This is a genomic window from Acetobacter garciniae (assembly GCF_017377735.1).
In the GTDB taxonomy this organism is placed as follows: domain Bacteria; phylum Pseudomonadota; class Alphaproteobacteria; order Acetobacterales; family Acetobacteraceae; genus Acetobacter; species Acetobacter garciniae.
The window spans coordinates 1-57,671 of record NZ_JAFVMH010000013.1 but is presented as its reverse complement, the minus strand read 5'-3'; the positions used below and the strand labels follow the sequence as shown (position 1 = coordinate 57,671).

Sequence of the window (57,671 nt, the reverse complement as noted above, 5' to 3'; positions counted from 1 at the left end):
CCTGTGGCGTGGGCTTTGTCGCGGCCCTGGACGGCAAGCGTCGGCGCGACGTGGTGGCGGCCGGTATTGCGGCGCTGAAGGCCATCTGGCATCGTGGTGCGGTGGATGCCGACGGCAAGACCGGCGATGGCGCTGGCATTCATGTCGAAATTCCCCAGGCCTTTTTTGCCGATGCCATCACCAGCACGGGTGACCGGCCCAGCGATGGGCCGATCGCGGTGGGGCAGGTGTTCCTGCCCAAGACCGATTTCGTGGCCCAGGAACTGTGCCGCCAGATCATCGAAACCCAGATTCTCGCGTTCGGCTACGGCATTTACGGCTGGCGGCAGGTGCCCATCGACACCTCCTGCATCGGTGAAAAAGCCAACACCACCCGGCCCGAGATCGAACAGATCCTGATCCGCAACCTGCCGCGCAAGCCCGAAGCAGAGTTCGAGCGCGACCTGTATGTCATCCGCCGCCGGATCGAAAAGGCCGCCATTGCCGCCCAGGTGGACCTGTATATCTGTTCGCTGTCATGCCGTTCGCTGATCTACAAGGGCATGTTCCTGGCCGAGCATCTGACCGAATTCTATCCGGACCTGCTGGATGAGCGCTTCATCAGCCGTTTCGCCATTTACCACCAGCGCTATTCCACCAACACCTTCCCTACCTGGAAGCTGGCGCAGCCTTTCCGCCGTCTGGCGCATAATGGTGAAATCAACACCATTTCGGGCAACATCAACTGGATGAAAAGCCACGAGACCCGGCTTTCCCACCCTGATCTTGACCCGTGGATGTCCGATATCAAGCCGCTGGTGCAGGCGGGCGGGTCCGATACCGCGACTTTGGACAACGTGTTCGAACTGCTGACCTTCGCTGGGCGTGACGCGCCGGCCGCCAAGGCGCTGATGATCCCCGCCAGTGTCGGCGGCCATACGGGCATGAAGCCCGAACACCGCGACATGTTCATGTATTGCAACGCCGTCATGGAACCGTGGGACGGCCCGGCCGCCCTGTGCGCCACCGACGGGCGCTGGGTCGTGGCCGGGCTCGACCGGTCCGGCCTGCGGCCGCTGCGCTACACGGTCACGACCGACAAGCTGCTGATCGTGGGGTCCGAGACCGGCATGGTGCGCGTGCCCGAAAGTGCCGTTCTGGCCCGCGGGCGCCTTGGCCCGGGCGAGATGATCGGCGTCGATCTGGATGAAGCCAAGCTGTACAGCAATATCGAACTGCTCGATGTGCTCTCGGCCCGGCAGGACTTTTCGGAATGGGTCAAGCGCACCCAGAAAATCGGCCATCTGGTCCGTGCGGATGTGACCGAACCGCTTTGCTACCAGGGCGATGAACTGCGCCGCCGCCAGTTGGCCGTAGGCACCACGCTGGAAGAGCTTGAAGCCATCCTGCACCCGATGGTGGAAGATGCGAGCGAGGCCATCGGCTCCATGGGGGATGATACCCCGCTTGCGGTGCTCTCCCCCCATTACCGGGGGCTGTCGCATTATTTCCGCCAGATGTTCAGCCAGGTGACGAACCCGCCCATCGATTCCCTGCGCGAATCGCGGGTGATGAGCCTGGCCACCCGGCTGGGCAACCTGGGCAATATCCTCGACCAGTCGTCCGAACAGTGCGACATGCTGCAACTGCCCAGCCCCGTGCTGACATCGGGCGAATATGCGGCCCTGCGGCAGTTCTGCGGCGCTTCGGGCTGCGTGATCGACTGCACCTTCCCCGCCAAGGATGGGGAGGCCGGGCTGCGTGAAGCCATTGCCCGTATCCGGCATGAGGCCGAAGACGGCGTGCGCGGCGGCTGCACCCATCTGTTCCTGACGGATGAGGCCCAGTCCGCCGACCGTTCCTGCATTCCTATGATCCTGGCGACGGGTGCGGTCCACACCCATCTGGTGCGCACGTCCTTGCGTACGTTTACTTCGCTGAACGTGCGCACGTCCTCCGCGCTGGATGTGCATGCCATTGCGGTGACCATTGGCGTGGGTGCTACCACGGTTAACCCGTACCTGGCGCAGGAAAGCATTGCCGACCGGCACCGCCGGGGCCTGTTCGGCAGCCGCAGCCTGCGTGAATGCATGGAACGTTACCGCAAGGCGGTGGATAAGGGCCTGCTCAAGATCATGTCCAAGATGGGGATTTCCATCGTGGCGTCGTATCGTGGCGGCTGTAATTTCGAGGCGGTGGGCCTTTCACGCGCCCTGACGGCGGAATTCTTCCCCGGCATGCCTTCGCGTATTTCGGGTATCGGGCTTTCGGGTATTGCGCGCAACGTGCTCAGCCTGCATGCGCGGGCCTGGGGGTCTGCTTCCGCCCTGACGCTGCCGGTGGGCGGGCTGTACAAGCTGCGCCGCGGTGCGGAACAGCATGCCTTCGATGGCCAGTTGATCCATATGCTGCAAACCGCTGTCGCCACCGACAGCTTTACCATCTACCGCCGCTATGCCGATGCCGTGCGCGCGCAGCCCCCCGTGGCCCTGCGCGACCTGCTCGACTTCCGCGAAGGGCGCACCCCCATTCCGGTGGAGGAGGTGGAAAGCATCACCCAGTTGCGCAAGCGGCTGATCTCGCCTGCCATTTCCCTGGGCGCACTCAGCCCCGAAGCGCATGAGACACTTTCCATCGCCATGAACCGGATCGGTGCGAAATCCGATTCCGGTGAAGGCGGGGAAGACCCGTCCCGCGCCAAGCCCCGCCCCAATGGCGATAACGCGTCCTCTGCCATCAAGCAGGTAGCGTCCGGCCGGTTCGGGGTGACCGCGCAGTACCTGAACGATTGCCGCGAGCTTGAAATCAAGGTGGCGCAGGGTGCCAAGCCGGGTGAAGGCGGGCAGTTGCCCGGCTTCAAGGTGACGGAGCTGATCGCCAAGCTGCGCCATGCCACACCGGGTGTGACCCTGATTTCGCCCCCGCCGCACCACGATATCTATTCCATCGAGGATCTGGCCCAGCTTATCTACGACCTCAAGCAGATCAACCCGGATGCGCGGGTTACGGTCAAGCTGGTGGCGCGTTCGGGCATTGGCACCATTGCCGCGGGTGTAGCCAAGGCCAAGGCCGATGCGATCCTGATTTCGGGCCATAGCGGGGGCACGGGGGCCAGCCCGCTCAGCTCCATCAAATATGCGGGCCTGCCGTGGGAACTGGGGCTGGCGGAAACGCACCAGGTGCTCATGCTCAACCGCCTGCGCCACCGCGTGCGCCTGCGCGCCGATGGCGGGATCAAGACCGGGCGCGACGTGGTGATCGCGGCCATGCTGGGGGCCGAGGAATTCGGTATCGGCACGGCAAGCCTTGTCGCCATGGGCTGTATCATGGTGCGGCAGTGCCATTCCAACACCTGCCCGGTCGGCGTGTGTTCGCAGGACCCGGCCATGCGCGCGAAGTTCGAAGGCACGCCCGAGAAGGTGATCAACCTGTTCTCCTTCATTGCCGAGGACGTGCGCAATATCCTGGCCTCGCTCGGCTTCCGCTCGCTCAACGAAGTCATCGGCCGGACCGACCTGCTGCGCCAGGTCTCGCGCGGGACGGACGACCTGGACGATTTGGACCTGAACTCCCTGTTGTCGCAGGCGGACCCGGGGCCGTTCGCGCGCTACTGCACGCTGGAAGGGCGCAACGAAGTGCCCGACACGCTGGACGCGCAGATGGTGGGCGACGCCCGGCCCCTATTCGAACATGGCGAGAAAATGCAGTTGCACTACAACGTGCAGAACACCCAGCGCGCTATCGGCACGCGCATTTCATCGCTGATCGTGCGGCAGTTCGGCATGAAGACGCTTGCTCCGGGCCACCTGACCGTAAGGCTGCGCGGTTCCACCGGCCAGTCGCTGGGGGCGTTCGCGGTGCAGGGGCTCAAGCTCGAAGTGCTGGGCGATGCGAACGACTATGTAGGCAAGGGCCTGTCGGGGGCGACCATTACGGTACGTCCGTCGCCGTCTTCCACGCTGGTGACGAACAAGAACGCCATTATCGGCAATACGGTGCTGTATGGCGCGACCTCGGGCGAGCTGTTCGCGGCCGGGCAGGCGGGCGAACGCTTTGCCGTGCGCAATTCCGGTGCTGTGGCCGTGGTGGAAGGCTGCGGTTCCAACGGCTGCGAATACATGACCGGCGGCACGGTGGTGGTGCTGGGTGAGGTCGGCGACAATTTCGGCGCGGGCTTTACCGGCGGCATGGCCTTCGTGCTTGACACGGCGCAGGACTTCGCTGAACGCATCAACCCCGAATCCCTGCTCTGGACCCGGGTGACGGACCCGAAATGGGAGGCCACATTGCGCGGCCTGGTGGAACGGCATGTGGAGGAAACAGGCTCCGCCTACGCCGCCATGCTGCTGCATAAATGGGACGACGTGCTGCCGCAGTTCTGGCAGATCGTGCCCCGCGATTACGCGCGTATTATCGGCTTTACCGTGCCCCAGGCCGAACTGGAGCACGCGGGCTGAAGCAGGAGGCCGACAGAACACAGCGGGAGACGGGTCTTTTCAAAGGTGCTTCTATGACAGGGGTGCCATGACAGGGACGTTATGAAAAATCCGTCCCCCCTGTTTTCGTTTGGGCCGTTCGTGTCTCGCGGGGTAGCATCATGCACGTTGGCTGACCCGCTCCCTGCGGGGCCACGCAGTTCGACGTGCATGATGGCCTATGGTGCATTCCGCCGCCGGGTTTGTGTTGTCCTGCGTTCTTTCACAGGTCGTTTGTAGTAGGGTGCGGCGGGTATTTTTTCATGCCTCACGATGGATCGCCCGATCTGACGGATTTCCAACAAGAATTGCAAGCTGGCTCTGGCTGCTGATGCCGGCTTTGCGGAAGATATCCTTGCGCTGGGTTCCTGCGTATTGCTCCGACATTCCCATTAGATCCGCGGTTTTTCGTGGTAGGGTGCGTGCTTCTCGAAGCTTTTTGTAAAAAGCTTCGCCGAAAACTTTCAGAAAATTCATAGATATTTCTCAGCCCGGCTTGCTCCGGGCAGGCATCCTGCGGGCCTGGGCATTATCCCGCCTGAGGGTCATTCTGGCCTGACATCATGCGCGCGCGATGAGGCACGCATGACATGGTCGCGTTTTTATGGATGTGCCGAAGTTTATAGGTAATACCGTAAGACTATAGTCTTCGTGCAAAAAGAAAAAAGAAGACGAACATTTAATGCTGGCAGTCCCTCCCAAATGGGAGCTTAGATGCGCAGTTTGTCTATGCGAAACTGGAACCATGTAACTGTCTGTATTTCTACGGTGGAGTGGTTCGGTGGAGAAGAATAATTTTACGGCGGCATTTAAAAAAGTCGGTAAATCTTTCAAGTGTCGTTATTTGCGGTCGGTCTCCGTTCTTGCCTTGCTGGCAGGCGGCATGGGTGCACCGGTTGCGCAGGCGGTGGCGGATGAAATCGTTAATTATGACCTGACAAATACGGCGGCGGATTCCTGGTACAATGTTCTTCAGGGCGGTGTATCGACCTCCTATGTGTGGGGTACATTTACATGGGACTGGACAACAGAAACCCTGGTATCCGCTGATCTGCACGTTACGGCCAGTCCGGGAGTCGGGGGGTATCCGGCAATTGTGGCGACTGACTTTTCCGAAGACGATCAGGTGTACGATCAGTGGACCGGGGATACCCAGACTATAGCAACGTATACATTTGACGGTAATACCTACACGCAAGGCTCGACTATTCATTCCGAACTGCATCTTGTTGCCGCTAACGATTTGCAAATCATGCTGGATTTTACGCCCGATGTTACTGACGAGCTTTATCCTGTCGATAATAATGTCAGTTCATCCATGTCGTATACGTATGCGGAAGATAACCCTTATGGCCTTGCCGCAACGGCTGCGGTAGCGAGCGGGGCAGAATTTATCGCAACAACCCAAACGGCGTCATCGTTGCCATCGTCATCTTCCAGCGCTATTTTCGACGGGGGCACCTTGGCGCTCGATGGAACGGATATTTCTGGAAATACCTTCTCGATCACCGGCAACAACGGCACGATCGACCTTGCAGGGCATGACGCCACCATTACCAACCCGATCACGAATTACCAGGCTGGAACAGCGGGTGGCCTCACCATTACCGATTCAGGCACCGGTGGCGCCCTTACCCTGGCGGGTGCGAATACCTATACCGGGACGACGACGGTCGATCAGGGGGCTGCTCTGGACCTTCCTGGCTCGCTGGCCGGCGCGCTGGCGAATAATGGCGTTACCGACATCAACGGCGGCACCGTTGCGGGGACGACCACCAATACCGGCACGCTGACGGCAGAAAATGGCGCGACCCTGCACGATATCGACAATCAGGCCGGCACGGCGACCCTGACCGACACCAGTGGCGATGCCATCAACAACGCTGCAGGTGCGACCCTGGGTGCGACCGGCGGCACGTTCACCAGTGCGACCAACGCCGGGGACCTTACGCTTGGGCAGGGCAATACCATTGCGGGCGATGTCGCGAATAACGGTGGCACGCTGGCGCTGGACGGCGATACCGTTGCTGGAACCACCACCAATACCGGCACACTGTCGGCCGACGGTGCAACGCTTGCCGATCTGGACAACCAGGCCGGCACGGCGACCCTGACCGATACCAGTGGGGATGCCATCAACAACGCGGCAGGTGCGACCCTGGGTGCGACCGGCGGCACGTTCACCAGTGCGACCAACGCCGGGGACCTTACGCTTGGGCAGGGTGATACCGTTACGGGCGATGTCACGAATAATGGCGGCACGCTGGCGCTGGATGGCAACACGATCGGGGGAACGCTGGCTGCGAATGACGGCACCTTTACCGTCACACAGGTGGGGGCAAGCTCGGCGGATGTGGGCTCCACGGTCGGTTCGCTTTCGGGCGGGGCAGATGGTCTGCTGAACGGCACGCTGGACGTGAGCAATGCAGACGGCACCTATTCGGGCAGTATGACCGGTGCCGGGGGGCTCAGCGTGACAGGCGGGAACGAAACCCTTTCGGGCACCAATACCTATACCGGGACGACGACAGTCGATCAGGGGGCTGCTCTGGACCTTCCTGGCTCGCTGGCCGGCGCGCTGGCGAATAATGGCGTTACCGACATCAACGGCGGCACCGTTGCGGGGACGACCACCAATACCGGCACACTGACGGCGGAAAATGGCGCGACCCTGCACGATATCGACAACCAGGCCGGCACGGCGACCCTGACCGACACCAGTGGCGATGCCATCAACAACGCGGCAGGTGCGACCCTGAGTGCGACCGGCGGCACGTTCACCAGTGCGACCAACGCCGGGGACCTTACGCTTGGGCAGGGTGATACCGTTACGGGCGATGTCACGAATAATGGCGGCACGCTGGCGCTGGATGGCAACACGATCGGGGGAACGCTGGCTGCGAATGACGGCACCTTTACCGTCACACAGGTGGGGGCAAGCTCGGCGGATGTGGGCTCCACGGTCGGTTCGCTTTCGGGCGGGGCGGATGGTCTGCTGAACGGCACGCTGGACGTGACCAATGCAGACGGCACCTATTCGGGCAGCATGACCGGTGCCGGGGGCTCAGCGTGACAGGCGGGAACGAAACCCTTTCGGGCACCAATACCTATAGCGGGAATACGGTGGTCTCCAACGGTACGCTGACGGTGGATGGTTCGATCGCCAGTTCTCCTGTGACGGTGGAAAATAACGGCGTTCTGGCCGGTTCTGGCATAGTGGGGGCAACCGAGGTCGAAAGTGGCGGTATTATCTCGCCCGCCGGCAGCGATGCCGCGGGGGACGGTCCGGTCGGCACTTTGACGACAAACGGTTCGCTGAGCATGGATGCGGGGTCGACCCTGCTGGCCAATGCCGTGGGGACCGATACAGGCACCAGTGTGCAGGTCAACGGCACCACGAATGAACTGATCCAGAGCGATCAGGTTAAGGTCAACGGTGCCCTGACTTTGTCGGGCAGCACCATAGCCCTGACCGGAACACCCTTGAAATATGGCCAGGCTTACGAGCTTTTTTCGGCAACGGATGGTGTAACCATCGACAATTCCAATGTTGTCGCGGCTGTGAATCCGTACCTCTTCCTTGCCCCGTCCCTGTCCACCGATGGCACGAATGTCTATGTCACGGATGAGCGGAACGGTGTGTCTTTTGCCTCGGTAGCCAATACCCGCAACGAAAGCACGGTAGGGGGAGCGTTGGACCGCCTGCCGGCTAATAGCAGCGTGGCTGTGGCGGTTTCACAATTGAATGCGGCGAATGCCCGTTCGGCGTTCAACGCCTTGTCGGGCGAGATTCATGCTTCTGCCCGCACGGCGCTGATCCAGGACAGCTTCTTTGTCAGGCAGGCCGCTCTGGACCGGCTGGACGGCGCGGATTGCGACAGTGCCCAGGTCGACAGCACGATCCGTACAGCGGACGTACGCACGAAACACGATGACGGGCGTTGTCATTCTGATCGGGCGGTTTTTTGGGGGGAAGCCTATGGCAGCCTCGGCCATAATTCCGGCGACGGCAATGCCGCGGCCATGCAGCATTCGACGACCGGGTTCGTAATGGGGGCCGATGCGCCGGTGCTGGACACGTGGCGTGTGGGCGGGCTGCTCAGCTACGGTCGGTCCATGTTCGATATCGGCAGCGGACGCAGTTCATCCGGGCACAGCAACAATGTTTCGGTTGGCGGCTACGCTGGCACGCATTGGGGTAATCTTAACCTGCGTCTGGGCGCTACCTATACGTGGGACATGCTCAGTATCCGTCGGAACGTGGCATTCCCCGGGTTTGGAAACCGTCTGAACAGCAATTATCTTGGCGGGACCGCCCAGGGCTTTGGGGAACTGAGCTACAAACTGCACGCCGGGCACACGATTGTTGAGCCCTTCGGCAATGTCGCCTACGTCAATCTGCATACCGATGGATATCATGAACACGGCGGCCCGTCGGCCGTACGGGGTGCTGCGACCGATACAGGGGTAACGTTCTCCCCCTTCGGTTTCCGTGCATCTTCGGCCGTGCAGGTCGGAAAGCTGACGCTGGTTCCCCACGGCATGGTGGCCTACCGTCATGCCTTCGGCCTGACCACACCCACCATGCGGCAGGTATTCGCATCCACGAATGGCGGCATGGATGTGGGCGGGGTGGCATTGTCCACAAATGCGGTCGTTGTCGATGCGGGGCTGAGTGCACGCCTGACAGACCGGATCGACATCGGTCTTTCCTTCATCGGGCAATACGGGGACCAGTCGGTTGATAGTGGTGCCCGCGCGCATTTCCGCTTCAAGTTCTGATCCTGTAAAAGACAGGACCGTGGCTCGTCCGGCAATGCCGGGCGGGCCGTGTTTCCGACACGTCGCGACACTGCAAAATAAGATCATGCGCGCGGCGGTTCTGTCCGGTGCGGCCGCCATATCCATGGTGGGGATGTGCCCCGCCCCGGTCCATGTGGCGGCGGGCGCTGTGGACCATGGAAGCAGTGTGCAGACGTTACCCGGCGGGCGAGGGGGCAATCTCTCGCCCGCTGTGCTTTTTTGCCATGCGGCGTTCGCGTTCGTGCGCTCTCGCCTCTGGCGCATTTGCAGGGTAGAGTAGGGGCATGGAACAGACCACGCACGCCCCCAATCCCCGGCATACTCCCCATTTCACCGCCCCGGTCAGCGATCGATCCTCTGGCGCGCCCGCAACGGCAGGGGAGGGCGCGCTCCCCCGGTGGGACCTGTCCGCCCTGTATGCGGGCATGGACGACCCCAAGCTGGAAGCCGATCTGGCGGGTGCCACCGAACAGGCCAGGGATTTTGCCCAGCGCTATCAGGGCAGGCTTGCGGGCCTGTCCGGGCATGAACTGGCGACGGCGCTGGCCGAGTTCGAGGCGATCGAGGAAAAACTGGGGCAGGCGGGCTCTTATGCCTCCTTGCTGTTCGCGGCGGATTCGTCAGATCCCGCGATCAGCCGTTTCAACCAGTCCATGAACGAACGGCTGACGGCGATCTCCACCGATCTGCTGTTTTTCACGCTGGAACTGAACCGGCTGGAGGAAGACGCCTTGCAGGCCCGGCTGGCCGACCCGGCTCTGGCGCGCTGGCAGCCTTACCTGCGCGATGTGCGGATGTACCGCCCGCACCAGTTGTCGGACGAGGTTGAAAAGGTCCTGCTGGAAAAATCCGTTACCGGGGCGCAGTCCTGGTGCCGCCTGTTCGATGAAACCATAGCCGCCCTGCGTGTCACGCTCGATGGCCGGGAAATGACGGTGGGCGAAGCGCTCAACCGCCTGTCCGACACCAACCGCGACACGCGCGCGCGCGCGGGCCAGGCCGTGGGTGCCGTATTCGGCGAGAATGTGCGGTTGTTCTCGCTCATTACCAACACCCTGGCCAAGGACAAATCCATAGCCGACGGCCTGCGCCATTACGCGCGCCCGACTTCGGCACGTAACCTGTCCAACATGGTCGAAGACAATGTGGTGGATGCGCTGGTCTCCGCCGTAAAGGCCGATTATCCGCGCCTGTCGCACCGCTACTACGCGCTCAAGGCCCGCTGGATGGGGCTGGAAAAGCTCGAACACTGGGACCGCAACGCCCCGCCCCCCGGCAGCGACGACCGCGAAATTCCCTGGGCGGAAGCCAAATCCATCGTGCAGAAGGCCTATGACGGGTTTGACCCGCGCCTTGGCAGGATCATCAACACCTTCCTGACCAATCCGTGGATTGACGTGCCCCCGGCCCCCGGCAAGTCACCCGGGGCTTTCGCCCACCCCACCGTGCCATCGGCCCATCCGTATATTCTGCTGAACTATCATGGCCGCATTCGCGATGTCATGACGCTGGCCCATGAACTGGGCCACGGCGTGCACCAGGTCCTGGCGGCGCGGCAGGGTTATTTCATGTCCGACACACCGCTGACCCTGGCCGAAACCGCCAGCGTGTTCGGCGAGATGCTGACCTTCCAGTCCCTGCTGGAAGCGGAAAAAGACCCCGCCCGCCGCCGCCTGCTGCTGGCCGCCAAGGTGGAGGACATGCTCAACACCGTAGTGCGCCAGATCGCGTTCTACGATTTTGAAACCCGCGTGCATGACGAACGCCGCAGCGGCGAATTGCTGCCCGAACGCATTGGCGAAATCTGGCGCGCCGTGCAGACCGAAAGCCTGGGCCCGGCCTTTCACTTCACCCCCGACTACGACGTGTTCTGGGCGTATATTCCGCATTTCATCCATTCGCCCTTCTATGTCTACGCCTATGCGTTCGGGGACTGCCTGGTGAACGCGCTTTACGGCGTGTTCCGCGAAGGAGCGCCCGGTTTCCAGGATAAATACGTTGCCATGCTGGAAGCGGGCGGCACGCTGCGCCACCGCGAATTGCTGGCCCCCTTCGGGCTGGATGCGTCCGAACCCGCCTTCTGGCGCAAGGGGCTGGATGTGATCTCCGGTTTCATTGACGAGTTGGAACAGGGCTGATCATGGCGCGTGACCTCGATAATTCCGGCGTTTTCGGCGAATTCCGGCGCATGGTGCAGACAACCGGCACGGTAGGCGGGATCGCCGCCCGCCTGGCCGGCCACAAGATCGGCCTGTTTTCAGGTGGGGCCGCCCATGCGGAAGACCTCAAATCCGTGCTGGGCGGGCTCAAGGGCCCGTTGATGAAGGCGGCCCAGCTTCTGGCCACCATCCCCGGCGCCCTGCCCGAGGAATACGCCGAGGAACTGGCCCAGCTTCAGTCCAACGCGCCCCCCATGGGGTGGAACTTCGTGCGTCGCCGCATGACGGCGGAGCTTGGGCCGGGCTGGGAAAAGCATTTCCGCTCCTTCGGGCGCGAAGCAGCGGCTGCCGCCAGCCTGGGGCAGGTCCACAAGGCGGTGCTGGCCGATGGCCGCGTCGTTGCCTGCAAGCTGCAATATCCCGACATGAATGCGGCGGTAGAGGCCGATCTGCGGCAATTCCGCATGGCGATCGGTGTCTATCACCGGCTGGACAACGCCATCCGCCAGGATGACGTGGTGGAGGAACTGGCCGAACGCCTGCGCGAGGAACTGGATTACCGGCGCGAAGCCGCCAACATGCGGCTTTACAACGGCATGCTGAGCGAATGCCCCGACATTACGGTGCCCCTGCCGGTGGACGAGCTTTGCACCCGCCGCCTGCTGACCATGGAATGGGTGGCTGGCCGCAACCTGAACACCGCCATAAAGGACGGGCTGGCGGAGGATGAGAAAAAAGCCATCGCCCGCGCCCTGTTCCGTGCGTGGTACCTGCCGCTGTACCGCTACGGCGTGGTGCATGGCGACCCACATATGGGCAATTTCACCCTGCGTGACGATGGCGGGCTGAACCTGCTCGATTTCGGGGCGATTCGCATTTTCAGGCCCTCTTTCATCAAGGGCAATATCGACCTCTATAACGCCCTGCGCACAGGGGACACCGATCTGGCGGCCCATGCGTATGAGGAATGGGGCTTTCGCGACCTGACGCGCGAGAAAGTGCTGGTGCTCAACGAATGGGCGGGGCTTTTGTTCGCCCCGCTCATGGATGAGCGCGAACGCTACATCCAGGAAGACAACGACCCCTCGCGCGGGCGCGAAGTGCTGTCGCGCGTGCATGACGGGCTGCAAAAAGCCGGCGGCGTGCGCCTGCCGCGCGAATTCGTGCTGGTGGACCGCTCCGCCATCGGGCTGGGCTCGGTCTTCATGCGGCTCAAGGTCAAGATGAACTGGAGCGAACTGTTCCACGAAATCGTGGAAGGCTTCGACAAGGATACCCTGGCCCTGCGCCAGCAGGCGGCGGTGGATGCCGCCAGTTTCCCCCCCGACGTGCCCCCAGCAGTCTGAAGGGCATTGCCGCAGACTCCGCGCGGCTCCGACCGGCCCCGAGCGGCAGCGGCGTGGGCATGCTCGCGCCGGCCAGTGCGGGCTACAGCCCGTGAATAACGAGCCTCTGTGCGACAGCCCCCGCGCCTGCAACAGGGGCGGCGTCAGCCATGACCGGGCTGCGCGCTACCGCCATGCCTGAGCCACCCCGACCCCTCTCCGCATTGTGCAGAACGGCCTTGAAGGCAGCGGGCGGGGTGCTGCCCTGGTTCAGTAAGACTGCCAGGACGGGCGGCGCAGATGTTCCTGGTTATATTGCAACTGCTCTTTCGTAAGCTGGAACCCCACTTCGAAACGGTAGTCTGAATCCACATTGCGCGGCGGAATGGGCAGGTCGACGGTCACGAGCCGGGTTTCGTTGTCGAAGGTGGAAAGATTGGGCGGGAACGTCACCACATGGTGGAAGACGTGCTTGTTCACGATCCGGTCGCCATGCAGCACGGCAATGAACCAGGGCAGGGTCACGGTGGTGCCGGTTGCCGCCGCACCCTTCTCGACCGTCATGCGCAGCACGAGTCGGGTTTTCAGGTCCTTGGGGCCGCCGGACTGGCAGTCGCCTTGCAGTTTGACGATGCTCGCCCGCGCCACCAGGTCGGGGAATGTCGTGCTTTTGCCATTATAGAGGTAATAATCGGCGGCTTCGCCCGGCACATGCGTAATGGGGCAGGCCGGTGCAAAGCTCATGGATGCGTTCTGGTCAGGGCCGCAACCGCTCAGGACACTCAATAGTCCCAACGCCGCCAGGCCCGACGGGGCAGGGCGGAAAAACAGGCGGAATGCAGGCGCAGCAGGGTGGGGCATGGAATGGTCCGGCTTTATGTGAAGGACAGGTGACAAGACAGGGCATAAAAGCGTGGTGTAGACTGACAGGCGCATCTTTGAGGGCTTCGATGCCGTAAAACGGGTTGCATCCCTTGCGTCCTTTGCGTAGGCCACAATTTCCGTCGCCCTAGCGGGTTCCGGGCAGAGCCAGTTTTCAATATGCTTCTTCATAGCCAGTTTTCTTCTATACAGTCCGCCGCAACTTTGGGGAACACCATGCCCGATCAAACTCAAACCAAAGCTCCCGCGACCGCTCCTGCCCCCGGCGCGTCCCACGCTGCGCCGCAGGGCGGTGCCAACGGGGCTTCCAAAGGTGCGGATGCCATGTCGCTGAAGGTGCTCCTGGCCGGTCCGCGTGGCTTTTGCGCCGGGGTGGACCGCGCCATCCGCGTGGTGGAGGAAGCCATCCGGCGCTACGGCGCACCTGTCTATGTGCGGCATGAAATCGTGCATAACCGCACGGTGGTGGAAGAGCTGGAAGCCCAGGGCGCCATTTTTGTCGAGGAACTGGACGAAGTGCCGCCTGACGGCCATGTCGTGTTTTCCGCCCATGGCGTGCCCAAGACCGTCCCGGCCGAAGCCGAACGCCGTAACCTGCTTTATCTGGATGCCACATGCCCGCTGGTGTCCAAGGTGCACCGCGAGGCCGAACGCCATTACGCCGGTGGTGGCCCCGAAAGCCGCCATATCCTGATGATCGGCCATGCCGGCCACCCCGAGGTTGTGGGCACCATGGGCCAGTTGCCCCCCGGTGCGGTGACCCTGATCAACGATGCGGAAGAAGCCCGCACGGTCCAGCCCGAAGACCCCACGCGCCTGGCGTTCATTACCCAGACCACGCTTTCGGTCGACGATACGGCTGAAATCGTGGATATCCTGCGCGAGCGCTTTCCCCTGATCGAAGGCCCCAAGCGCGAGGATATCTGCTACGCCACCACCAACCGGCAGGAAGCGGTCAAGACCATCGCCCCCGAATGCGACCTGGTGATCGTGATCGGCTCCCCCAATTCGTCCAACTCGCAGCGCCTGCGCGAAGTGGCCGAACGTTCGGGCACGCCGCGCGCGCTTCTCGTCCCCCGGCTGGACGCGCTGGACTGGTCGGTGCTCGAAGGGGTCAGCACGCTGGGGATTACGGCGGGTGCGTCCGCCCCCGAAGCGCTGGTGCAGGAAATGCTGGCGGAAATGGCCAAGCGCTACACGCTGTGCATAGAAGAACGGATCGTGAAGGAAGAAAACGTGACCTTCCGCCTTCCCGCACCCTTGGGCTGAAGGTGGTTTATGGCCGTCTACACGGACGTCAGTGACGACGCCCTTCGTGCTTTCCTGGACGATTTCGCCATCGGGTCGCTGGTGGCATTTCGCGGGATTGCCGAAGGGGTCGAAAACAGCAATTTCCAGCTTCGCACCACCCAGGGTGACTATATCCTCACCCTGTATGAAAAGCGGGTCAATGCGCAAGACCTGCCTTGGTTTCTAGGCCTTATGCAGCACCTCGCGCGGGAAGGGGTGACCTGCCCGCAACCCGTGGCGGACAGGCAGGGCCAGTCGCTGAAAATCCTGGCCGGGCGCCCCGCGGCCGTAACCACCTTCCTGCCCGGCGTGTGGCCGCGCGTGATCCGGCTGGAACATTGCCGTCCGCTGGGTCAGGCCCTGGCGCAATTGCATGTGGCCGGCCGGTCTTACGTGCAGGAACGGGCGAACGGGCTGGGGCCGGATGCCTGGCCCCCCCTGCTGCAAAGCTGCGGCGCGGGGGCCGATACGGTGCAGCCCGGCCTGCTGGCGGAACTGCAGGCAGCCCTTGCCGAGATCGTGCCCAACTGGCCCGGTCGGGGGCAGACGCCCAGCCTGCCGCGCGGGCAGATCCATGCCGATCTGTTCCCCGACAACGTGTTTTTCCTTGACCAGAAACTCTCGGGCCTGATCGATTTCTATTTCGCCTGCACGGATTTCCTGGCCTACGATATCGCGATCTGCCTGAACGCCTGGTGCTTCGCGATCGATGGTTCCTTCAACATCACCTTCGCGCGCCAGATCTTGCAGGGCTACGAGAGCATTCGCCCGCTGGAAGACGCCGAGCGGGCCTGCATGCCCCTGCTGGCGCGTGGGGCGGCCATGCGCTTCCTGCTGACCCGGCTGTACGACTGGATCAACACCCCGGCCGATGCGCTGGTAACCCCCAAGGACCCGCTGGACTATCTCAAACGTCTGCGCTTCCATATGGCGACAAAGAGCAGCAGTGGCTATGGATTCTGAAAACCCCGTCATGCAGCATGACCAGCCAGGCACCGCAGATGCCCCCGCGGGCAGTGCGGGCACGGCCGTGCAAGGCAGCCCGTCGGCGCAGGCGTGCGATGGCCTGGCCGACAGCCTGTCCGAAGGGGAGCAGGAGAATGGGGAAAACCCGGCGGCCGGTCCTGCGCGCACAGTCGTGGAAGTCTGGACCGATGGCGGGTGCAGGCCCAACCCGGGCCCCGGTGGCTGGGGCGTTCTGCTACGCTGCAAGGGCGTGGAGCGCGAGCTTTCGGGTGGCGAGGAAGCAACCACCAACAACCGCATGGAACTGACCGCCGCGGCCGAGGCGCTGGAGGCGCTGACCCGGCCCTGTATCGTCAGCCTTCATACGGACAGCGAATATGTCCGCAACGGCATCACGCGCTGGCATACCGGCTGGGTGCGGCGCAACTGGCGCAATGCGTCGGGCGATCCCGTGGCCAATATGGACCTGTGGCGGCGGTTGCTGGACGCCACCAAGCGCCATGACGTGTCCTGGCACTGGGTCAAGGGCCATTCCGGCGTGCCGGAAAACGAACGGGTGGACCAGTTGGCGACGGATGCCCGCAAAGCGGTGGAAGCCTCCCTGTCCAGATAGGCAGCACCCTCGGGCCCGCTCCACCGGCCCGACAATGGCCCTTCATGCGGACCACGGAAAGAAAGCCCGCCTTTGGCTTGCCGCCCGTATTCAGCTTTGTCGTTTACCCCGGCATTCCGTATCGCCCGCGCTGCCCGTATCCCGGGTAGCGCAGGCGCGGATGTTTACGGCATGACATCCGATTCATAAATGGTGATGTAATCCTGTGTCTCGCCCGGCTTGGATTCTGGCGGTTCACCGATCACGCGCAGGTAAATCCGTGTGGACGGGGTGCCCCCGTTCATAAGCACGCTGCGCGCGGCCAGGCCCCGCGCCAGCGCCATGCGGCGCGGCAGGGAGGGATCGTTCGCAGCTCCCGAACTGTAGGCGTCGATCATGGCGCGGATATGCGGCTTGTCGGACAGGCGCTGCCCGAAGGCCAGAATGGCCTGGTGTGTCTCCGGGTTCAGGGCGGCCGATCCGGGCGCGAAGGTCAGGCGCACCCCGCCGGGAATGGCCGTGACAGTGCCCTGCGCCTGAAGTTCGACTGCAGGCTGGGCCGGAATGGGGAAGGGGTGAATTTCCACATCCGGTGGGGCCGGGGTCAGTTGCGGCTCGGGCGGGGGCGCGGGCGGGATGGTCGGCGGTGGTGCCGGGCGCTGCGGCTGCGTGCTGGCCGGCGGGGCGGCTTTCGGGGTGCCGGTGGTCTGGTTGCCCCCATTCTGGCCGCCTGGCGCGGCATTGCTTCCAGCCGCGTTGCCCTGGGCCGCCGTGCCCTGGCCCGTGGTGCCCTGGCTTGCGGTGCCTGGGCTTGTGGTGCTCTGGGCCGCGTTGTTCCGTGCGGGGGCGGTCCCTGTGGGGCTGGACTGTGCCGTGCCCTGTCCCTGCGCTGCGGGGGTGTTGCCAGCCGGTGTGGCCGTGGGCGCCTGCCTGCCCGATTGCGTGGCGGCCGGGGCGGAGGGTGCTGCGGGTGTGCGGGTCTGTGCGGGTCTGCGCGGGCGGGCCGGGGCTTGTTCGGTCGTGCTGCCCGACTGGGGCTTGCCTGTGGCGGGTATGGACGGGGTCGCACTTTGAAGGTGGTCGAGCGCTTCGCTGCTGGTGGAAACCTGCGCCTGCGCCGTGGCCATGCTCAGGATGACCGCCCCGCAAAGCAGGGACATCCGGCGCGAAAAAAAGAAGAGTTTGTGCATCGTGCCGCAGCCTAGCCCAGAAAGCGTTAGAGGTGGAATGGGCAAATTCGTGCCCCAGCGCATGGCATGGGCTAGGCGCTGAACTGTTCGGACACGATCCGTTCGGATAGCGTCTGCCCCGGGTCGAACAGGAGCGTCACACTCAGGCTGCGGTCCTCGCGCACCTGGACCGAGACCACATTGCGGATCTCCATCGAATCGGCCACGGCCGCCACCGGGCGTTTCTCATGCTCGAGCACGGTGAACGCCACATGGGCCGAAGAAGGCAGCAAGGCCCCCCGCCAGCGGCGCGGCCTGAAGGCGCAGATCGGTGTCAGCGGCAGCAGATTGCCCGAGAGCGGGACGATCGGCCCATGCGCGGACAGGTTATAGGCGGTCGAACCCGCCGGGGTGGCCAGAAGTGCGCCGTCACAGATCAGTTCGGGCAGGCGCACATGCTCATCCACATCGATCCGCAGCTTGGCGGCCTGGCGGGTCTGGCGAAAGAGATAGACATCGTTCAGGGCCAGGGCTTCGAAAACCTCGCCATGGGCGGCTGTGGCCGTCATGCGCAACGGGTGCAGGGTCGCGGCCTGGGCGTGGCTGAGCCGTTCGGGCAGGGTTTCCTCGTTCGTGGGGTTCATCAAAAACCCGACCGAACCGCAGTTCATGCCGTAGACCGGCGTCGTAAACCCCGCCTCCAGCACCACGCGCAATGTCTCCAGCATGAAGCCATCCCCGCCCAGGCATACGATCACCTCGGCGTCGCCCGGGTGGCAGTTCCCGTAACGGGCCACCAGCCGGTCAAGCTCCGCGCGGGCGGTTTCCGTGGGGGCGGCCATGAAGGCCAGGTGTCGCACCGGATGGTTGAACAGCGGTGGGGCAGGGGTGCCTGTGGTGTTATCCCGCAAGATGATGGTCCTGGCAAAAAAGCGGCGCGGGCCGGGTGTCGGGTGCGATATCGGCGGGGTGGGCGGGCTGGGCGGCCATGCGGGCTACCTGCCTGTCCTCCAGCGTCCGGGCGAAGGCCGGAGCCAGTGCTGTATGCAGCACTTCGTCATAGACCGCCAGCGTGGCGTGCTGCATGGCCTGGGTGGTGTAGCGCGCCAGCACCATCTGCCGGGCGGCCTGGCCCATGGCTTCCAGCCCGGCGGAGGGCATGCTCAATATGGCATGAATGGCCTCCGCCAGGGCCTGGGCATTGTTGGGCGGCACACACAGGCCGGTGACGCCGTGCTCCACCGTTTCGGCTGCGGCGCCATGATGGGCGGCAAGAACCGGGCGGCCCATGGCCTGGGCTTCCACAACCACGCGGCCGAACGGTTCGGGGCGCAGCGAAGGGACGACCACCATGGCGGCCAGCGCCATGGCGGCGGGCATGTCATCGCAATGCCCGCCAAACCGTATGACATCCGTCAGGCCAAGCTGGGCCGCCTGTGCTGCCAGGTCCTGGGCGTAGCGTGCGCTGCCGGTTTCGGACCCCGCGAACACGCAGCACCATTTCAGCGCCGGGTGGGTGCGGGCCAGCAGGGCCAGGGCTTGCAGCACCAGCCCCTGGCCTTTCCAGTGCGTCAGCCTGCCGGGCATGAGAATGACCGGCATGTCGGGCGGTATGTCCCATTGTTCGGCCAGAAGGTGCTGGCGTTGCCCCGACACGGCGGCCGGGTCGAACTGCTGGACGTCCGCCCCGCGCGGGATGGTGCGCAGCCGGTCGGGCCCGACATGATAATCCGCCGCCAGTCTCTGGGCGATGTGCCGGCTGATGGCGATCACCCTGGTGCCGCTGGCCAGTACGGCGTTGTAGAACCGCTTGCCCGGCCAGCTACTGGCATGCACCCCATGCCATGTGGTGATCAGCGGTGTGCGCCCACCCCACGCGCGGCGCTTGCGGCAGGCCAGCCGGGCCACCCAGGCGGGTGCGCGCGAACGCGCATGCACAAGGCTGACACCATGCGTATCCATGATGCGGGCCAGGGTGCGGGCATTGCCGAGCATGCGCAGCGGATTGCGGCTGCCGCAATGGGGCAGCGTGATATGTTCGGCCCCCACCCGGCGCAGATGCGGTTCCAGCCGCCCGCCCGCGCTGACCACCATGGCCCTGCCCCCGGCCAGGGTTATTGCATCGGCCATTTCCAGCGTTCCGCGTTCCACGCCGCCTTGTTCCAGCGCTGGAAGGATTTGCAAAATGACCGCTCGGTCAGGTGAACTGCTCATGCCCGCCAACCTATCACGTTTTTGGGCCCTTGCACCACAGGTGCCGGGCCCGGGGCGCTGCGAATGGGGCGGGCCGCCCGACCCAGCTTGACCTACATTGCCTGCTTTCTGCTATGGATGCGGTATGTGCCGCCGCCTGCTCCCCCGTTCAACACTTTCGCTCTCATTGGCCATCAAGGGTATCATGGCCGGGACGGCGCTGTTCGCGCAGGCATCCTCCGCGCTGGCGGTGCCGCGCGGGCATGGGGGGGCGGGTGGCAAGAACCGCAACTGGTCCATGGCTGCATGCATGGCCATGGTGGGCGAAGACCCGTTTGGCGCGCGTGACTACGCGCAGGACTGGCTGGGCGGGGGCGGCGGGCGCGATGCCCGGCACTGCCATGCTTTGGCCCTGCTGAACGTGGGGGAGGAAGACACCGCCGCCCAGGAACTTGACGATCTGGCCCATGCCCCTGCCGACAGCCATGCCGAACTGGCCACCCCCGCCCTGCGTGGCATGCTGGCCGAAGAAGCGGCGCAGGCCTGGCTTTCCGTCGGTCAGGCGGGGCGCGCGCTGGCCAGTGCGGAATACGGCCTGACACTTACCCCGCAGGATGAAACCCTGCTTATCGCCCGGGCCCGCGCCCTGCTGGCGCAAAACCAGGCCGAGAAGGCAGCCGCCGGCCTTCTGGCCCTGCTTGCGCATGCCCCCAATGCCGATCCGCGCGCTTATGTGCTGCTGGCTTCGGCCCAGCGCCAGTTGGGGCAGTTGGACGCCGCGTTGCAATCCGTCAGCCACGCGCTGGAGATCGAGCCGAACAATCCTGCCGCCCTGCTCGAACGCGGCATTATCCGCGAACGCAAGGCCGACCCGGTGGGCGCGCGCAAGGACTGGCAGCAGGTGCTGGACCTGGCCCCCGACAGCCATGAAGGCGACCTGGCCCGCCAGGACCTGGCCGTCATGGCCGCCGATCCGGATTCGCCATGACCGCCGTCCATGCGGCGGAGCAAGGTGCTGGGGCGGTGGATGCTCGGCACCCGGTGCGGCGCATTCTTGTGATCCGCCTGGGGGCCTTGGGGGATTTCGTTCACAGTTTCGGGCCGTTCCAGGCTATCCGGCGGGCCTATCCGCAGGCCCGGATCACCTTGCTGACAACCCGTCCTTTCATGGAACTGGCCCGCCTGTCGCCCTGGTTCGACACGGTGGAGGAAGATACCCGCCCCCGCTGGCTGGACTGGCGCGGCCTGCTGTCCCTGCGCCGCAGGCTGCGCGGCTATGACAGGGTTTTCGACCTGCAGACCTCGGGCCGCACGGCGCGGTATTTCAGGCTGGCGGGGCGGCCCGCGGGCTGGTCTGGGCATGTGGCGGGCGCATCCCTTGCCCATGCCAATCCGTGGCGCAACGATATGCACACCCATGCCCGCCAGCGCGACCAGCTTCGCATGGCCGGACTCGGGCACGTGCCCGAACCCGACATGGACTGGCTGGCGGCGCATGCCAGCGTGACCCTTCCCCAGCCTTATGCCCTGCTTGTTCCGGGGGCCTCCGTCCAGTGGGCTGCCAAGCGCTGGCCCGCCCATTGCTATGGGGAACTGGCCCGTATCCTGCACGCACGCGGTATCCGGCCCGTGATCGTAGGCACCAATGCTGAAAAACCCCTGGCGGCGGAAATCCAGGCCATTTGCCCGCAAGCGCTGGACCTGGTCGGGCGTACCACCCTGCCAGACCTTGCCGGGCTTGCGGCCCATGCCTGGGCGGCGGTGGGCAACGATACGGGCCCACTGCACCTTGCCGCCATGATGGGCTGCCGCTGTCTGGCCCTGTTTTCCCGGCTGGGAGACCCCGCCCTGGCTGCCCCCATGGGGCGCGAGCCGGGGCAGGTCAGGGTGCTGTGGGTGCGCGATTTGGCGCTCCTGCCCGTACAGAGGGTTGCAGCCGCGCTCTGGTAGCGCCATTAAGCAGGTTCGTTTTCTCGTTCCCTCTTTTTGCCCGGAGCCATATCTGATGCCCGCTATCACTTTACCTGACGGTTCTGTTCGCAGTTTTGACGGACCGGTGACAGGTACGACGGTGGCGGAAGCGATCGGCCCCGGTCTTGCCAAGGCGGCCCTGGCCATGGAGGTCGATGGCAGGCTGTGCGACATCCGCCAGAGCATCGACCGTGACGCGGCCCTGCGTTTCATTACCCGCAAGGACCCCGAAGCCCTGGAACTGATCCGCCATGATGCGGCCCATGTGCTGGCCGAAGCGGTGCAGGACCTGTTCCCCGGCACGCAGGTGACGATCGGCCCGTCCATCGAAAACGGCTTCTATTACGATTTCTACCGTGCCGAGCCTTTCACGCCCGAGGATTTCGCGGCCATCGAGGCGAAAATGCGCGAGATCGTGGCCCGTGCCGAACCGTTCGCGCGCGAAGTGTGGCCGCGTGCCGAAGCCATCAGGTTTTTCGAGGACCGTGGCGAATCCTTCAAGGCCGAACTGATCCGTGACCTGCCCGAAAGCGAGGAGATCTCGATCTACCGGCAGGGTCGCTGGCTCGACCTGTGCCGCGGCCCGCATCTGCGCACCACCAAGGACGTGGGCACGGCCTTCAAGCTGATGAAGGTGGCCGGGGCCTACTGGCGGGGCGATCATCGCAACCCCATGCTGACCCGCGTGTATGGCACCGCCTGGCGCGACCAGAAGGAACTGGACGCGCATCTGCACCAGTTGGAGGAAGCCGAAAAGCGCGACCACCGTCGCATCGGGCGTGAAATGGGGCTGTTCCATTTCCAGGAAGAAGCCGTGGGCCAAGTGTTCTGGCACCACAAGGGCTGGCGCATTTACACCGTGTTGCAGGACTACATGCGCCGCATGCAGACCCGCCACGGCTACCAGGAAGTGCGCACCCCCCAGCTTGTGGACCGCGCATTGTGGGAGGCATCGGGTCACTGGGACAAATACCGCCACCACATGTTCATCGCCACGGTGGAGGACGAGGACAAGACCCTTGCCCTCAAGCCCATGAACTGCCCGTGCCACGTGCAGATTTTCCGCCACGGCCTGCGGTCCTACCGTGAACTGCCGCTGCGCATGGCGGAATTCGGGGCCTGCCATCGCTACGAACCGTCGGGTGCTTTGCACGGGCTCATGCGCGTGCGCGGCTTCACGCAGGATGACGCGCATATTTTCTGCACCGAAAACCAGATCGCGGATGAAACCGTGCGCTTCGTGCAGATGCTGCACGATGTCTACAAGGACCTGGGCTTCGAGCATGTGCGGGTGAAATTCGCCGACCGCCCGGAGCAGCGCGCCGGCAGCGAGGAGGTCTGGGACAAGGCCGAAACCGCCCTGAAGGAAGCCTGCGCCGTGGCTGGCGTGGAATACGAGCACAACCCCGGCGAAGGGGCTTTCTACGGCCCCAAGCTGGAATTCGTGCTGCGTGACGCCATCGGGCGGGACTGGCAGTGCGGCACCCTGCAGGTGGACCTGGTGTTGCCCGAACGGCTGGATGCCAGCTACGTGGCCGAGGATTCGGCCAAGCACCGTCCGGTCATGCTGCACCGCGCCATTCTGGGCTCTTTCGAACGCTTCCTGGGGATCCTGATCGAGCAGCATGCCGGACGCTTCCCGCTCTGGCTCGCACCCGTGCAGGTCGTGGTTGCCTCCATCGTCAGCGATGCCGCCCCCTATGCGCAGGAAGTGGCAGAAGCGCTGCGCGCGAAGGGGCTGGTGGCGGAAGCGGACGTGCGCAACGACAAGATCAACGCCAAGGTGCGCGAACATTCCCTTGCCCGCGTGCCGGTCATCCTGGTTGTGGGCCGCCGCGAGGCAGAGGAAAAAACAGTGGCCATGCGCAGGCTGGGCAGCCAGGACCAGACGAACCTGACCCTGGCCGAAGCCGCAACCCTGCTGGCGGCCGAAGCCACCCCGCCCGACCTGCGTGAAGCCCCTTTGCGCGAAAATGTGTAAGCGTGCTGTCGCATTGCAGCACTGTGGCATTGCTGCAATGACTGGGTTTTTCTTTCACGCTGCTTGATAAGCGGCGGAAAATTGCGCACATAATAGCGTTAAGCGGAAGCACCCTTTGGTGCTTCTGTTTGTTTTTGTAATCAGTCACAGGAGCTGACCATAGCCAGATCCCCGTTCCCCGCGCCGCCCAGCCGTGAAGGGCCGCGAGTCAATGAAGAAATCCGTGTGCCACAGGTCCGCCTGATTGATGAAACAGGCGAGATGGCCGGTGTCATGACCGTGCGCGATGCGTTGATGCGTGCTTACAGCGTGGGCCTGGACCTGCTGGAAATCAGCCCCAACGCCGAGCCCCCGGTCGTAAAAATTCTTGATTACGGCAAGTTCAAGTACGAACAGCAGAAAAAGCGCAACGAAGCCAAGAAAAAGCAGAAAGTCATCGAGATCAAGGAAGTCAAGGTTCGTCCGAATATCGACGAGAACGACTACCAGGTCAAAATGCGTGCGGTCAAAAACTTCATTGGCGAAGGTGACAAGGTCAAGGTCACGCTGCGCTTCCGTGGGCGTGAAATGGCCCACCAGGAACTCGGGATCAAGGTTCTGGAGCGGATTCGGACAGAAATGGACGAACAGGCCAAGGTCGAACAGATGCCGCGTCTTGAAAACCGGCAGATGATCATGGTGCTCGCACCCCGCTGATATCGGGCCTTTCGGGCTTTACCTGCCGGGTCAAGCCCGGCAGGTCTGGCTTGGGCGGCACCCGTCTTGTCTGCGGGCGTCATGCAACCGCTTTCCGGCCCAAGGCTGGAAAGCGGTTTTTTTTGTTTACGGCGCAAGCAGGACCGTGGCGGTAGCGCCAGCCCGGACGGTCTGGGTTTCAGCCGTGCTGGATGGCGGCGTCGCGGGTCCATCCGCCGCACGGGCCGCCATGAACATGACAGGCATCGGCCGGGGAGAATTTTCTTCCGATACGCTGACATGCTCGAAGCGGAGCACATGCAGCCCCAGCGAGGCAGCCATTGCCTCGGCCTGTTTTTTCAGATCCGCAATGGCGTTCTTTTCGGCCTGCAAGAACAATGTCTGCCGCTGGGCGGGGGATAGCGACCAGTCGAGCTGTTCCAGAATAAGCCCGTTCCCCTGCAACTGCCCCGCAAGTGGGAGCAGGGTCTTGCCGTTTGCCGCCGTCAACGTAAAGACCTGCCGCGCGGTCCACAGCGTGGTGTTCTTGTCGGGCCGCGTTTCGGAAACCCCGTAAACCAGCACCGCACTGCTCACCCCTTCGGCCTTGCTGGCCTGTTCCGTCGCCTGGTGGATCTGGGCGTTCACAGCCTGCTGGGCGGTGGCCACGTTCTTGTCCTGCGCCTGGGCGCGGAATGTCGCGGTCAGGCGGTCAGGGGGTGCTTCAACGCTTCCCTGCGCGCTGATCTCCAGCTTGGTGGTCGCGGGGGCGGTCTGTGCGTGCGCAAGCCCCGCATGGGCTCCCGCCAGCAACATGGGGGCCATAAGCGTGAAAGTGAAAAAGCGTTTTGAAAGAGGGCGGGTCTGAAACATCAGTTCATTATTCCTTATTGCAGACGATCGGCGCATTCGCGGGCGTGCAGATCTTCTCACACCCCATACCGCCCGCATGATCGACAAATGCCGCTCCGCAGGCGGGTGGGCTCAGCCAGGGGAAATGGCACGCTCGGCACTATGTCCTGCTCACCTGTTCCACCACACAGTCCCGCGCCACGGCCAACCGTATTGCCGGTTGGTGCACCGATAGTCTTTCACCCCCAGCCCGGCTGAGGGACATGACATGCGCAGATCCAACGCCTGACACAACGGCCTGTCGCATGTCCTTGACACTAAAGCGGAATTTTGACGTTTTTTTGACGCGCCCCGCCCTGCCGGGGTTTCAGCGGCCCCGCCTGGGGCCGGCGCCTTTGCATCTCAAGGGCCGGGCAAAGCAGGGGGAGGCTGCTTGGGGTAAGGGGCGCTGCGTCACTCCTGGAGGATATACCCCGCATTGCGCACGGTATGGACCAGGGGCCGGTCGAAGGATTTGTCGATTTTCTGCCGCAGGCGCGAAATATGCACGTCGATCACATTGGTCTGCGGGTCGAAATGGTAATCCCAGACCCCTTCAAGCAGCATGGTGCGGGTAACCACCTGCCCCGTATGGCGCATGAGAAATTCCAGCAGCCGGAATTCGCGCGGTTGCAGGTCGATCTTGCGGCCCGCCCGCAGCACGCTGCGCGACAGCAGGTCTATTTCCAGGTCGCTTACCGCAAGGCGGGTCTGGGGCTGGGCTTCGTTGCGGTTGCGACGGACCAGTGCTTCCAGCCGGGCTTGCAGTTCCACGAAGGAGAACGGCTTGGTGACGTAGTCGTCCGCCCCCGCTTTCAGCCCGGCCACCTTGTCCTCCACATCCGTCAGGGCTGAAAGCAGCAGGATGGGAGTGTTGTGGCCGCTATTGCGCAGGGTCGCCAGGATATGCAGCCCGTCCACCCCGCCGGGCAGCAGGCGGTCCAGAACGATGACATCGAATTTTTCGGTGGTGGCCAAGGCCAGGCCCTGTTTGCCGTCGGGCGCCTGTTCGACCAGATGACCGGCCTCGGTCAGGCCTTTTGCTATGAAATTCCGAACGGTTTGGTCATCTTCAACCAGAAGAACACGCATACATCGTCCTCTAGAACTCCCTTAGTGTTACGAAAACCTTACGGTATCCCTACTTTGTTGTCACGACCTCTATGTCGGCCGGATCATAGCCGGTCCGTTTCGGACAAAGGCCGGGTCAGCCCGTCCAGAATGGCCAGCAGTACGGCCGTAAGCGGGGACGCCAGAATAAGCCCCGGAAAGCCCAGAATGGCGCCGAACAGGGTCTGGGACAGCACGGTCAGGGCAGGGGGCATCTGCACGGCGTGGCGCTGGATGAACGGGGCCAGCACATTCCCTTCAAGGAACTGGATGACGCCGTAAAGGGCCGCTACCATGATGGTCTCGCGCGTGCCCAGGGACAGGGCCAGCAGCAGGGCGGGCACGGCCCCCATGATCGCGCCGATATAAGGCACGAAGTTGCAAAGCCCCGCCAGCACGCCCAATGCCAGGGCCAGCGGCACGCCGATAAACCACAGCCCGATCCCCGAAAGCGTGCCCACTACCAGCATGTCCAGCGCCTGTCCCGCGACCCAGGCCCATAGCGTCCGGCCCGCACGCAGCAGCAGGCCGCGCACCTTGGGGCGGTTATCCTGCGGGACCAGGCGCAAAAGCCCGTTCGCATAGCTGGCCGGAGACATGGCGAAATACAGCCCCGCGATCAGCACCACCACGATCGTGCCGATCGCCCCGAAGGCCGAGCCCAGTATGCCGGTCATGGACCCGGCAATGCGTGAGCCAAGCGAGGCCAGGCTGTTATCACCCCCCGTCTGCTGTCCGCCCAGGGATGCAGGCAGGTATTTCAGGATAACCTGCCCCATGGGTGAATTCTGCAAACTGCCCCGCAAGGCGGTTTCCTGCTGGCGCAGGGCCTCTTGCAGGCGCACGGCCTCGTTGGCGATGGCGGGGCCGCTGTTCCAGGCCAGAAGGGCTGCAATGCCAAGAATGGTCACCACCACAATCGACAGCGCCCAGCCATGGGGCAGGCCAAGATGGCGCACCAGAATGCGCGCCAGCCCATGCAGCACCACCGCGCAGAGTACGGAGGCAAAAATGACCATCAGCACGTCGCCCAGCAGCCAGACGAGCATGCCAATGGCAAGCGCGCCCAGTGTCAGGCGTAAAATGCGCAGGAAATGGGCCTGTATCGCTGTTTCGCTGTCCGGACTGGCGGAGGATTTGCCAGGGGGCGTAGATGGGCTGGGGGAGGAAGCGGCACGAGTGTCGGAAGCCATGCGGGAAAATTCTTTCACAAACAGACATGCTGTATAACGGCTGCACGCCGTGCCCGGTAGCGTGCGGGGCCAGATAATCTTTATATCGGAACAATCTTTTACAGAGTCTTATCCCCCGCCTTTGCGGCGGGGAAAGAGAATTCCCGGCCCGCCTGCGTTCAGCCTTCGCCCTCGCGCGCTTCTTCCATTTCGGTTTCGGCGGCCAGCCAGCGTTCTTCCACCTCCGCCTGTTCGCGGCTGATCGCGGCCAGCCGCGTGTTCAACCGCGTGACCTCGGCCGCCTTGCCCTGTTCATACAGCTTGGGGTCTGCCAGCGCGGCCTCCAGTTTCCGGCGTTCGTCTGCCAGCCTGGCCATCTGGGCTTCGGCATCCTTGACGATCTTGCGCAACGGGGCCAGCGCCTTGCGGGCCTCGGCCCGTTCACGCCGGTCATCCTTGCGGCTGAGCGGGCTGGTAGCATCGGTTTTGGGGCGGTTGGCCGCACGGTTATGTTCGATCAGCCAGCTTCTGTATTCCACCATGTCACCCTCGAAGGGGGTGACCTTGCCATCGCCCACCAGCCACAGCCTGTCCGCCACCAGTTCCACCAGGTGCGGGTCGTGGCTGATCAGCACCACGGCTCCTTCGAAATCGGCCAAAGCACGAATAAGGGCGTCACGCGCGTCCAGGTCCAGGTGGTTGGTCGGTTCGTCCAGCAGCAGCAGTTGCGGGGCATCGCGCGTGGCCAGGGCCAGCAGCAGGCGGGCCTTTTCCCCGCCCGAGAGGTCGCGCACCGGCGTTTCCGCCCGATCGGCGTCCAGCCCGAAGCGGGCAAGCTGGGCGCGCACCACCGGGGGCGTTGCGCGGGGCAGGGCGCGGGCCATGTGGTCGATCGGGGTTTCGGCCAGCCGCAGTTCCTCCGCCTGGTGCTGGGCGAAATAGCCGACTTTCAGCCTGGGGTTGTGTTCCACCGTGCCGGTCATGGGGGCCAGCCGCCCGGCCAGCAGTTTGACCAGGGTGGATTTGCCGTTGCCGTTGGCCCCCAGCAGCGCGATGCGGTCTTCCATGTCCAGCCGCAGGGACAGGTTGGCCAGCACGGTGCGCCCGTCATACCCCACGCTGGCCTGGTTCATGCTCAGGATCGGCGGGGGCAGCGGATCGGGCTGGGGAAAGGCGAACTGGGTCGCCGCATCTTCCACCACCGCTTCGATAACGGGCAGTTTTTCCAGCGCCTTCAGCCGTGCCTGGGCCTGGCGGGCCTTGGTGGCCTTGGCGCGGAAGCGGTCCACGAAGGATTGCATATGGGCCCGCTGTGTTGCGATCTTTTCGGCATGCCGCGCCTGCTGGAGAGCCTGCTCCGTGCGGATACGCACAAAATTCTCGTACCCGCCCGGGGTCAGGCTCAGCTTGCCGCGATCCAGATGGGCGATGGCGTCCACGCAGGAATCCAGCAGCCCGCGATCATGGCTGACGATCAGCGCTGCTCCTGCGAATCGGCGCAGCCAGTCTTCCAGCCAGAGTGTGGCTTCAAGGTCGAGATGGTTGGTCGGCTCATCCAGCAGCAGCAGGTCGGGTTCGAGGAACAGCGCCGTGGCCAGCGAGACACGCATGCGCCACCCGCCCGAAAAATCCGACACCGGGCGGGCCTGCGCCTCGGCACTGAAACCCAGCCCCGCCAGCACGGAACCCGCGCGGGCGGGCGCGCTGTCGGCCTGGATGGCGCGCAGGCGTTCGTGAATTTCGCCAATGCGCTGCGGGTCCGTTGCGTGTTCGGCCTCCGCCAGCAGGGATGTGCGTTCCGTATCGCCCGCCAGCACGGTTTGCAGCAGGGACGCGCCATCGGCCGGGGCTTCCTGCTTCACGCGGGCCATGCGCGCGCGCGACGACAGGCGGATTTCGCCCCCATCGGGTGCGATATCGCCCGCAATGGCGGCCAGCAGCGTGGATTTACCCGCCCCGTTGCGGCCCACAAGCCCGATCTTGCGGCCCGGCTCCACCGACAGGCTGGCATGGTCCAGTAAAAGGCGGCCTGCCATGCGCAGGGTCAGGTCTGAGATGACAAGTAGGCTCAACGCAACTCTCGTTTCTGATGGAATCGTGCATTACATGCAGCCAAGTACCTACCAGCCCGCGCCGATATGCTCTAGATGGGGCGTGATCCTCCGCCGTTCCAAGGCGGGCAGACCAGTCAATAAAAGGAGCCCCCCGTGGCAAAAGAACGTACACTGTCCATTATCAAGCCCGACGCGACCCGCCGCAACCTGACCGGCAAGATCAACGCCGTGTTCGAAGATGCCGGGCTGAGCATTGTCGCGCAGAAGCGCATGCAGCTGACCCCCGCGCAGGCCGGTGCGTTCTACGCCGTGCACAAGGAACGCCCGTTCTATAACGACCTGGTGTCCTTCATGATCTCCGGCCCCGTTGTCGTGCAGGTTCTCGAAGGTGAAAACGCGGTTGCCAAGAACCGTGACGTCATGGGTGCGACCGACCCCAAGAAGGCCGAAGCCCACACCATTCGTGCGCAGTTTGCCGAAAGCATCGAAGCGAATTCGGTTCACGGTTCCGACAGCGCTGAAAACGCGGCGAACGAAATCAGCTTCTTTTTCGCCGAAACCGAAATTCTGCCGTAAGTCACACCGTTCCCTCAAGGTGCGGTTCGGGCGTCCCTGCCATGCAGGTGACGCCCTTTTTTTATGCGCGGCGGCATTTGCGGCTGTTTTCCCCCGCTGCGGGCGCGGGGTGGCGGGGGCATGCATGGGTGGTGCCGCCTGACCGGGCAGGACAAAGCTGGCGAATTCTTAATATAATTGTCGCAAATAAGGACTATAATGCGCACGGTATCCGACACGACCCGAACCTGTCCGGCCCGTCTGCGCAGGTAGAAAGGCAATGTCATGAAAGTTCTGGCGGTTCACCCAAGTGCCCTGATGTACACCAAGGTGTTCCTGCGGCTGGAGCCCCTGGGCCTGGAACTGGTGGCAGGGGCTGCGCGGCAGGCGGGGCACGATGTGCGGATGATCGATCTGCAGGTCGAAACGCATGACGACTACTGGAGCATGCTGGAGGATTTCCAGCCCGACGTGGTCTGCTATGGCGGCAACTACCTGGCCAACGTGCCCGAAATCCTTGATCTGTGCCGGGCCACGCATTACCGCATGCCTACCATCCGCCAGGTTGTGGGCGGGCATTCCGTCTCCTTCATTGCCAGGGACGTGCTGGAACTGGCCGAAGGCACGATTACCTGCATCCTCAAGGGGGAGGGCGATGCCTCGATCGGCCTTCTGCTCGACACCATGCAGGCGGGCGGTGACATTCTGGAAGTGCCCGGCGTGGTGACGCTGGCGGGCGAAGGCCCATCCCCCATCTTTGTGGAATCGCTCGATACCGTGCGGCCCGCGCGCGACCTGCTGCGCCACCGCAACAAGTATTTCATCGGCACGCTCGACCCCGCCGCCTCCATCGAATTCGCACGCGGCTGCCCGTGGGACTGCACCTTCTGTTCCGCCTGGACATTCTATGGCCGGTCCTACCGTACAGCCAGCCCGCAGGTGATCGCGGACGAACTGGAAGAAATCACCGAGCCGGGGATCTTCATCGTCGATGACGTGGCCTTCGTGCATGAAGAACACGGCATGGCCATTGCCAACGAGATCAAGAAGCGCGGGATCAAGAAGGAATACTACCTTGAAACCCGGGCCGATGTGCTGCTGCGCAACAAGGAGGTGTTCAAGGTCTGGAGCGAGATCGGCCTGTCCTACATCTTTATCGGCATGGAAGCGGTGGATGAGGAAGGGCTCAAGCAGTTCCGCAAGCGTGTCTCGGCCGACAAGAATTTCGAAGCACTGGATTACGCGCGCTCGCTGGGGCTGATCGTGGCCATCAACATCATTGCCGACCCGTCCTGGGACCGCGAGCGGTTCGAGACCATCCGCAAATGGTGCCTGGAAATTCCCGAAATCGTCAATCTGTCGGTCACCACCCCCTATCCGGGCACGGAAATCTGGCACAAGGAAGCGCGCCGCCTGACCACGCGCGATTATCGCCTGTTCGATATCCAGCACGCCGTACTGCCCACCAAGCTGCCCCTGCCCGAATTTTACGAGGAACTGGTGAAAACCCAGCAGGTGCTAAACACCAAGCATATGGGCTGGCAGGCGCTCAAGGATACGGCGGGTATCGCCGCCCGGCTGCTGCGCAACGGCCAGACCAATTTCGTCAAGATGCTGTGGAAGTTCAATTCGGTGTTCAACCCCGACCTGCAACTGGCCGACCACCAGCGTCCCGCCCGCTATCTCATGCCCATGCAGCCCGATGTCGTGGCCTCGATCGACCGCAAGGATCTGTATGTCCACGGCCCGGGCGGGCGGCGGTCCCGTGCGCTGGATGACGATACGGAACAGTTTGTCGATAAAACCCGCATGGGGGCGGAGGTCTGAGACACCCTGGGCCCTGAGTTGCCGCTGGTAATCCGGCGGCTATGCCCTTTACCGCATAGCGCAGGCCGGTAGCACCGGGGGTGCGAAGCGCATGGTCTCGGGCGTGTAGGTTTCCACCACCACGCTGAAAGGAACGCCGCCCCCCGTGCGCAGCACCGCCACATGGCGGAACAGATAGGGCGGCAGGTCCAGCGCTTGGCCCGTTTCCGGTGGGAACGCCCCATGTTGCCAGCCATCGGGCAGGGGCGACCACAGGCCCTCGCGCAGCAGCAACTGCCGCGAAAACGCCAGCGGCCGCACGATATGGCCAAAGGGAATATCGGTCGTATCGAGCTGGTGGCGCATGACCTCGCTCAGCAGATCGGGCCGGTACCAGTTTTCCGCCTGGGAAAAGACACGCCCGTCCGCCGCAAGCCTTATGGTGCGGTGGCGCAGGGTGCTGGCAGGGGAATAGCCCTGATGCCCATCCCCCGGGTCCGGTTGCATTTGGGCCGGTGGGTTTGCGTTTGATCCGTCCAGTCCCAGTGCTGCCAGATAGGGGGCGGGGCAGGGGCGCGGCGGGGTTTCGTACCGTTCGGCCCGCAGGGGCAGGGAGGCGCGCAATCCGTTGTCGAGCAGCCATTGCTCGATTGTCAGGGTCGCGCTGTTGCTGCTCAGCAGCCTGTTTTCGAACTGGTTGATCAGGGCGGTCAGCATCAGCCTGTGCAGGGGCGTATCCTGCCAGGTGCTGACGGGGCTGGGTGGCGTGCAAACTGGGCTCATGGCGTGCTTATATCACGCGCCACTTCTATGCGGGGCAGGTATTTCAGGGTTTCGTAAGGGAACACGGATGCGCTATGAAAGACTGAAAAGCCCGGTCCAAGCGGGTACGGAACGATAATCCGCTGGTTTATTCCATACAAAGGAGGCACACGTAATGGCCTTGACTACGGCAAGCTTTATGGTTGACGGCATGACATGCGACGGGTGTGTATCCGCCGTGAAACGCGCCCTTGCCGCGATCGACGGTGTTGAAAACACGGACGTGAATCTGGCGGTCAACGAGGTCAAGGTCACATACGATCCTGCCCGGGCGGGCATTTCCTCCCTTCGCAACGCCATCCGTGGTGCGGGCTACGAAGTCGGCTGAACAGGCGCGTGCCGCAGCAAGGGCGGCTGGTCCATGCGGGCTGCATGCCGGGAGGGCATGCGGCGTGCGTGCTAATACGTGCTGCCATGCGTTACGCGGAACGGGGGCGTGTTACAGGCTCCCTAGTCGGCGCAGGCCGGACGTGGCACGATAAATCGCTGCCATGACAACCGTGGCGCTGCGCGGATCGGCTTCAGGTCCGGCGGCGGCGGCGGCTGGCGGCATGGCAAGAGCTAAAAACAAGGTACGCGGGTCGGTGACGCATATGATCAAAAGATTGGGCCTGGGGCTGCTGGCAGTCGGCGGCGTGGCACTTGGCGGCTGTTCGTCCGAAATCGGGCGAATCCCGACCCAGAGCGATGTTTCCTGCCTGCGCAAGCAAATGGCGGGGCCGATGTTTCTCAGCTTTCCGCTGGCCGCGAATACCTGCGCGCGCATGACCAATAACGGCTTTGTCCTGACCGAAAAGAACGCCAGGCCCATTCCGCTGAACCTGAAGGGCGCGCCCGACCTCCAGCAAATGGCGGATGAACACGGCTACAGCTACACGCGCTAAAGCCGAAGCTTCACACTCCCCGTAACGGCGCTTGGGGCTCGTGCTTTACGTGCGAGCCAAGCCGTGCCCCCCCGATGGATCAGCTTTCCAGTTCGGTGTCCCAGTACAGGTAGTCGCACCAGCTTTTATGCAGGTGGTTGGGCGGGAAGGCCCGCCCGTTTTCCTGCAATTCCCATGATGTGGGGCGGCCCGGCGGGCGGCGCGGGATCATGCCGATCTGCTTGGGCATATGTGGGCCCTTGCGCAGGTTGCAGCACCCGCACGCGGTCACGACGTTTTCCCAGCTTGTGCGCCCGCCTTTGCAACGGGGAATGACATGGTCGAAGGTCAGTTCCTGCGTGGGGTGGCGTTCTCCGCAATACTGGCAGGAAAAATTGTCGCGCAGGAAGACGTTGAAGCGCGTAAAGGCGGGCTTGCGGGCCGCGGGAATAAAATCCTTCAGCGCGATCACGCTGGGCAGGCGGAATGTCTGCCGGGGGGAATGAACTTCCACGTCATATTCGTCCAGCACGCTTACGCGGTCCAGGCAGACCGCCTTGATCGCATCCTGCCAGGACCATAGAGAGAGCGGGAAATAGGATAGCGGCCGGAAATCGGCATTGAGGACCAGAGCCGGGAAATTCAGTATACTGCCATCCGCCAAGGCGTGCCTCCTCATCGGTCACGAGAACGCCGCTTTCCGGGGTCATGAAACTCACAGCCGACCGCCGGGGAAGTGCGTCGTCGAGATAAGTACCGCCCGGAGTATTGCAGACACGCAAGAAGGTGGCAAGAAACAGGAAAGAATTAATATAAATACCATAATGTACTCGCGTGCCGCGGCACAGGTGATCGTATAGTCATGAAGTTTCCATTACATTCCAACATCTTGCACGCCCCGGCATGGCGCACGCGGTTTGCCCCCAGCCCGACGGGGCTTTTGCATCTGGGCCATGTCGCCTCCGCCTTTCATGGCTGGGCGTATTCCCGGCCCGATGGCGCGTGGCTGCTCCGGCTTGAAGACATAGACCCCCAGCGTTGCAAGCCGGAATTCGCCCGTGCGGCACTGGATGACCTGGCCTGGCTGGGCCTGGTGCCCGACGGCCTGGTGCTGCGCCAGTCCGAGAACATGCCCGCCTACAAGCGCACGCTGGCCCGGTTGGCCGGGCTTGGGGTGCTGTATCCGTGCTTTTGCACCCGTGCGGATATCGCGCGCGAGAGTGCTGCCATGTTCTCGGCCCCGCATACCGCCCCCGATGGCGGGCTGCTGTATTCCGGTCGGTGCCGCCATTTGTCCGACGCGGAGCGGGAACGGCGTATGGCGCAGGGCCAGCCTTACGTGCTGCGGCTGGACATGGCGCGAGCACTCGAACACGTGCGTCACGGTCACGGTCACGGTCACGGTCACGGTCACGGTCACGGTCACGGTCACGGTCACGGTCACGGTCACGGTCACGGTCACGGTCACGGTCACGGTCACGGTCACGGTCACGGTCACGGTCACGGTCAGATGGGGGATTGCGGGCCGGATCGGGGCGCGAATCATGGCGCTGGGCAAGGAAAAGGCGCGGCCTGGCCGCTCACCTATCGCGATCTTGATCGCGGTGTGGTGGCCTGCCGGCCCGAACTGTTCGGCGATGTCGTTCTGGCCCGGCGCGACGTGCCGGTTTCCTACCATCTGTGCGTCACCCATGATGACGCCGCCCAGACCGTTACCCTGGTCACGCGCGGGGAGGACCTGCGGCCCGCAACCGACCTGCACCGCCTGTTGCAGGCCCTTATGCGCTGGCCCACCCCTGCCTATGCGTTCCACCCCCTCCTGTGTGACGAAAGCGGGCGCCGCCTGTCCAAGCGTGATGGTGCGCTTTCGGTCCGGGCCATGCGGGAGGCCGGGCTGACACCGGCCCAGATCCTCCGCCGTGCAGGGGTGGGCGACATGCCTGATATGCTACAAAGCACTTGTCGGCGATCGGGCTAAAAAAAGGGCGAGGAAGCAAAAAACACAGGTTTCGCCCGACATGGAACACGATTAGTGTGTGCCCCGGAACGGCGAGCCGCTTTGGTCTTGTTGGCGGGGTCGTGCCCCGCTGCCGTGGCAAGCCTGATGGAACCGTGTCGGAAAGATAAGAAACCATGAGCATTGTTGCTGACCGCCTGAACAGGATCAGCCCGAGCCAGACCATTGTAATTTCCACCCGTGCGCGCGCACTCAAGGCCGAGGGGCGGGATATCGTCAGCCTTTCGGCGGGGGAACCCGACTTTCCCACGCCGCGCAATATCGCCGACGCCGCCATAAAGGCGATCGAGGCCGGGCAGACACGCTATACCGATGTCGCGGGCACGCCCGAGCTGCGCCGTGCCGTGGCCGAACGGTTCCGCCTGGATAGCGGGCTGGACTACAAGCCCGAGGAAATCATTGTCTCCACGGGCGGCAAGCAGGTCATCTACAATGCGATGATGGCCAGTCTGAACCCGGGGGATGAGGCCATCATTCCCGCCCCGTGCTGGGTGTCCTACCCCGATATCGTCACCCTGGCCGAAGGCGTGCCGGTTATCGTGCCCTGCCTGCGCGAAAACGGTTTTCGTATCACGGCCGAGCAGCTTGAAGCCGCCATTACGCCGCGCACCAAATGGTTCTTCCTGAACTCGCCGTGCAACCCCACCGGGGTCGCCTATTCGGCCGAGGACCTGCGCCCGCTTTGCGACGTGCTGCTGCGCCACCCGCATGTCTGGATCTTTACCGACGATATCTATGCCAAGCTGGCCTATGACGGTTTCCGCCCCGCAACCTTTGTGGAGGTCGAACCCAGGCTGCGCGAGCGCACCCTGACCATGAACGGCGTGTCCAAGGCCTATGCCATGACCGGCTGGCGCATCGGGTTTTCCGGCGCACCCGTGGAACTGACAAAAGCCATGAACAAGTTGCAGGGCCAGTCCACCTCCAACCCGTGCTCCATAGCGCAGGCGGCGGCGGTGGAGGCATTGACCGGCCCGCAGGATTTCATCCAGACCATGGTGGCCACCTACCAGGACCGGCGCGACCTTGTGGTTTCCATGATCAACCAGGCCCGTGGCCTGCAATGCGCCACCCCGCAGGGTGCGTTCTATGTCTTCCCCAATATCGAGGCCTGCCTGGGCAAGACATCGCCTGGCGGAAAAACCCTGGCCACGGACGAGGATTTCGTAACCGCCCTGCTGGAGGAGGAAGGTGTGGCCGCCGTCCATGGTTCCGCCTTCATGTATCCGGGGTATATGCGGATTTCCTACGCCACGGATACGGACAGCCTGCGCGACGCCTGCGCGCGTATCCAGCGTTTCTGTGCGGGGATCGTGTAAGAGAATGTCACGCGTTTTCGCAAAATGCCTGCAAGGCCTGCCGGCCCCCGCCACCATTGAAATGGCCACCCGCGCGCGGGCCCTGCGTGCGGATGGCAAGCCCGTGATCTCCCTGGCCCTGGGGGAGCCCGACTTCGCGACCCCGCCCGCGGTGGTGGAGGCCGCCCACAAGGCCGCCCTTGACGGGCAGACCAAATACCCGCCGATCGATGGCACGCCAGCGCTCAAATCCGCCATTGCCCGCAAGTTCGCGCGCGATAACGCACTGGATTACGCGCCGTCGGAAATCATGGTGTCCAACGGCGGCAAGCAGGTCATTTTCAACGCCTTCATGGCCACGCTGAACCCGGGGGATGAGGTTGTCGTACCCGCCCCCTACTGGGTCAGCTACCCGCTGATCGCGCGCATGTTCGGGGCAAAGCCGGTCTATGTGCCCTGCCGGGAGGAAGACGGTTTTCGTCTCAAGGCGGAGGCACTGGCCGCGGTCCTGACCCCTGCAACACGCTGGGTGGTGCTGAACTTTCCCTCCAACCCCACGGGGGCGGTCTGCACGCCAGAGGACATGCAGGCCATAGCTGAGGTGCTGCGCGCCTATCCGGATGTGTGGATTCTGTCAGATGAAATCTACGAACATCTGGTTTTCGACGGGGCGCAGGCGGCTTCCATCGCTGCAATCGCGCCCGACCTGAAAGCCCGTACCATTACGCTGAACGGCGTGTCCAAGGCCTATGCCATGACCGGCTGGCGCGTGGGCTTTGCCGGTGGCCCGGCGGACCTGATCGCGGCCATGCGCACGGTGCAGGGGAACGCCACTTCGGGCGTGTGCTCCATAGCCCAGGCAGCGGCAGCGGCGGCACTGGATGGCCCGCCCGACCTGGTGCATGAAATGGTCGCGGTCTACAGCCGCAGGCGGCGCAGCGTGGTCGAGGCCCTGCGCGCCATTCCCGGCCTGACCTGCGCCATGCCCGAAGGGGCGTTCTACGCCTATCCGGGTGTGGCGGCCTGCCTGGGGCGCAGAACGGCGGGGGGGAGCGTGCTGGATACGGACCATGACTTCGCCATGGCCCTGCTGGAAGAGGAATTCGTGGCAACGGTTCCGGGCAGCGCCTTTGGCTATTCCCCGTATCTGCGCCTGTCCTGCGCCACGTCCGATGCCGACCTTGCGGATGCCTGCGCGCGCATTGCCCGTTTTGTCGGCGGGTTGAGGTAGCCGGTCCTACCCACCCGGCATCGCGCATGCCGGGTGGGTGTGGCCCCAAGGCTTATTCGCGCAGCACGTTGCGGGTGTAGCTCTGGGCCAGCAGGGTGGTGTTCTCGGCATCGGGCAGAAGCCCGACAAGCTGGAGTTCGTCGCAGTACTGGGCGATCTGGTCGCGCAGGCTCTGGCCCAGGACCGGGTGAATGGCTGGCGCGTTATGCAGCATGGCCCGTGCGCTGGCGGGGGAGAGTTCGGGCATGCTGCCCGCGATCAGGGTTGCTGCGTCGTCTCGGTGGGTATTGGCCCAGCGTGCCGCAGTATTCAGCGCCAGCACCAGCGATGTCGCGGCGTCCGGGTCGGCCTGCAGGGCGCTGTCGGCCACCCCCAGCACCAGGCTGGTGCGTTCGGCGTAATGCCCGGTATTGCTGCTGGCCAGTTCCACGAACAGGTCGGGTGCGGTCTGCAAAAGCAGCCAGGCATACGGGTCATGCGCCACCACCGCGTCGATCCGCTGCGCACGGGCACTGTCTGCTATTTCGGTAAAGGGCAGGTCCACCCAGTTGATGCGGGTCAGCGCATCCAGCCCCTTGCGGCGCATCATGATCGCGAAGAACAATTTGTCGGCCGCGTTCATGTCGGGCATGGCGACATTGCGGTCCATCAACTGGTCCAGCCGGGTAATGCCGCTGCTGCGGCGCACCAGCAGGCGGAAATAACCGGGCTGCACCCCCATGACCAGATGGGCGGCAAGCCCCGCATGCAGGTAGGGCAGCCAGGTCAGCGCCGGGGCCACGGCATAATCGAATTCGCGGTGTTGCAGCGCTTCAAGCGTATCGTGCCCGTCATTGGTCGCGGGGGCGATGTCGATATCGAGATTGTAGTGGTCGAAAAAGCCTTTCTGGGCCGCCGCCACATAAACGGGGCAGTGTTCGGCCGCGGCCCAACCCACCACCAGCTTGCGGTACACCCCGTCAGGGGGCTTGTGCGCAGGGTGGCGTTCGTGCCGGCTATGTTCGAACAGCACGGTTGTGGCGGTTCCTCCCACGGCAAGCAATGCCGCTGAGAGGAGGGCGCGGCGGGGAACTGAAGATGGGCCACGGGTGGTCATGGTCCCTGCTTACTACGACTTGGACTGAAGTGTCGTCTCGTTAAGGCCTGAAAAAGAAAAAAAATCCCAAAAGGGGGCTTTACGCGTTCAGTGTGGCTCGCTATACGGTGCCTCGCTGATCCCGAATAGCTCAGTTGGTAGAGCAAGCGACTGTTAATCGCTGGGTCGTAGGTTCGAGTCCTACTTCGGGAGCCAGCCTTTCTTCCTTGAAAATCAAGCAGATTTCCACGCACGGTCATACTTCATGGCCGGTCGTGCGACAGGCTTCGTGCGTGGCGTAGTGCCCTGTATCCACGGGTTCATTGATCCCCCACGGTGTTACGGGCGCTTGCCCATCCATCGCTTTCAAAGCCTGCCTGCAAGCCCCGGGGCGTGCCCCCCTGCGGTTTCGGCCCTGCCTTGTGCGGTGTCTGCGCCAGCCTGCTTGGCTTGGGCCCAGCCCCGCCGGACCATGCCCGGGTTCCGCCCTGTAGCGGATCGGCCCCGGCATGGCGTGGCGGAGTCTGGCGCGGCTTTGGCGTTATTTGGCCAACGCGGCAATACCGGTCAGTTCCACGCGCCAGGCGGGGTTGGCCAGGCGGGCCTCCACCGTTGCACGGGCGGGCTTGTTCGCGCGGTCCAGCCACGCATCCCACGCCCGGTTCATGCCTGCCATATCGTTCATGTCGGCGAGGAAAATCTGTACCGAAATCATGCGGCTTTTATCGGTGCCGGCCTGGGCCAGCAGGGCATCGACCTGGCGCAGGATATCTTCCATCTGGCCCTGCGCATCCAAGCTCGGGTCATCCGCGACCTGGCCTGCCAGGTGAATCAGCCCGTTATAGATGACAGCGCCGCTCAGGCGTTCCTCGGGTTCAAGGCGGGTGATGCTCATAGTCCAATCCTTTCGTTTTTTGAAAAAAAGAAGGCCCGATCTTTTCAGGTGACGGGCATGTTGTCGATCAGGCGGATGCCATCCAGGCTTGCTGCGACAAACAGGCGCGTGCCCGGGCCCGCCTGTGTTGCGGGAAGAAGCGTGTCTTCATGCCGCAGTTCAAGGTAATGCACGTCAAAGCCGGCCTGGCGTAACGTAGTGCGGCATTGTTCAAGGCTTGCCGCCACGGTCTGGCCCGCTTTCATGGCGGCAAGGCAGGTCTTCAGCGTTGCGGGCAGTATTGCGGCCTGCTGGCGCGCGGCCGGGCTCAGCCGCCGGTTGCGCGACGACAGGGCCAGCCCGTCCGCATCGCGCACGGTGGGCACCGGCAGGATGGTGACAGGCAGGTTCAGGTCCGCCACCAGCCGGTGGATAATGCCCAACTGCTGGTAGTCCTTTTCGCCAAAGGCTGCGATATCCGCACCGGTCTGGAGCAGAAGCTTGGTCACGACCGTTGCCACGCCATCGAAATGCCCCGGCCGGTCCGCGCCGCACAGCACCTTGTCCAGCCCCTGCACAAGCACACGGGTGGAAAAGCCGGGGGGGTACATTTCGCCCTCGCCCGGGGCGTAGAGCACATCTACCCTGCCGGTCTGTTCCAGCAGGGCGGCATCTGCCTCCAGCCCGCGCGGGTAGAGGCTGAAATCCTCGGCATTGTTGAACTGGATCGGGTTGACGAAAACGCTCACGATCCTGCGGGTGGCCTTGCCGTCAAGGGCGCGGACAAGGGCCAGATGCCCGTCATGGAGCGAGCCCATGGTGGGCACCACGCCAATTGTATCCCCCCCCGCGTGCCAGCGCGTGACAAGCTCGCGCAGTTCGGTCCTGGTTCTGACGATATGCATGAAAGGCCTTGAAAAAGCGAAAGACGAAAGTGCCGGCACCCCTTGGCGCCAGCACGGCATGCCAGCGGTTTAGCGCCGATCGGCCCCGGATTCCAGCAAGACAGGGCAGGGGTGCGGCACCATAGGGGGCCGAGGTCCTTACGCAGTGGCGGCTTGGTGGGGCTGGGGGCGTGTTTTGCTCATGCGGTCGTGAAGAAACGGGCAGGCTGTGCTATGGTGCATGCCATGTCCCATGCCGATTTCGTTCACCTGCGTGTTCACTCCGCCTATTCCCTCAGCCAGGGGGCGATCCGCGTTGCGGATATCGCCTCCCTTGCGAGCGAGATGCGTATGCCCGCCGTGGCCATTACGGATTCGGGCAATCTGTTCGGGGCGCTGGAATTCTCGCAATATTGCGCCAAAAGCGGTATCCAGCCGATCATCGGCTGCCAGATCGGCCTGCCCGCCCGCAACGACAAGCCCGGTGCGCCAGCCGAACCCGTGGCCCTGCTGGCCCAGAACGAGACCGGGCTCGCCAACCTGCAATTCCTGTCCTCGGCCGGGTTCCAGACTTCCGACCCGGCGGACCCGTTCGTCAGCCTCGACCTGCTATGCGAACGCTCCGAAGGGCTGATACTGCTCAGCGGTGGCACGCGTGGCCCGCTGTTCCAGATGCTGGCCGACGGCCAGAAGGACGAGGCCGAACGCTGGCTGGCCCGGCTGCACGAAGCCTATGGCGACAGGCTGGTGGTGGAACTGCACCGCCATGGCCTGGCGGTGGAAAAGGCGGTGGAACCCGGCGTGCTGGCCCTGGCCGACAGGTTCGGCCTGCCTTTGGTTGCGACAAATGAATGTTTTTTCCCCAAGCCCGACATGTACGAGGCCCATGATGCGCTGATCTGCATCGCCCAGGGCCGCACCATGGCCGAAAAGGACCGGTTTCGCGTCACCCCCGAACACTGGTTCAAGCCGCCCGAAATGATGCGGGCCCTGTTTGCCGACCTGCCCGAAGCCTGCGACAACACGCTTGAAATTGCCCGGCGCTGCGCCATCAAGGTGGAAACGCGCAAGCCCCTGCTGCCGGTCTGCCCCAAGGTGCGCGAAGGGGCGACGGAGGATGAAACCCTGCGTGCCATGGCGCGCGAAGGGCTGGAACGGCGCTTTGCCGCCATGAAGGCGGATGACGCCACACAGGCGCGCTACCGCGAACGCCTTGCCTTCGAGCTTGATATCATCGCCAGGATGGGTTTTCCGGGCTATTTCATGATCGTGGCCGACTTCATCCAATGGGCCAAGGCGCATGACATTCCCGTGGGGCCTGGCCGTGGGTCAGGGGCAGGATCGCTGGCGGCCTGGGCGCTGACCATTACCGATATCGACCCCCTGCCGTTCAACCTGCTGTTCGAACGGTTTCTGAACCCCGAACGCGTGTCCATGCCGGATTTTGATATCGATTTCTGCCAGGACCGGCGGGACGAGGTCATAGCCTATGTCCGGCGCGAATATGGCGCGGATCGCGTGGCCCAGATCATCACCTTCGGTAAGTTGCAGGCCCGTGCCGCTGTGCGTGACGTGGGGCGTGTGCTTGGCCTGCCTTACGGCATGGTCAACCGCGTGGCCGAGCTTATTCCCAACAACCCCGCCAAGCCCGTAACACTGAAGGAGGCAATCGCGGGGGAACCCAAGTTGCAGGAAATGCGCGATGGTGATGAAGCCATGCGCAGGCTCATGGAAATTGCCCAGCAGTTGGAAGGGCTGTACCGCCACGCCAGCACCCACGCCGCCGGTGTGGTGATCGGGGACCGCCCGCTGGTGGATCTTGTGCCGCTCTACCGCGATCCGAAAAGTGACACGCTGGTCACGCAGTACAACATGAAGTTTGTCGAACAGGCCGGTCTGGTCAAGTTCGACTTCCTGGGCCTGACGACACTGACGATCCTGCGGCGCGGGGTCGATTTCATCAGCCGGATGGGCGAGAAAGTCGATCTGAGCAGTATTCCGCTGAACGATCCCGCGACCTATGACATGCTCAGCCGGGGCGATACGGCGGGCGTCTTCCAGTTCGAAGGTGCGGGCATGCGCGACGTGCTCAAGCAGATGCGCCCCACCCGGCTGGAAGACCTGATTGCCGCGGTGGCCCTGTACCGCCCCGGCCCCATGGCGAATATTCCCGATTACTGCCGCCGCAAGCACGGGGAGGCATGGGAACCCCCGCACGAGGAAATACGCGATATCCTGGAAGAGACCTATGGCATCATGGTCTATCAGGAACAGGTGATGCAGATCGCCCAGAAAATGGCGGGCTACAGCCTGGGGGCCGCCGACCTGCTGCGGCGCGCCATGGGCAAGAAGATCCGCTCGGAAATGGACCATCAGCGCGCCATCTTTACCGATGGGGCGATGGGGCGCGGCATTCCCAAGGACAAGGCTGTCGAGGTGTTCGACCTGATGGCCAAATTCGCCGATTATGGCTTCAACAAATCGCATGCGGCAGCCTATGCGCTGGTGTCCTACCAGACCGCGTGGATGAAGGCGAACCACCCCGTGGCCTTCCTGGCCGCGTGCATGTCGCTCGCGCGGGAAAAAACGGAAAAGCTGGCCGCCCTGCGGCAGGAAGCCGAACGCATGGGCATTGCGGTCCTGCCCCCCGACATCAACCGGTCCGAGGCCGATTTCTCGGTCGAGCGGCAGGAGGACGGCACCTACGCCATTCGCTACGCGCTGGCCGCGATCAAGAAAGTGGGTTTCAGCGCCATGGAGGCGCTGGTGGCCGCACGCGGTGGAAAACCCTTTACCGACCCGGTAGATTTCGCAACCCGCATCGATCCGCGCCAGATCAACCGCATGCAGATGGAAAACCTGGCCAAGGCGGGGGCGTTCGAATGTATCGAACCCAATCGCGCGCGTCTGTTCAACTCGGCCGATGTCATCCTGCGCCGCGCACATGCCCAGGCGCAGGAGGCGGCATCGGGCCAGATCGGGCTGTTCGGCGGCGGGGGGGAGAAGGAGCCCCTTCGGCTGGATACCGGGCCCGACTGGCCGGAATTCGAACGCCTGGCCATGGAGGCCGAAGCCGTGGGCTTTCACATGACGGCCCACCCGCTCGATTCCTACGCCATGGTGCTGCGCAAGCTGGGGGTGACGCGGTCATCGCAACTGCCTGTGGTGGCGGAGGCGGGGGTCAGCCGCGTGAAGATCGCAGGCTGTGTGGTCGATCGCAAGGAACGGCCCACGCGCACAGGCAATAAAATGGCCTGGGTGCGCCTGTCCGATGCGTCTGGCGGGTGCGAGGTTACGGTCTTTTCCGAAGTGCTTGGCCGTGTGCGCGAATGCCTGGTGGCGGGGGCGGCCGTGCTGGTGACAGCCGAACTCAAGCTCGAAGGCGAAGCCCTGCGCATTACGGCTTCCGACATTGTGGAACTGGAACAGGCCGCAGCCCAGAGGCAGAGCGAACTGCGCATCTGGCTGGAGCGTGAAGACGCGCTGCCGCATTTGCAAACCGCCTTGCAGGACCAGAAAGGTGGGGCAGGGCGCATTGTGCTGCTTCCGGGTGTGACCGATAGCTGCGATGTCGAAATTCGCCTGCGCGGGGGCTACCGGGTAACCCCTTTGCTGGGGCAGAAGCTGCGTACGCTGCCCGGTATTTCAAGGGTGGAGCAGGTCTGATCCGTGACATGGGTGCAGGACCTGCCCTGGCGCGAACCCGATACGGTTCTGGCGCTCTGGGGGCGTGACCCCTGGTGCGCGCTGCTCGATAGCGGCGGTGCGGTGGAAGAACGCAGCCGGTGGCGGATATTCTGCCACAAGCCCCGCCATGTCCTGACTGCGTGGCCTACCCACGTCCAGTGCGATGGCGTGTCCCTTGGTTGCAAGACGCCGCTGGAAATTCTGGATTGTTTGAGAAAACTTGCGCCCGATGGGGAGAGTTTTGAAACCCTCGGGTCAGAGAGGGTAGATATTTCCTTTGCGGGTGGGCTGGTGGGTTTTGCCAGCTACGGTTTTGGCCTGGGGCTGGAAGAGGTGGTCTCGTGCCACGATGAAGCAGGCAGTCCCTGGCTGGCCGCAGCGCTGTATGACCATGCCTTTTTATGGGACAGGCAGGAAAAGCGCTGTTACCTGGCCGGTTTTTCCATAAACGGCCTGGACGAACCCGCACGGGCGCAGGCCTTTGCCCAATGGTGCGACCTGCCGACCTGGGCCATGGACCTGCCAGCCTTGCCCGCCCTGACCCTGACAGCCGACCAGGACAGGCAGGCTTATTGCCAGATGGTGACACAGGCGCGGGATTATATTGCCGCGGGCGATATTTTTCAGGTCAACATTACGGGGCGGCATACGGCCTGCCTGCCGCCCGGCCTGTGCGGGGTCGATCTGTACCGGCATTTGCGCCAGCAGGTGCCAGCCCCCTTCGGGGCCTATCTGTCCTGCGGGCCGGATTTCGCGCTGCTTTCCTGCTCGCCCGAGCGTTTTCTTAGTGTCACGCCCGCAGGGGAGATCGCCTCGCGCCCGATCAAGGGCACCGCGCCGCGTGGGGCGACGGCGGCGGAGGATGAGCGCCTGTTGCGCTGGCTTGCCGAAAATGACAAGGAACGCGCCGAAAATTTGATGATCGTCGATCTCATGCGCCACGATATTGGCCGCGTGGCTGAAATCGGCAGCGTGCGCGTGCCCGAATTCCTGCATGTGGAGCGTTTTGCCCATGTACATCATCTGGTTTCCGAAGTGCGGGCCATGCTGGCGCCGGGGCGCGACGTGTTCGACCTGCTGGCGGCCACCCTGCCGCCGGGTTCCGTCACCGGTGCGCCCAAGCACCGCGCCGTGGAAATTATTGACGCGCTGGAGGCTTCGCCCAGGGGGGCGTATTGCGGCACGGTGTTTCGGATCGGGTGCGATGGCGGCATGGACAGTTCGGTCATTATCCGCAGCTTTGCGCGTGAGGGAACCATGCTGCGCATCGACACCGGCGGGGGTATTACGATTTTGTCAGATCCACAAAAGGAATATGAGGAAATGTGTCTGAAGCTGGCTCCCTTCCTGGCGTTCGCGCAGCAGGCATGAGCATCATCTGGCATAACGGCGTGCTCTGCCCGCTGGAACAGGCGCGTATCAGCCCCATGGACCGGGGCTACACGCTGGGCGATGGCCTGTTCGAGACCATGCGCGTGCGTGCGGGCTGTGTCATGAACCTGTATGCCCATATGCGCCGGCTGGCCGAAGGCGGGCGGGTGCTGAACCTGGCCGTGCCCGATACGGCGACCGTGCGCCAGGCGGCGGCCGACCTGGCGGAGGCCACGGGGCTGGTGGAAGGGTCCATGCGCCTGACCGTCACGCGCGGTGAAAGCCCGCGCGGCCTGCTGCCCCCGCAATCGGGCACGCCCACCATGACACTGGTGGCAAGCGCGGGCGGCTTCGCCACGGCGCAGGTGCGCGTCATGACCTCGCGCCTGATCCGGCGGGACGAGACATCGCCCCTGTCGCGGATCAAGAGCCTGAATTACCTGCCATCCATCCTCGCCCGGCAGGAGGCCGAGCGCGCGGGTGCGGATGACGCGCTGATCCTCAATCTGGCCGGCCGGGTTGCCGAAAGCACGGTCGGCACCCTTGTCATTGCGGGGGATGACGGGTTGCTGACCCCACCGGTGGCCGAGGGCGCGCTGCCCGGCGTTGCCCGTGGGGTTCTGATGGCCAAGGGCCTGCTGCGCGAACATCCGCTCGATACGGAACAGATTTTATGGGCACATGGGGCGTGGCTGGTGAACACGCTGTCCCTGAAGACCATCACCCGGCTGGACGTTCAGGTCATGGCGCAGGATGCGGACATAACCCGCCAGATCGCGGAATGCCTGCAACACGGCGAATAAAGACCATATAAAGTACCGCAGGCTTAGGCCCGGGCGATGTATCATGCCCCCGTCCCATAGGGCCGCGTGTTCGTACAAGGGGTGATCTGGCATGCAGCCAGGGGGCTTGCCTGGCGGGTGTGGGAGCGTAATCGTGCGCGTTGGCATTAGCAGGCCCGGCGCGCAAGTCTCTGATCGGCCTGTGATCTTGCAGAAAAAGGAGATCCCCATGCAGGCGGACACACTAGCGCAGAATACGGCAGGTACAGGCGGGGCGGCGGCAGGGGGCAGCGTTGATCTGCGCCGCGTCGATTGCGACCCCAATTTCTGGTACCCCGTCGCATGGTCGCGCAAGGTCAGGCCGGGCAAGGCGTTCGCGGCGCGGTACGCGGGTCACCCCATTGCCCTGATCCGGCCCGAACACGGCCCCGTCTACGCGCTGGAAGACCGCTGCGCCCACCGGCAGGTGCCGCTGAGCAAAGGGGTGGTGGACGAGGAAGGTTGCGTCAAATGCTGCTATCACGGCTGGGCGTTCGACCGTCAGGGCAAATGCGTGACCGTGCCCTACCTGAACCGCGAAGGCGTAGGGCGGCCCGTGCGCGCCTATCCCTGCCGCGAAAAGGACGGGCTGATCTTCATTTTCCCCGGTGATGCCGCATTGGCCGATCATGTGCCCGTGCCCGACGTGGCCCAGGTCGGCAACCCGGAGTTCAAGACCCGTACCTTCAGCCCCAGGCTGAAATGCCACTATACTTTCATGCATGAAAACCTGATGGACATGAACCATCAATTCCTGCACCGCCGCCAGATGGGCTCCATTACCGCGCGTTTCCTGGGCCAGGACGAAGGCGAGGGCTTTCTGGAGGCACGCTACAGCTTTGCCCGCAAGGGCGGGAACCAGCCGCTGGCCGAAGCGCTGATCTTTGGCAGGCACCATGACCTGCAAGGCCGCGAGCAACCGGTGGAGGAAGTCGTCTCCATCCGCACCACCTATCCCTACCAGACGCTGAAAATCCACGACAAGGATGGCGACCTGATCATGGATCTGTGGGCGTGCTACCTGCCCTTGGGCGAAGCCCAGCAGGTTACGCAGGCTTTCGGGCTGCTTTCGGTCAAGAAGCCCAAATGGGCGTTCCTGCTCGATCTCGCCTGGCCGGCGCTGGGGCTGTTCACGCACCGTATCTTCGAGGAAGACCGCGAAATCGTGGAAATGGAGCAGAATGCCTGGCGCGAACTGGGTGGGGACCACAATGTGGAGGTGTTCCCCGTCGTTCGGAAACTGCGCGCCCTGCTGGCGGCAAGCGGGGTGCCCAATAAAGCGGTGCTTCCCGTAGCGTAGGACCGTTCGGCCGAGGCGCAGGTGCTATGCCCGGCAGGGTGGGCCTGCCGGTGGGCCGGGTGTCGGCCATGCAGGCGGGACTGGTTTTTAGTCTTGCCTGAACGGACAAAAAAAGCCATATAGGCGCCGCTCGGCACAGGCCGGGACGACGCACGCGAGGCCATTCCGCCTCTGGTGTCCGGCTGCAAGGCCGGGCAGCGCCTCGCGGAGGATCAACCAGAACAGGTAGGAAACGCCCCCATGGCGATGCCCGATTTCACTCTGCGCCAGCTCCTTGAAGCCGGTGTTCACTTTGGTCACCACACACGCCGCTGGAACCCCCGCATGGCGCCGTATCTGTTCGGCGTGCGCAACCAGGTTCACATTATCGACCTGCAGCAGACGGTCGGCCTGCTCGACCGCGCCCTGAAGGCGATTCGCGATGGCGTGGCCGGTGGTGGCCGCGTTCTGTTCGTGGGCACCAAGCGCGCAGCCCAGGACCCGATCGCCGAAGCGGCCCGTCGCTGCGGCCAGTATTATGTCAACCATCGCTGGCTGGGCGGCATGCTCACCAACTGGAAGACCATCCAGGGCTCCATCAAGCGCCTGCGCCAGATCGAGGAAACGCTTGAAGGCGGCACCTCCGGCCTGACCAAGAAGGAAATCCTGGACCTGACCCGCCAGCGCGACAAGCTGGAACGCTCGCTCGGCGGTATCAAGGAAATGGGTGGCCTGCCCGACATCCTGTTCGTGATCGACACGAACAAGGAAAAGCTGGCCATTGAAGAAGCCAACAAGCTGGGTATCCCGGTTGTGGCGATCCTGGACAGCAATTCCGACCCGCGTGGCGTGACCTATCCGGTGCCGGGCAATGATGACGCGATTCGCGCCATTGGCCTGTATTGCGACCTGGTGTCCGCCTCCGTTCTGGACGGGATCTCGGCCGAGCTGGGTGCATCCGGCGCTGACGTGGGTGCGTCCGAGGAACTGCCGGTCGAACCGGCGCTGGAAGCAGCCCCGGTGGAAGCCCCGGCGGCGAACTGAGCCTTTTGATGGAACGGCCCGGCCTGATCGCCGGGCCGTTTACACATATGACAACCCGCAACGCGGGTGGGCGAACAGGCCGGCGCGCCCCTGACATGGGGCGCGTTCCGGTTTTAGAGGGAGTATGAAGCATGGCGGAAATTACCGCGGCACTGGTCAAGGATCTGCGCGAGAAAACCGGCGCGGGCATGATGGACTGCAAGAAGGCCCTGAACGAAGCCAATGGCGATATCGAAGCCGCCATCGACTGGCTGCGCAAGAAGGGCCTTGCCGCTGCGGCCAAGAAGTCCGGTCGTGTCGCTGCTGAAGGCCTGGTGGCCGTGGCCTCTGGCGACAAATCTGCCGCCATGGTCGAAGTGAACGCCGAAACCGACTTTGTCGCCCGTAACGAAGCGTTCCAGAACTTTGTCGAAGCCACCGCCAAGGTCGCGCTCAAGGTCGGTGAAGACCTTGAAGCCATCAAGGCCGCCACCCTGGATACCGGCCGCACCGTGGCTGAGGAACTGACGCACCTGATCGCCACGATCGGTGAGAACATGTCCCTGCGCCGCGCACGCGTGTTCACCGTGCCGTCGGGCGTTGTGGCCACCTATGTGCATGGCGCGCTGCGTCCGGGCCTGGGCAAGATCGGCGTTCTGGCCGCTATCGAAGCGCCGAACACGTCGGACGCGATCGAGACGCTGGGCCGCCAGGTGGGCATGCATGTTGCCGCCACCCGCCCGTCTTCGCTGGATACGGACAGCCTGGACCCGGCCGAAATCGAGCGCGAACGCGCCGTGCTGGTCGAACAGTCCCGCGCATCCGGCAAGCCCGAGAACATTATCGAAAAGATGGTCGAAGGCCGTATCCGCAAGTTCTATGAAGAAGTCGTACTTCTGGAACAGGTCTGGGTGCATGATGGCGAAAGCCGCGTGAAGGACGTGGTCAAGAAGGCGGGCGTGAAGCTGGCCGGCTTCGACCGTTTCCAGCTTGGCGAAGGCATTGAAAAGACCGTGGACGATTTCGCGGCTGAAGTTGCCAAGGTCGCTGGCGTGTAAGTCCTGGGCGGATTTGCAGTGACGATGCGCGAGGGCGGGATGTCTCCGGATACGGAGGCTCCCGCCCTTGTCGTTTTTGTGGGCCCGATGGGCGAAAGCAGTGCGCGCGTGCATGTGCTGACCGAAGCCGATGGCCTTGTGCGCGGCGTGGCCTATGGCGGCGCCAGCCGCGCGGGACGCGGGGTATGGCAGCTTGGCAATGTGGTGAAGACCCGTATGCAGCGCCGGGGTGACGCCAGCCCGTGCCGCCTGTCGGGTGAGGTGCTGTATGGCTGCGCGGCCCGGCTGTTTTCCGCCCCGCTGGCCATGGCCATGGTGGTGTCCACCTGCGCGCTGGCCGATGCCACCCTGCCCGAACGCGAACCCTGCCCAGCCCTGTTTGGCGAGACGGTGCGGCTTCTGACCTTCCTGGGTTACGATCCCGGCGTGGCCGAGCGCGAAGGCATGCCCCATTACATAAGGTGGGAGTTGTCCCTGCTGCGCACGCTGGGTTTTGGGCTCGATCTGGATATGTGCGCGCTGACCGGCCTGCGGGAAGGGCTGGCCTATGTTTCCCCCCGCACCGGGCGTGCCGTCAACGTGGATGCGGCCGGGCCGTGGAAAGAACGCCTGCTGCCCCTGCCATCCTTCCTGCGCGACACGGATGAAACCGGCACCCCGCATGACTGGGCTCTGGGCCTGCGGCTGAGCGGGCATTTTCTGGCGCGTGACGCCTTCGGGCAGCGGCACCTGCCCATGCCCGCCGCCCGGCAACGCCTTGTCGAACGGGTGGAAAACCTGACGGCTGGCCCCAATCCGAACGGGGCGCATGAACCGCCGGACGAGACGGATGGCCCGAAGCCAGAAGGAGACACGCCTTAGGTCGTGCTATGCCGCCCTGCGGCCCTTCCGCCCCCGCAGGGTCTTTTCCGACGCGCTCCCCACCCACGCTGGTTCACACCTGCTTGCCCCGATATTTCCTCACCTTTTCCCACACGCGATCCCGCCAGGCGGCCATTGCGAGCGTAGCAGGGGGCGGGCGGTTCCTGACAAAGGGCAGGGCCCTGCATTGGCGGGTCCGTCGAAAAGGATACTTCGGTTTGAAAAAGGTCGCTGCATTCGGGCTTTTGCACCGGCCGTGTCAGGCTTGGGGCGTTCAAGGCTTTCATAACCTTCGCGGGGGCGGTATGTCTGGGCGCGCGACAGATCGGGTACGCATTGGGGCGTGGAGCAGACGATGACAGACACAGCCGAAGGCCATATCGAGGAGACCAAACTGGCGGATGCGCTGAGCGAGCGTTATCTGGCCTATGCGCTGTCCACGATCATGTCCCGCTCGCTGCCCGATGTGCGCGACGGGCTCAAGCCCGTGCATCGGCGGCTGGTCTACGCGATGCACCAACTCAAGCTGGACCCGGCTTCGGGCTTCAAGAAATGCGCGCGCGTGGTGGGCGATGTCATCGGTAAGTTCCACCCCCATGGCGATGCCTCGGTCTATGAAGCGCTGGTGCGGCTGGCGCAGGATTTCGCCGCGCGCTACCCGCTGGTGGAAGGCCAGGGCAATTTCGGCTCCATCGACGGCGATAACGCCGCGGCCATGCGGTATACGGAAGCCCGGCTGACGGATGTCGCGGTCGCCCTGCTTGACGGGATCGAGGACGACGCTGTCGATTTCCGCCCCACATACGATGGGGAAGAACACGAACCCGTCGTGCTGCCGGCGGCGTTCCCCAACCTTCTGGCTAATGGGGCCGCGGGTATTGCCGTGGGCATGGCCACCAGCATTCCCCCCCATAACGCGGCGGAGGTCTGTGCGGCCGCCGCATTGCTGGTGCGCAAGCCCGGGGCCGAGACGAAGGACCTGCTCGCCCTCATGCCCGGGCCGGATTTCCCCACCGGCGGGCTGATCATGGAAGATGCCGACGCCATCTTGCTGGCCTACGAGACCGGGCGCGGCGGCTTTCGCATGCGCGCGCGCTGGGCTGTGGAGCAGGGCCGTTTTGGTACATGGCACATCGTGGTGTCGGAAATTCCCTACCAGGTCCAGAAATCCCGGCTGATCGAACAGGTGGCCGATCTGCTGGAACAGAAAAAACTGCCGCTTCTGGGCGATATCCGCGACGAAAGCACGGATGAGATCAGGCTTGTGCTAGAACCCAAGTCGCGCGGGGTCGAGCCCGAAGTGCTGATGGAAACCCTGTTCCGCGCCACCCCGCTTGAAAGCCGCTTCGCCCTGAACATGAATGTGCTGGGCGCGGACCGTTCGCCCGGCGTCATGGGTCTCAAACAGGTTCTGCGCGCCTGGCTCGACCACCGGCACGAGGTGCTGGAACGGCGCAGCCGCCACCGGCTGGCCGCCGTGGAGCGCAGGCTGGAAATTCTGGCCGGCTTCCTGATCGTGTACCTCAACCTTGATGAGGTGATCCGCATCATCCGGGAGGAGGACGACGCCAAGGCCAGTCTGATCGCCACGTTCAGCCTGACGGACATGCAGGCGGAATCGGTGCTGAACATGCGGCTGCGCAGCCTGCGCAGGCTTGAGGAAATGGAAATCCGCCGCGAACATGACGCGCTGTGTGCCGAAAAAGCCACCCTGCTGGCCCTTCTGGGGGACGAGGCACTGCGCTGGAAGCAGATCGGCACCGAGCTTGAACGCATGGCCAAGACCTTCGCAAAAGGTCGCACGGGGCCACGGCGCAGTACCATCCTGTCTGCCCCCAAGGCGGTGGATATTTCGGTGGTGGAAACGGTCGAACGCGAACCGCTGACCTTTATCCTGTCCCAGAACGGATGGGTGCGGGCGATCAAGGGCCATAACGTCGACCTGGAAAACCAGAAGTTCAAGGAAGGGGATGCCCTCAAGCTCGCCTTGCCGTGCCAGAGCACGGACCGGCTGTGCTTTTTCGCGACCGATGGCAGGGCCTTTACCGTCAAAGGGGCTGACCTGCCGCGCGGCCGGGGCGACGGCCAGCCCGTGCGCCTGATGGTCGACCTGCCCAATAACGAGGACCTGGTGGCGGTGTTTGTCCTCAAGGACGGCGGCAGGCGGCTGGTGGCGTCAAGCTCGGGCCGGGGCATGCTGGTGGAGGACGAGGCGCTGGTGGCCGAAAAACGCTCGGGGCGGCAGGTGCTCAACCTCAAGGAAGGCGAATCCGCGCAGCTCTGCGTTCCGGCGGAAGGGGACCATGTGGCCGTGCTGGGTGACAACCGGCGGTTGCTCATTTTCCCGCTCGACCAACTGCCGGTCATGACACGCGGGCTTGGCGTGGCCTTGCAGAAATATAGCGACGGCGGGCTGAAACAGGCGGTCGTGTTCGCGCAGGAGCAGGGTTTGTTCTGGCCCGGCAGTGTCAGGCCCCGCGCCATGGCCGACCTCAAGGAATGGCAGGGCAAACGCGCCGCCACCGGCAAGCCCGCCCCACCCTGGGCCACCCGAAAGGGCTGAGAAAGGAAGCAGAACTCCACAAAAGGGCCGGCGACCCAAAAAGCGACACCTGATTGAGAGAGTGTTCCCAAAGCCGGTCCTGGGCGAGTATTCGGTAAATTTTTAAAAGTTTTTGGTGAAGATTTTTTCAAAAAGCTTCAGGGGAACGTCACTTTTTTGAAAAAAATTAGCCCCCAAAAGTTTTTATCCTGTTTTCCAAACGGGTCAGAAAAGCGGGGCGGCAGGGAAGATATCCGTGCGGCCGGTAAAGACCGCTTGCGCGGGATCGAGCGGCTGCCACGTATCGTCACGCAGGATTTCGGCGGGGTGGTAGCGGCTTTTATAGGCCATTTTCGGGCTGCCGGGCACCCAGTAGCCAAGGTAGAGATAAGGCCGGTCGAGCAGGTGTGTCTGCTGGATCAGAAACAAAACGGCATAGCTGCCCAATGACCGCTGCGGCAGGTCGGGGTTGTAGAAGCTGTACACGGCCGAAAGCCCGTCTTCGAGAACATCGGTCAGGCTGACCGCGACAAGGGTTCCCTGCGGGTCACGGAATTCGATAATCCGTGTATCGACCGGTGTTTCCTCCACCATGGCAATATAGTCGCGCTGGCTCATGCTGGCCATGTCGCCATCGGCATGGCGGTGCTTCAGGTAGCGGTGGAACAGGTCGTATTGTTCCAGTGTCGCGGCCGGGGGCAGGAGGGTCGCATTCAGATCCGCATTGCGCTTGCAGGTGCGGCGCTGCGTGCGATCGGGCGTGAAAAGGGCCACCGGCAGGCGGATGGGAATGCACGCCGAACACCCCGAGCAAAGTGGCGCATAGGCCAGGGTATGGCTGCGCCGGAACCCCGCGCGGGACAGGCGGCTGTGCAGGGCGTCGGCATCGGGCACGGCCAGGTCGGCCAGAACCTTGCGTTCCGTCCGCTCAGGAAGGTAGGGGCACTGCTGCGGCGCCGAAGTATAGAAAAATTGTGGCCCACGCAGCGAGGATTTCATGTTCTGGTGCCTGGAGAACAAAAGGGACCGGCCCCACGCCGGTCCATGGCCGGCTAGCGGCCGAAGGTTGCGCGAATATTCTGCGCGGCCTCGATGGCGAAATAGGTCAGAACGCCATGAGCCCCCGCGCGGCGGAAGGCCAGAAGGCTTTCCATGATGGCGCGTTCGCGGTCCAGCCAGCCATTGTTGATGGCCGCCATCAGCATAGCGTATTCGCCCGAGACTTGGTAGGCGAATGTCGGCACCCTGAACGTGTCACGCACGCGGCGGATAATGTCCAGATAGGGCATGCCGGGCTTGACCATGACCATATCCGCCCCTTCCGCGATGTCCATTTCCACTTCGCGCAGGGCTTCGTCGCTGTTGGCGGGGTCCATCTGGTAGGTTTTCTTGTCCCCGCTCAGCAGGCTGCCAGACCCCAGCGCGTCGCGGAACGGGCCATAGAAGGCCGACGCATATTTGGCCGCGTAGGACATGATACGGGTGTTGACCAGCCCGTTCGTATCCAGTGCCTCGCGAATGCTGCCGATCCGCCCGTCCATCATGTCGGACGGGGCGATGATATCCACACCCGCTATCGCCTGGTTGAGTGCCTGCTGCGTCAGCACCCCGACCGAGGTTTCATTCACCACGTAGCCGTCTTCTATCAGCCCGTCATGGCCGTGGCTGGTATAGGGGTCCAACGCCACGTCGCCCACCAGCGCCACGTCGGGGAATTCTTTTTTCAGGAGCCTGGCTGCCCGGCACATCAGGTTGTCGGGGTTGGTGGCTTCGCTCCCTTTTTCGTCACGGATCTCGGTGGGGGTGACGGGAAAAAGGGCCACGGCGGGAATGCCCAGCTTGGCGGCGGGTTCCACATGGCTGGCCAGCCGGTCCAGCGTCACGCGCAGCGCGCCGGGCATGGAGGCCACTTCGGTCGTGGTGTTCGTGCCCTCCATGAAGAAGATCGGCCAGATCAGGTTGTTGATGCCCAGCGAATTTTCCGCCACCAGACGGCGGGTTGCGTCGTCAAAACGGTTGCGGCGCGGGCGGGCCAGAGGGAAGCGACCTGCCGTCATGGGCGGGATCTCCTGCAAAGGTGCGCGGCCTGTGCTGTGGCGCCTGACCGGGCAGGACGTCGTAACAGGCAGGGCAGAGTGAATGTGCGGCCCGAGTATGCGCCCCTGACCGGCTTATGCAAGATCGCGCGCGTCTGCCCAGAACTGCGCTGGCCATTTCTGGTGCGGCCTTGCCCCGATCCAGCCCTGTAATTACACGGGCCGGAATATCTGGCGCGTCAGGGCTGGGCCAGCTTGCTGTGCTTGCGGCCATAGGCCATGTAGATGATCATGCCCAGGGCCAGCCAGCCGATCAGGCGCAGCCAGGTCAGGTGGTCGAGAAAGATCATGACCGACCCGCAGCTTAAAATACCCAGAATGGGTATGATAACCCCGCCCGGCACGCGGAAGGCGCGGGGTGCGTCGGGGGCCTTGCGCCGCAGCACGATCACGCCCGCGCAGACCAGCACAAAGGCCAGCAACGTGCCGATGGACGCCATATGTCCCAAATCCGATATGGGCAGGAACGCGCTGAGCAGGCTGGTCAGCACCATGAAGAACAGGTTGGACAGCCACGGTGTCTGGTAGCGCGGGTGGGTAATGCTGAACAGCGGCGGCAGAAGCCCGTCGCGCGACATGGCGAAGAATACGCGGCTCTGCCCCAGCAGCACCCCCAGCAGCACGGAGGTAAACCCGCAGATAATGCCGATTTTGACCGCCAGTTGCAGCCAGTGATAGGGCGTGTGGTTGATGGCGGTGGCCACGGGGGCGGCATCGCCCATCATGTCGCGGTAATTGACCAGCCCGGTCATGACAAAGGAAAACGCGACATAGGCCAGGGTGCAGATCAGCAGGCTGCCCAGCAGGCCGATCGGCATGTCGCGGGCGGGGTTCTTGGTCTCCTGCGCGGTGGTGGACACGGCGTCGAACCCCACATAGGCGAAAAAGATCGTGCCCGCCGCGCGCATGACGCCGGAAATGCCGTAATGGCCGAATGTTCCCTCATTGGGGGGAATGAACGGATGGTAGTTGGCGGGATTGATGTAGCCCAGCCCGAAGCCGATAAAGGCCAGAATGACCAGCAGCTTGATCGTGACGATCACGATACTGACGATGGCGGACTGCGAAATGCCCCGGATCAGCACCCACGATATGGCGCAGATCACCACCATGGCGGGCAGGTTGGCCAGCCCGTGGGCCATGGAGCCATCGGCCAGTTGCACGGTCTCGAACGGGGATGCGGTCAGCCGGGGGGGCAGCACGATCCCCCATGTGCCCAGCAGGGAAGCCACATAGCGCGACCAGCTTACCGCGACAGTCGCGGCCCCCACCGCGTATTCCAGCACCAGGTCCCACCCGATGATCCAGGCCATCAGTTCACCCAGCGTGACATAGGCATAGGTATACGCACTGCCCGCAATGGGGATCATGCTGGCCAGTTCGCTGTAGCACAGCCCTGCGAATCCGCAGGCGATCCCCGCGATGATAAAGGACAGGACAACAGCGGGCCCCGCGTTTTCAGCCGCGGCAATGCCGGTCAGTGAGAAAAGGCCCGCCCCGATGGTGGTGCCGACCCCAAGGGCGATCAGGCTGCCCGGTCCCAGGACCCGTTTCAAACCCTGCGCCGCCTGAAGCTTGTCCAGTGGCAGGCAGCGCGTAAAGGCCGAGACTGCCGAGGGGGCAGGGTTTTGCTCCATGTATTTTTTCTCCTGTCAGCGTCGCCCGGAAAGCTGTAAGACACCATCCAACGGTTCTGCCTGCTATACAGCAGGCTGCCGGCACGTCCAGCAAGATGTGCTAACCACGAAACGAAATGAACGCCTGCCGAGGCCCGGCATGGGAGTGACGACCCGCAGGCCCGATCTTGAGGAAACACCTGAA

General features: G+C 63.7%; 44 protein-coding genes and 1 tRNA gene (1 of these 45 running past the window's edge). 28 read left to right on the top strand and 17 right to left on the bottom strand.

Going from position 1 to position 57,671, the window contains the following annotated elements; genetic code table 11:
• Positions 1-4,436 carry the 3' portion of a glutamate synthase large subunit gene (gene gltB, locus J2D77_RS15925; protein ID WP_207847467.1) on the top strand. The gene continues 115 nt to the left of window position 1, outside the view, so the window shows 4,436 of its 4,551 coding nt (coding positions 116-4,551); the start codon falls outside the window, past its left edge; its stop codon occupies positions 4,434-4,436.
• Between the two features lie 279 nt (positions 4,437-4,715).
• Here gltB and J2D77_RS15920 read toward each other — a convergent pair whose 3' ends face one another.
• Complete coding sequence (locus J2D77_RS15920) at positions 4,716-4,931, bottom strand: hypothetical protein (RefSeq protein ID WP_207847442.1); 216 nt, start codon at positions 4,929-4,931, stop codon at positions 4,716-4,718.
• Positions 4,932-5,337: 406 nt separating this feature from the next.
• On the opposite strand from J2D77_RS15920, the gene J2D77_RS15915 reads away from it, so the two are divergent.
• The 4 genes from J2D77_RS15915 (at position 5,338) to J2D77_RS15900 (ending at position 12,762) form a co-directional block, all read left to right on the top strand.
• Positions 5,338-7,527: a beta strand repeat-containing protein gene (locus J2D77_RS15915; RefSeq protein ID WP_207847440.1), complete on the top strand. Its 2,190-nt coding sequence runs from the start codon at positions 5,338-5,340 to the stop codon at positions 7,525-7,527.
• Positions 7,524-9,236 (top strand): autotransporter family protein, encoded by a 1,713-nt coding sequence (locus J2D77_RS15910; protein ID WP_207847437.1) that lies wholly within the window; start codon positions 7,524-7,526, stop codon positions 9,234-9,236. Before J2D77_RS15915 ends, J2D77_RS15910 begins: the two co-directional genes overlap by 4 nt.
• A gap of 305 nt (positions 9,237-9,541) precedes the next feature.
• The gene (locus J2D77_RS15905) at positions 9,542-11,395 is read left to right on the top strand and encodes a M3 family oligoendopeptidase (protein ID WP_207847435.1); all 1,854 of its coding nucleotides are present in this window, start codon (positions 9,542-9,544) and stop codon (positions 11,393-11,395) included.
• Positions 11,396-11,397: 2 nt separating this feature from the next.
• Complete coding sequence (locus tag J2D77_RS15900; protein WP_207847433.1) at positions 11,398-12,762, top strand: ABC1 kinase family protein; 1,365 nt, start codon at positions 11,398-11,400, stop codon at positions 12,760-12,762.
• Between the two features lie 249 nt (positions 12,763-13,011).
• On the opposite strand, the gene J2D77_RS15895 is transcribed toward J2D77_RS15900, so the two are convergent.
• Positions 13,012-13,602, bottom strand: a complete 591-nt coding sequence (locus J2D77_RS15895) for a hypothetical protein (protein ID WP_207847431.1) — start codon at positions 13,600-13,602, stop codon at positions 13,012-13,014.
• Positions 13,603-13,782: 180 nt separating this feature from the next.
• Between J2D77_RS15895 and ispH the strand changes: the two genes are divergently transcribed.
• From ispH to rnhA, 3 genes are all read left to right on the top strand, one after another.
• Entirely contained in the window at positions 13,783-14,892 is a 1,110-nt protein-coding gene (ispH, locus tag J2D77_RS15890; protein ID WP_407927112.1) for a 4-hydroxy-3-methylbut-2-enyl diphosphate reductase, read from the top strand.
• Between the two features lie 9 nt (positions 14,893-14,901).
• The gene (locus J2D77_RS15885; RefSeq protein WP_207847427.1) at positions 14,902-15,876 is read left to right on the top strand and encodes a homoserine kinase; all 975 of its coding nucleotides are present in this window, start codon (positions 14,902-14,904) and stop codon (positions 15,874-15,876) included.
• A gap of 115 nt (positions 15,877-15,991) precedes the next feature.
• A complete protein-coding gene (gene rnhA / locus J2D77_RS15880; protein ID WP_207847465.1) occupies positions 15,992-16,492 on the top strand; it encodes a ribonuclease HI in 501 nt (166 codons plus the stop codon).
• A gap of 164 nt (positions 16,493-16,656) precedes the next feature.
• Here the strand turns inward: rnhA and J2D77_RS15875 are convergent, their stop codons facing one another.
• The 3 genes from J2D77_RS15875 to J2D77_RS15865 all read right to left on the bottom strand — a co-directional run bounded on the left by J2D77_RS15875 (position 16,657) and on the right by J2D77_RS15865 (position 19,854).
• On the bottom strand, positions 16,657-17,661 hold the full coding sequence (locus J2D77_RS15875; protein WP_230975882.1) for an OmpA family protein: 1,005 nt from the start codon (positions 17,659-17,661) through the stop codon (positions 16,657-16,659).
• Positions 17,662-17,732: 71 nt separating this feature from the next.
• A complete protein-coding gene (locus tag J2D77_RS15870) occupies positions 17,733-18,551 on the bottom strand; it encodes an NAD kinase (RefSeq protein ID WP_269142570.1) in 819 nt (272 codons plus the stop codon).
• Positions 18,541-19,854, bottom strand: a complete 1,314-nt coding sequence (locus J2D77_RS15865) for a glycosyltransferase family 4 protein (protein WP_207847423.1) — start codon at positions 19,852-19,854, stop codon at positions 18,541-18,543. The genes J2D77_RS15870 and J2D77_RS15865 overlap by 11 nt, the downstream gene beginning before the upstream one ends.
• Before the next feature lie 124 nt (positions 19,855-19,978).
• On the opposite strand from J2D77_RS15865, the gene J2D77_RS15860 reads away from it, so the two are divergent.
• The 4 genes from J2D77_RS15860 (at position 19,979) to infC (ending at position 24,481) form a co-directional block, all read left to right on the top strand.
• Positions 19,979-20,821 carry a tetratricopeptide repeat protein gene (locus J2D77_RS15860; protein WP_230975881.1) on the top strand — a complete coding sequence of 281 codons (843 nt, stop codon included), beginning with the start codon at positions 19,979-19,981 and terminating at the stop codon, positions 20,819-20,821.
• Positions 20,818-21,783: a glycosyltransferase family 9 protein gene (locus J2D77_RS15855; protein ID WP_207847422.1), complete on the top strand. Its 966-nt coding sequence runs from the start codon at positions 20,818-20,820 to the stop codon at positions 21,781-21,783. Before J2D77_RS15860 ends, J2D77_RS15855 begins: the two co-directional genes overlap by 4 nt.
• A 55-nt stretch (positions 21,784-21,838) precedes the next feature.
• The gene (gene thrS, locus J2D77_RS15850) at positions 21,839-23,785 is read left to right on the top strand and encodes a threonine--tRNA ligase (RefSeq protein WP_207847421.1); all 1,947 of its coding nucleotides are present in this window, start codon (positions 21,839-21,841) and stop codon (positions 23,783-23,785) included.
• Between the two features lie 159 nt (positions 23,786-23,944).
• Positions 23,945-24,481, top strand: coding sequence for a translation initiation factor IF-3 (gene infC, locus J2D77_RS15845; RefSeq protein WP_207847462.1), 537 nt, complete (start codon positions 23,945-23,947; stop codon positions 24,479-24,481).
• Between the two features lie 126 nt (positions 24,482-24,607).
• On the opposite strand, the gene J2D77_RS15840 is transcribed toward infC, so the two are convergent.
• The 4 genes from J2D77_RS15840 to J2D77_RS15825 form a co-directional block, all read right to left on the bottom strand.
• The gene (locus J2D77_RS15840; protein WP_407927111.1) at positions 24,608-25,333 is read right to left on the bottom strand and encodes an SIMPL domain-containing protein; all 726 of its coding nucleotides are present in this window, start codon (positions 25,331-25,333) and stop codon (positions 24,608-24,610) included.
• A 432-nt stretch (positions 25,334-25,765) separates the two neighbouring features.
• Positions 25,766-26,443 carry a response regulator transcription factor gene (locus J2D77_RS15835; protein WP_207847420.1) on the bottom strand — a complete coding sequence of 226 codons (678 nt, stop codon included), beginning with the start codon at positions 26,441-26,443 and terminating at the stop codon, positions 25,766-25,768.
• A gap of 83 nt (positions 26,444-26,526) precedes the next feature.
• Positions 26,527-27,654: an AI-2E family transporter gene (locus J2D77_RS15830; protein WP_207847419.1), complete on the bottom strand. Its 1,128-nt coding sequence runs from the start codon at positions 27,652-27,654 to the stop codon at positions 26,527-26,529.
• A gap of 158 nt (positions 27,655-27,812) precedes the next feature.
• Positions 27,813-29,705 carry an ABC-F family ATP-binding cassette domain-containing protein gene (locus tag J2D77_RS15825; protein ID WP_207847418.1) on the bottom strand — a complete coding sequence of 631 codons (1,893 nt, stop codon included), beginning with the start codon at positions 29,703-29,705 and terminating at the stop codon, positions 27,813-27,815.
• A gap of 135 nt (positions 29,706-29,840) precedes the next feature.
• Between J2D77_RS15825 and ndk the strand changes: the two genes are divergently transcribed.
• The gene (gene ndk / locus J2D77_RS15820) at positions 29,841-30,263 is read left to right on the top strand and encodes a nucleoside-diphosphate kinase (protein WP_207847417.1); all 423 of its coding nucleotides are present in this window, start codon (positions 29,841-29,843) and stop codon (positions 30,261-30,263) included.
• Positions 30,264-30,527: 264 nt separating this feature from the next.
• A complete protein-coding gene (hpnR, locus tag J2D77_RS15815) occupies positions 30,528-32,069 on the top strand; it encodes a hopanoid C-3 methylase HpnR (protein WP_207847416.1) in 1,542 nt (513 codons plus the stop codon).
• Positions 32,070-32,117: 48 nt separating this feature from the next.
• Here the strand turns inward: hpnR and J2D77_RS15810 are convergent, their stop codons facing one another.
• Positions 32,118-32,831, bottom strand: a complete 714-nt coding sequence (locus tag J2D77_RS15810) for a hypothetical protein (RefSeq protein ID WP_207847414.1) — start codon at positions 32,829-32,831, stop codon at positions 32,118-32,120.
• A gap of 154 nt (positions 32,832-32,985) precedes the next feature.
• On the opposite strand from J2D77_RS15810, the gene J2D77_RS15805 reads away from it, so the two are divergent.
• Complete coding sequence (locus J2D77_RS15805) at positions 32,986-33,198, top strand: heavy-metal-associated domain-containing protein (RefSeq protein ID WP_207847412.1); 213 nt, start codon at positions 32,986-32,988, stop codon at positions 33,196-33,198.
• 265 nt (positions 33,199-33,463) lie between these two features.
• Positions 33,464-33,754 carry a hypothetical protein gene (locus J2D77_RS15800; RefSeq protein ID WP_207847411.1) on the top strand — a complete coding sequence of 97 codons (291 nt, stop codon included), beginning with the start codon at positions 33,464-33,466 and terminating at the stop codon, positions 33,752-33,754.
• Between the two features lie 79 nt (positions 33,755-33,833).
• Here the strand turns inward: J2D77_RS15800 and J2D77_RS15795 are convergent, their stop codons facing one another.
• On the bottom strand, positions 33,834-34,397 hold the full coding sequence (locus tag J2D77_RS15795; RefSeq protein WP_207847409.1) for an HNH endonuclease: 564 nt from the start codon (positions 34,395-34,397) through the stop codon (positions 33,834-33,836).
• Positions 34,398-34,595: 198 nt separating this feature from the next.
• Between J2D77_RS15795 and J2D77_RS17385 the strand changes: the two genes are divergently transcribed.
• The 3 genes from J2D77_RS17385 to J2D77_RS15780 all read left to right on the top strand — a co-directional run bounded on the left by J2D77_RS17385 (position 34,596) and on the right by J2D77_RS15780 (position 38,279).
• A complete protein-coding gene (locus J2D77_RS17385) occupies positions 34,596-35,711 on the top strand; it encodes a glutamate--tRNA ligase family protein (protein WP_230975880.1) in 1,116 nt (371 codons plus the stop codon).
• A 155-nt stretch (positions 35,712-35,866) separates the two neighbouring features.
• The gene (locus J2D77_RS15785; protein WP_207847408.1) at positions 35,867-37,069 is read left to right on the top strand and encodes a pyridoxal phosphate-dependent aminotransferase; all 1,203 of its coding nucleotides are present in this window, start codon (positions 35,867-35,869) and stop codon (positions 37,067-37,069) included.
• A 4-nt stretch (positions 37,070-37,073) separates the two neighbouring features.
• The gene (locus J2D77_RS15780) at positions 37,074-38,279 is read left to right on the top strand and encodes a pyridoxal phosphate-dependent aminotransferase (protein ID WP_207847407.1); all 1,206 of its coding nucleotides are present in this window, start codon (positions 37,074-37,076) and stop codon (positions 38,277-38,279) included.
• 52 nt (positions 38,280-38,331) lie between these two features.
• On the opposite strand, the gene J2D77_RS15775 is transcribed toward J2D77_RS15780, so the two are convergent.
• Positions 38,332-39,375: an ABC transporter substrate-binding protein gene (locus tag J2D77_RS15775; protein WP_207847406.1), complete on the bottom strand. Its 1,044-nt coding sequence runs from the start codon at positions 39,373-39,375 to the stop codon at positions 38,332-38,334.
• A gap of 119 nt (positions 39,376-39,494) precedes the next feature.
• Between J2D77_RS15775 and J2D77_RS15770 the strand changes: the two genes are divergently transcribed.
• Positions 39,495-39,570 (top strand) — tRNA-Asn (locus J2D77_RS15770).
• 325 nt (positions 39,571-39,895) lie between these two features.
• Here J2D77_RS15770 and J2D77_RS15765 read toward each other — a convergent pair.
• Positions 39,896-40,249: a RidA family protein gene (locus J2D77_RS15765; protein ID WP_207847405.1), complete on the bottom strand. Its 354-nt coding sequence runs from the start codon at positions 40,247-40,249 to the stop codon at positions 39,896-39,898.
• Between the two features lie 44 nt (positions 40,250-40,293).
• A complete protein-coding gene (gene panC, locus J2D77_RS15760) occupies positions 40,294-41,133 on the bottom strand; it encodes a pantoate--beta-alanine ligase (protein WP_207847404.1) in 840 nt (279 codons plus the stop codon).
• A 225-nt stretch (positions 41,134-41,358) separates the two neighbouring features.
• Between panC and dnaE the strand changes: the two genes are divergently transcribed.
• The 8 genes from dnaE to parC all read left to right on the top strand — a co-directional run bounded on the left by dnaE (position 41,359) and on the right by parC (position 53,775).
• Complete coding sequence (gene dnaE / locus J2D77_RS15755; protein WP_207847403.1) at positions 41,359-44,778, top strand: DNA polymerase III subunit alpha; 3,420 nt, start codon at positions 41,359-41,361, stop codon at positions 44,776-44,778.
• A 3-nt stretch (positions 44,779-44,781) separates the two neighbouring features.
• Positions 44,782-46,170 (top strand): anthranilate synthase component I family protein, encoded by a 1,389-nt coding sequence (locus J2D77_RS15750; RefSeq protein ID WP_207847402.1) that lies wholly within the window; start codon positions 44,782-44,784, stop codon positions 46,168-46,170.
• Positions 46,167-46,973, top strand: a complete 807-nt coding sequence (locus tag J2D77_RS15745; protein ID WP_207847400.1) for an aminotransferase class IV — start codon at positions 46,167-46,169, stop codon at positions 46,971-46,973. Before J2D77_RS15750 ends, J2D77_RS15745 begins: the two co-directional genes overlap by 4 nt.
• 208 nt (positions 46,974-47,181) lie before the next feature.
• Positions 47,182-48,291 (top strand): Rieske 2Fe-2S domain-containing protein, encoded by a 1,110-nt coding sequence (locus tag J2D77_RS15740; protein WP_230975879.1) that lies wholly within the window; start codon positions 47,182-47,184, stop codon positions 48,289-48,291.
• Between the two features lie 240 nt (positions 48,292-48,531).
• A complete protein-coding gene (rpsB, locus tag J2D77_RS15735) occupies positions 48,532-49,314 on the top strand; it encodes a 30S ribosomal protein S2 (RefSeq protein ID WP_207847398.1) in 783 nt (260 codons plus the stop codon).
• A 131-nt stretch (positions 49,315-49,445) separates the two neighbouring features.
• On the top strand, positions 49,446-50,351 hold the full coding sequence (tsf, locus tag J2D77_RS15730; RefSeq protein WP_207847396.1) for a translation elongation factor Ts: 906 nt from the start codon (positions 49,446-49,448) through the stop codon (positions 50,349-50,351).
• A 24-nt stretch (positions 50,352-50,375) separates the two neighbouring features.
• Complete coding sequence (gene recO / locus J2D77_RS15725) at positions 50,376-51,212, top strand: DNA repair protein RecO (RefSeq protein WP_207847458.1); 837 nt, start codon at positions 50,376-50,378, stop codon at positions 51,210-51,212.
• Between the two features lie 355 nt (positions 51,213-51,567).
• Positions 51,568-53,775, top strand: coding sequence for a DNA topoisomerase IV subunit A (parC, locus tag J2D77_RS15720; protein WP_207847395.1), 2,208 nt, complete (start codon positions 51,568-51,570; stop codon positions 53,773-53,775).
• A gap of 204 nt (positions 53,776-53,979) precedes the next feature.
• Here parC and J2D77_RS15715 read toward each other — a convergent pair whose 3' ends face one another.
• From J2D77_RS15715 to J2D77_RS15705, 3 genes are all read right to left on the bottom strand, one after another.
• Complete coding sequence (locus J2D77_RS15715) at positions 53,980-54,753, bottom strand: arginyltransferase (protein WP_207847394.1); 774 nt, start codon at positions 54,751-54,753, stop codon at positions 53,980-53,982.
• 53 nt (positions 54,754-54,806) lie between these two features.
• Entirely contained in the window at positions 54,807-55,811 is a 1,005-nt protein-coding gene (gene hemB, locus J2D77_RS15710; protein ID WP_207847393.1) for a porphobilinogen synthase, read from the bottom strand.
• A 218-nt stretch (positions 55,812-56,029) separates the two neighbouring features.
• Complete coding sequence (locus J2D77_RS15705; RefSeq protein WP_207847392.1) at positions 56,030-57,487, bottom strand: amino acid permease; 1,458 nt, start codon at positions 57,485-57,487, stop codon at positions 56,030-56,032.
• Between the last annotated feature and the right edge of the window lie 184 nt (positions 57,488-57,671).

What these genes read in the sequence shown, in the direction of transcription:
- J2D77_RS15920 (WP_207847442.1), bottom strand. Translation starts at nt 4,931, where the DNA reads ATGAATTTTCTGAAAGTTTTCGGCGAAGCTTTTTACAAAAAGCTTCGA.
- J2D77_RS15915 (WP_207847440.1), top strand. Translation starts at nt 5,338, where the DNA reads ATGGGTGCACCGGTTGCGCAGGCGGTGGCGGATGAAATCGTTAATTAT.
- J2D77_RS15905 (WP_207847435.1), top strand. Translation starts at nt 9,542, where the DNA reads ATGGAACAGACCACGCACGCCCCCAATCCCCGGCATACTCCCCATTTC.
- J2D77_RS15900 (WP_207847433.1), top strand. Translation starts at nt 11,398, where the DNA reads ATGGCGCGTGACCTCGATAATTCCGGCGTTTTCGGCGAATTCCGGCGC.
- J2D77_RS15895 (WP_207847431.1), bottom strand. Translation starts at nt 13,602, where the DNA reads ATGCCCCACCCTGCTGCGCCTGCATTCCGCCTGTTTTTCCGCCCTGCC.
- ispH (WP_407927112.1), top strand. Translation starts at nt 13,783, where the DNA reads ATGCTTCTTCATAGCCAGTTTTCTTCTATACAGTCCGCCGCAACTTTG.
- J2D77_RS15885 (WP_207847427.1), top strand. Translation starts at nt 14,902, where the DNA reads ATGGCCGTCTACACGGACGTCAGTGACGACGCCCTTCGTGCTTTCCTG.
- J2D77_RS15875 (WP_230975882.1), bottom strand. Translation starts at nt 17,661, where the DNA reads ATGCACAAACTCTTCTTTTTTTCGCGCCGGATGTCCCTGCTTTGCGGG.
- J2D77_RS15865 (WP_207847423.1), bottom strand. Translation starts at nt 19,854, where the DNA reads ATGAGCAGTTCACCTGACCGAGCGGTCATTTTGCAAATCCTTCCAGCG.
- J2D77_RS15860 (WP_230975881.1), top strand. Translation starts at nt 19,979, where the DNA reads ATGTGCCGCCGCCTGCTCCCCCGTTCAACACTTTCGCTCTCATTGGCC.
- J2D77_RS15855 (WP_207847422.1), top strand. Translation starts at nt 20,818, where the DNA reads ATGACCGCCGTCCATGCGGCGGAGCAAGGTGCTGGGGCGGTGGATGCT.
- thrS (WP_207847421.1), top strand. Translation starts at nt 21,839, where the DNA reads ATGCCCGCTATCACTTTACCTGACGGTTCTGTTCGCAGTTTTGACGGA.
- J2D77_RS15840 (WP_407927111.1), bottom strand. Translation starts at nt 25,333, where the DNA reads ATGTTTCAGACCCGCCCTCTTTCAAAACGCTTTTTCACTTTCACGCTT.
- J2D77_RS15835 (WP_207847420.1), bottom strand. Translation starts at nt 26,443, where the DNA reads ATGCGTGTTCTTCTGGTTGAAGATGACCAAACCGTTCGGAATTTCATA.
- J2D77_RS15830 (WP_207847419.1), bottom strand. Translation starts at nt 27,654, where the DNA reads ATGGCTTCCGACACTCGTGCCGCTTCCTCCCCCAGCCCATCTACGCCC.
- hpnR (WP_207847416.1), top strand. Translation starts at nt 30,528, where the DNA reads ATGAAAGTTCTGGCGGTTCACCCAAGTGCCCTGATGTACACCAAGGTG.
- J2D77_RS15810 (WP_207847414.1), bottom strand. Translation starts at nt 32,831, where the DNA reads ATGAGCCCAGTTTGCACGCCACCCAGCCCCGTCAGCACCTGGCAGGAT.
- J2D77_RS15805 (WP_207847412.1), top strand. Translation starts at nt 32,986, where the DNA reads ATGGCCTTGACTACGGCAAGCTTTATGGTTGACGGCATGACATGCGAC.
- J2D77_RS15800 (WP_207847411.1), top strand. Translation starts at nt 33,464, where the DNA reads ATGATCAAAAGATTGGGCCTGGGGCTGCTGGCAGTCGGCGGCGTGGCA.
- J2D77_RS17385 (WP_230975880.1), top strand. Translation starts at nt 34,596, where the DNA reads ATGAAGTTTCCATTACATTCCAACATCTTGCACGCCCCGGCATGGCGC.
- J2D77_RS15785 (WP_207847408.1), top strand. Translation starts at nt 35,867, where the DNA reads ATGAGCATTGTTGCTGACCGCCTGAACAGGATCAGCCCGAGCCAGACC.
- J2D77_RS15780 (WP_207847407.1), top strand. Translation starts at nt 37,074, where the DNA reads ATGTCACGCGTTTTCGCAAAATGCCTGCAAGGCCTGCCGGCCCCCGCC.
- J2D77_RS15775 (WP_207847406.1), bottom strand. Translation starts at nt 39,375, where the DNA reads ATGACCACCCGTGGCCCATCTTCAGTTCCCCGCCGCGCCCTCCTCTCA.
- J2D77_RS15765 (WP_207847405.1), bottom strand. Translation starts at nt 40,249, where the DNA reads ATGAGCATCACCCGCCTTGAACCCGAGGAACGCCTGAGCGGCGCTGTC.
- panC (WP_207847404.1), bottom strand. Translation starts at nt 41,133, where the DNA reads ATGCATATCGTCAGAACCAGGACCGAACTGCGCGAGCTTGTCACGCGC.
- dnaE (WP_207847403.1), top strand. Translation starts at nt 41,359, where the DNA reads ATGTCCCATGCCGATTTCGTTCACCTGCGTGTTCACTCCGCCTATTCC.
- J2D77_RS15745 (WP_207847400.1), top strand. Translation starts at nt 46,167, where the DNA reads ATGAGCATCATCTGGCATAACGGCGTGCTCTGCCCGCTGGAACAGGCG.
- J2D77_RS15740 (WP_230975879.1), top strand. Translation starts at nt 47,182, where the DNA reads ATGCAGGCGGACACACTAGCGCAGAATACGGCAGGTACAGGCGGGGCG.
- rpsB (WP_207847398.1), top strand. Translation starts at nt 48,532, where the DNA reads ATGGCGATGCCCGATTTCACTCTGCGCCAGCTCCTTGAAGCCGGTGTT.
- tsf (WP_207847396.1), top strand. Translation starts at nt 49,446, where the DNA reads ATGGCGGAAATTACCGCGGCACTGGTCAAGGATCTGCGCGAGAAAACC.
- recO (WP_207847458.1), top strand. Translation starts at nt 50,376, where the DNA reads ATGCGCGAGGGCGGGATGTCTCCGGATACGGAGGCTCCCGCCCTTGTC.
- parC (WP_207847395.1), top strand. Translation starts at nt 51,568, where the DNA reads ATGACAGACACAGCCGAAGGCCATATCGAGGAGACCAAACTGGCGGAT.
- J2D77_RS15715 (WP_207847394.1), bottom strand. Translation starts at nt 54,753, where the DNA reads ATGAAATCCTCGCTGCGTGGGCCACAATTTTTCTATACTTCGGCGCCG.
- hemB (WP_207847393.1), bottom strand. Translation starts at nt 55,811, where the DNA reads ATGACGGCAGGTCGCTTCCCTCTGGCCCGCCCGCGCCGCAACCGTTTT.
- J2D77_RS15705 (WP_207847392.1), bottom strand. Translation starts at nt 57,487, where the DNA reads ATGGAGCAAAACCCTGCCCCCTCGGCAGTCTCGGCCTTTACGCGCTGC.